The organism is Dysgonomonas sp. Marseille-P4361 (genome assembly GCF_900343125.1).
Lineage (GTDB): Bacteria > Bacteroidota > Bacteroidia > Bacteroidales > Dysgonomonadaceae > Dysgonomonas.
In genome coordinates this window covers 288,358-346,028 of the sequence record NZ_OPYL01000002.1, presented here as the reverse complement: position 1 = coordinate 346,028, position 57,671 = coordinate 288,358, and the positions used below count along the sequence as shown (strand labels likewise).

47 protein-coding genes and 1 riboswitch (2 of these 48 only partly in view) are annotated in these 57,671 nt (G+C 35.4%); of the genes, 24 read left to right on the top strand and 23 right to left on the bottom strand.

The window, feature by feature from the left end:
• On the bottom strand, positions 1–686 hold the 5' portion of the coding sequence (locus tag DHU68_RS05275; RefSeq protein ID WP_108821938.1) for a polyprenol monophosphomannose synthase. The gene continues 52 nt to the left of window position 1, outside the view; 686 of the gene's 738 nt are visible here — the first part of the coding sequence; it begins with the start codon at positions 684–686; its stop codon lies beyond the left edge, outside the window.
• A gap of 225 nt (positions 687–911) precedes the next feature.
• On the opposite strand from DHU68_RS05275, the gene DHU68_RS05270 reads away from it, so the two are divergent.
• Entirely contained in the window at positions 912–1,754 is an 843-nt protein-coding gene (locus DHU68_RS05270) for an energy transducer TonB (protein WP_108821937.1), read from the top strand.
• A gap of 46 nt (positions 1,755–1,800) precedes the next feature.
• Here DHU68_RS05270 and DHU68_RS05265 read toward each other — a convergent pair whose 3' ends face one another.
• From DHU68_RS05265 to DHU68_RS05245, 5 genes are all read right to left on the bottom strand, one after another.
• Entirely contained in the window at positions 1,801–3,924 is a 2,124-nt protein-coding gene (locus DHU68_RS05265; protein ID WP_108821936.1) for a Tex family protein, read from the bottom strand.
• Positions 3,925–3,964: 40 nt separating this feature from the next.
• Positions 3,965–4,639 carry an RluA family pseudouridine synthase gene (locus DHU68_RS05260; protein WP_108821935.1) on the bottom strand — a complete coding sequence of 225 codons (675 nt, stop codon included), beginning with the start codon at positions 4,637–4,639 and terminating at the stop codon, positions 3,965–3,967.
• A gap of 105 nt (positions 4,640–4,744) precedes the next feature.
• The gene (locus tag DHU68_RS05255) at positions 4,745–6,241 is read right to left on the bottom strand and encodes an acetyl-CoA hydrolase/transferase family protein (protein ID WP_108821934.1); all 1,497 of its coding nucleotides are present in this window, start codon (positions 6,239–6,241) and stop codon (positions 4,745–4,747) included.
• A 137-nt stretch (positions 6,242–6,378) separates the two neighbouring features.
• The gene (locus DHU68_RS05250; protein WP_108821933.1) at positions 6,379–6,960 is read right to left on the bottom strand and encodes a non-canonical purine NTP diphosphatase; all 582 of its coding nucleotides are present in this window, start codon (positions 6,958–6,960) and stop codon (positions 6,379–6,381) included.
• Between the two features lie 140 nt (positions 6,961–7,100).
• Positions 7,101–8,324: a pyridoxal phosphate-dependent aminotransferase gene (locus DHU68_RS05245; RefSeq protein ID WP_108821932.1), complete on the bottom strand. Its 1,224-nt coding sequence runs from the start codon at positions 8,322–8,324 to the stop codon at positions 7,101–7,103.
• Between the two features lie 165 nt (positions 8,325–8,489).
• Positions 8,490–8,688, top strand: a riboswitch (cobalamin riboswitch).
• Between the two features lie 107 nt (positions 8,689–8,795).
• On the opposite strand from DHU68_RS05245, the gene DHU68_RS05240 reads away from it, so the two are divergent.
• Genes DHU68_RS05240 through DHU68_RS05230 form a run of 3 tightly spaced genes read left to right on the top strand, consistent with a single transcriptional unit; the run spans position 8,796 to position 13,103 of the window.
• Complete coding sequence (locus DHU68_RS05240) at positions 8,796–10,826, top strand: TonB-dependent receptor (protein ID WP_108821931.1); 2,031 nt, start codon at positions 8,796–8,798, stop codon at positions 10,824–10,826.
• A 22-nt stretch (positions 10,827–10,848) separates the two neighbouring features.
• Positions 10,849–11,964, top strand: a complete 1,116-nt coding sequence (locus DHU68_RS05235; RefSeq protein ID WP_108821930.1) for a YncE family protein — start codon at positions 10,849–10,851, stop codon at positions 11,962–11,964.
• Positions 11,965–11,969: 5 nt separating this feature from the next.
• On the top strand, positions 11,970–13,103 hold the full coding sequence (locus tag DHU68_RS05230; RefSeq protein ID WP_108821929.1) for an ABC transporter substrate-binding protein: 1,134 nt from the start codon (positions 11,970–11,972) through the stop codon (positions 13,101–13,103).
• 83 nt (positions 13,104–13,186) lie between these two features.
• On the opposite strand, the gene DHU68_RS05225 is transcribed toward DHU68_RS05230, so the two are convergent.
• The 4 genes from DHU68_RS05225 to DHU68_RS05210 form a co-directional block, all read right to left on the bottom strand.
• On the bottom strand, positions 13,187–13,615 hold the full coding sequence (locus tag DHU68_RS05225; RefSeq protein WP_108821928.1) for a hypothetical protein: 429 nt from the start codon (positions 13,613–13,615) through the stop codon (positions 13,187–13,189).
• Positions 13,616–13,757: 142 nt separating this feature from the next.
• Complete coding sequence (locus DHU68_RS05220; RefSeq protein ID WP_108821927.1) at positions 13,758–14,393, bottom strand: YiiX/YebB-like N1pC/P60 family cysteine hydrolase; 636 nt, start codon at positions 14,391–14,393, stop codon at positions 13,758–13,760.
• A 9-nt stretch (positions 14,394–14,402) separates the two neighbouring features.
• On the bottom strand, positions 14,403–16,436 hold the full coding sequence (locus DHU68_RS05215) for a TonB-dependent siderophore receptor (RefSeq protein WP_108821926.1): 2,034 nt from the start codon (positions 16,434–16,436) through the stop codon (positions 14,403–14,405).
• Between the two features lie 122 nt (positions 16,437–16,558).
• Positions 16,559–17,155 carry a hypothetical protein gene (locus DHU68_RS05210; RefSeq protein WP_108821925.1) on the bottom strand — a complete coding sequence of 199 codons (597 nt, stop codon included), beginning with the start codon at positions 17,153–17,155 and terminating at the stop codon, positions 16,559–16,561.
• 249 nt (positions 17,156–17,404) lie between these two features.
• Between DHU68_RS05210 and DHU68_RS05205 the strand changes: the two genes are divergently transcribed.
• Positions 17,405–19,069 carry a glycosyltransferase family 39 protein gene (locus tag DHU68_RS05205; protein WP_108821924.1) on the top strand — a complete coding sequence of 555 codons (1,665 nt, stop codon included), beginning with the start codon at positions 17,405–17,407 and terminating at the stop codon, positions 19,067–19,069.
• Positions 19,070–19,411: 342 nt separating this feature from the next.
• On the opposite strand, the gene DHU68_RS05200 is transcribed toward DHU68_RS05205, so the two are convergent.
• Entirely contained in the window at positions 19,412–20,725 is a 1,314-nt protein-coding gene (locus tag DHU68_RS05200; RefSeq protein WP_108821923.1) for an MFS transporter, read from the bottom strand.
• Positions 20,726–21,313: 588 nt separating this feature from the next.
• Between DHU68_RS05200 and DHU68_RS05195 the strand changes: the two genes are divergently transcribed.
• The 4 genes from DHU68_RS05195 to DHU68_RS05180 all read left to right on the top strand — a co-directional run bounded on the left by DHU68_RS05195 (position 21,314) and on the right by DHU68_RS05180 (position 26,431).
• Positions 21,314–22,498 (top strand): L-serine ammonia-lyase, encoded by a 1,185-nt coding sequence (locus DHU68_RS05195; RefSeq protein ID WP_108821922.1) that lies wholly within the window; start codon positions 21,314–21,316, stop codon positions 22,496–22,498.
• 254 nt (positions 22,499–22,752) lie between these two features.
• Complete coding sequence (locus DHU68_RS05190; RefSeq protein WP_108821921.1) at positions 22,753–24,783, top strand: transketolase; 2,031 nt, start codon at positions 22,753–22,755, stop codon at positions 24,781–24,783.
• Positions 24,784–24,789: 6 nt separating this feature from the next.
• Positions 24,790–25,242, top strand: coding sequence for a ribose 5-phosphate isomerase B (gene rpiB, locus DHU68_RS05185; RefSeq protein WP_108821920.1), 453 nt, complete (start codon positions 24,790–24,792; stop codon positions 25,240–25,242).
• Positions 25,243–25,360: 118 nt separating this feature from the next.
• The gene (locus DHU68_RS05180) at positions 25,361–26,431 is read left to right on the top strand and encodes a glycosyltransferase family 4 protein (RefSeq protein ID WP_108821919.1); all 1,071 of its coding nucleotides are present in this window, start codon (positions 25,361–25,363) and stop codon (positions 26,429–26,431) included.
• 1 nt (position 26,432) lies between these two features.
• Here DHU68_RS05180 and dgt read toward each other — a convergent pair whose 3' ends face one another.
• Positions 26,433–27,761 (bottom strand): dGTP triphosphohydrolase, encoded by a 1,329-nt coding sequence (gene dgt / locus DHU68_RS05175; RefSeq protein ID WP_108821918.1) that lies wholly within the window; start codon positions 27,759–27,761, stop codon positions 26,433–26,435.
• A 187-nt stretch (positions 27,762–27,948) separates the two neighbouring features.
• On the opposite strand from dgt, the gene DHU68_RS05170 reads away from it, so the two are divergent.
• A complete protein-coding gene (locus DHU68_RS05170; RefSeq protein WP_108821917.1) occupies positions 27,949–29,352 on the top strand; it encodes a DHA2 family efflux MFS transporter permease subunit in 1,404 nt (467 codons plus the stop codon).
• 14 nt (positions 29,353–29,366) lie between these two features.
• Here DHU68_RS05170 and DHU68_RS05165 read toward each other — a convergent pair whose 3' ends face one another.
• Positions 29,367–30,527, bottom strand: coding sequence for a tetratricopeptide repeat protein (locus DHU68_RS05165; protein WP_108821916.1), 1,161 nt, complete (start codon positions 30,525–30,527; stop codon positions 29,367–29,369).
• A gap of 177 nt (positions 30,528–30,704) precedes the next feature.
• On the opposite strand from DHU68_RS05165, the gene DHU68_RS05160 reads away from it, so the two are divergent.
• Positions 30,705–32,342, top strand: coding sequence for a sulfatase-like hydrolase/transferase (locus DHU68_RS05160; protein ID WP_108821915.1), 1,638 nt, complete (start codon positions 30,705–30,707; stop codon positions 32,340–32,342).
• A gap of 60 nt (positions 32,343–32,402) precedes the next feature.
• Here the strand turns inward: DHU68_RS05160 and DHU68_RS05155 are convergent, their stop codons facing one another.
• Together DHU68_RS05155 and DHU68_RS05150 are read right to left on the bottom strand one after the other, a co-directional pair.
• Entirely contained in the window at positions 32,403–33,605 is a 1,203-nt protein-coding gene (locus DHU68_RS05155) for an FprA family A-type flavoprotein (protein WP_108821914.1), read from the bottom strand.
• 11 nt (positions 33,606–33,616) lie between these two features.
• A complete protein-coding gene (locus DHU68_RS05150) occupies positions 33,617–34,633 on the bottom strand; it encodes a prolipoprotein diacylglyceryl transferase (RefSeq protein ID WP_108821913.1) in 1,017 nt (338 codons plus the stop codon).
• 382 nt (positions 34,634–35,015) lie between these two features.
• Here DHU68_RS05150 and DHU68_RS05145 point away from each other — a divergent pair, with 382 nt between their 5' ends.
• The 3 genes from DHU68_RS05145 (at position 35,016) to DHU68_RS05135 (ending at position 39,726) form a co-directional block, all read left to right on the top strand.
• Positions 35,016–36,983 (top strand): glycogen debranching enzyme N-terminal domain-containing protein, encoded by a 1,968-nt coding sequence (locus tag DHU68_RS05145; RefSeq protein WP_108821912.1) that lies wholly within the window; start codon positions 35,016–35,018, stop codon positions 36,981–36,983.
• Positions 36,984–37,045: 62 nt separating this feature from the next.
• Complete coding sequence (locus DHU68_RS05140; protein ID WP_108821911.1) at positions 37,046–38,320, top strand: glycosyltransferase; 1,275 nt, start codon at positions 37,046–37,048, stop codon at positions 38,318–38,320.
• A 2-nt stretch (positions 38,321–38,322) separates the two neighbouring features.
• Positions 38,323–39,726, top strand: a complete 1,404-nt coding sequence (locus DHU68_RS05135; RefSeq protein WP_108821910.1) for a glycoside hydrolase family 57 protein — start codon at positions 38,323–38,325, stop codon at positions 39,724–39,726.
• Positions 39,727–39,803: 77 nt separating this feature from the next.
• On the opposite strand, the gene DHU68_RS05130 is transcribed toward DHU68_RS05135, so the two are convergent.
• Positions 39,804–40,556 (bottom strand): RDD family protein, encoded by a 753-nt coding sequence (locus DHU68_RS05130; RefSeq protein WP_108821909.1) that lies wholly within the window; start codon positions 40,554–40,556, stop codon positions 39,804–39,806.
• Between the two features lie 121 nt (positions 40,557–40,677).
• Here DHU68_RS05130 and DHU68_RS05125 point away from each other — a divergent pair, with 121 nt between their 5' ends.
• Genes DHU68_RS05125 through DHU68_RS05100 form a run of 6 tightly spaced genes read left to right on the top strand, consistent with a single transcriptional unit; the run spans position 40,678 to position 46,989 of the window.
• A complete protein-coding gene (locus DHU68_RS05125) occupies positions 40,678–41,649 on the top strand; it encodes a stage II sporulation protein M (protein ID WP_108821908.1) in 972 nt (323 codons plus the stop codon).
• Positions 41,627–42,487 carry a hypothetical protein gene (locus DHU68_RS05120; protein ID WP_108821907.1) on the top strand — a complete coding sequence of 287 codons (861 nt, stop codon included), beginning with the start codon at positions 41,627–41,629 and terminating at the stop codon, positions 42,485–42,487. Before DHU68_RS05125 ends, DHU68_RS05120 begins: the two co-directional genes overlap by 23 nt.
• 2 nt (positions 42,488–42,489) lie before the next feature.
• Positions 42,490–43,269, top strand: a complete 780-nt coding sequence (locus DHU68_RS05115) for a hypothetical protein (RefSeq protein ID WP_108821906.1) — start codon at positions 42,490–42,492, stop codon at positions 43,267–43,269.
• Positions 43,259–44,671 (top strand): DUF4350 domain-containing protein, encoded by a 1,413-nt coding sequence (locus tag DHU68_RS05110; protein ID WP_108821905.1) that lies wholly within the window; start codon positions 43,259–43,261, stop codon positions 44,669–44,671. The genes DHU68_RS05115 and DHU68_RS05110 overlap by 11 nt, the downstream gene beginning before the upstream one ends.
• A gap of 12 nt (positions 44,672–44,683) precedes the next feature.
• Positions 44,684–45,658: a MoxR family ATPase gene (locus DHU68_RS05105; protein WP_108821904.1), complete on the top strand. Its 975-nt coding sequence runs from the start codon at positions 44,684–44,686 to the stop codon at positions 45,656–45,658.
• The gene (locus DHU68_RS05100; protein ID WP_108821903.1) at positions 45,622–46,989 is read left to right on the top strand and encodes a DUF58 domain-containing protein; all 1,368 of its coding nucleotides are present in this window, start codon (positions 45,622–45,624) and stop codon (positions 46,987–46,989) included. Before DHU68_RS05105 ends, DHU68_RS05100 begins: the two co-directional genes overlap by 37 nt.
• Positions 46,990–47,061: 72 nt before the next feature.
• On the opposite strand, the gene DHU68_RS05095 is transcribed toward DHU68_RS05100, so the two are convergent.
• The 7 genes from DHU68_RS05095 to rfbA all read right to left on the bottom strand — a co-directional run bounded on the left by DHU68_RS05095 (position 47,062) and on the right by rfbA (position 54,051).
• A complete protein-coding gene (locus tag DHU68_RS05095; RefSeq protein WP_108821902.1) occupies positions 47,062–47,976 on the bottom strand; it encodes an FISUMP domain-containing protein in 915 nt (304 codons plus the stop codon).
• Positions 47,977–48,068: 92 nt separating this feature from the next.
• Positions 48,069–48,236 carry a hypothetical protein gene (locus DHU68_RS14155; RefSeq protein ID WP_160111077.1) on the bottom strand — a complete coding sequence of 56 codons (168 nt, stop codon included), beginning with the start codon at positions 48,234–48,236 and terminating at the stop codon, positions 48,069–48,071.
• 123 nt (positions 48,237–48,359) lie between these two features.
• A complete protein-coding gene (locus tag DHU68_RS05090; protein WP_108821901.1) occupies positions 48,360–50,642 on the bottom strand; it encodes an NADP-dependent malic enzyme in 2,283 nt (760 codons plus the stop codon).
• A gap of 160 nt (positions 50,643–50,802) precedes the next feature.
• Positions 50,803–51,804, bottom strand: coding sequence for a S41 family peptidase (locus DHU68_RS05085; protein WP_108821900.1), 1,002 nt, complete (start codon positions 51,802–51,804; stop codon positions 50,803–50,805).
• A 13-nt stretch (positions 51,805–51,817) separates the two neighbouring features.
• A complete protein-coding gene (locus tag DHU68_RS05080; RefSeq protein WP_108821899.1) occupies positions 51,818–52,618 on the bottom strand; it encodes a glycoside hydrolase family 25 protein in 801 nt (266 codons plus the stop codon).
• Positions 52,619–52,624: 6 nt separating this feature from the next.
• A complete protein-coding gene (gene rfbC, locus DHU68_RS05075; protein WP_108821898.1) occupies positions 52,625–53,173 on the bottom strand; it encodes a dTDP-4-dehydrorhamnose 3,5-epimerase in 549 nt (182 codons plus the stop codon).
• A 14-nt stretch (positions 53,174–53,187) separates the two neighbouring features.
• Entirely contained in the window at positions 53,188–54,051 is an 864-nt protein-coding gene (gene rfbA, locus DHU68_RS05070) for a glucose-1-phosphate thymidylyltransferase RfbA (protein ID WP_108821897.1), read from the bottom strand.
• A gap of 213 nt (positions 54,052–54,264) precedes the next feature.
• Here rfbA and DHU68_RS05065 point away from each other — a divergent pair, with 213 nt between their 5' ends.
• From DHU68_RS05065 to proB, 4 genes are all read left to right on the top strand, one after another.
• Positions 54,265–55,998, top strand: a complete 1,734-nt coding sequence (locus DHU68_RS05065; protein WP_108821896.1) for a S41 family peptidase — start codon at positions 54,265–54,267, stop codon at positions 55,996–55,998.
• 84 nt (positions 55,999–56,082) lie between these two features.
• Positions 56,083–56,679: a DUF4290 domain-containing protein gene (locus tag DHU68_RS05060; RefSeq protein ID WP_108821895.1), complete on the top strand. Its 597-nt coding sequence runs from the start codon at positions 56,083–56,085 to the stop codon at positions 56,677–56,679.
• A 42-nt stretch (positions 56,680–56,721) separates the two neighbouring features.
• Positions 56,722–57,240 carry a ribosome maturation factor RimM gene (gene rimM, locus DHU68_RS05055; protein WP_108821894.1) on the top strand — a complete coding sequence of 173 codons (519 nt, stop codon included), beginning with the start codon at positions 56,722–56,724 and terminating at the stop codon, positions 57,238–57,240.
• A gap of 104 nt (positions 57,241–57,344) precedes the next feature.
• On the top strand, positions 57,345–57,671 hold the beginning of the coding sequence (proB, locus tag DHU68_RS05050) for a glutamate 5-kinase (protein ID WP_108821893.1). Its footprint extends 765 nt past the window's final position; the window shows 327 of its 1,092 coding nt (coding positions 1–327); the start codon lies at positions 57,345–57,347; its stop codon lies beyond the right edge, outside the window.

Here is a 57,671-nt window from a genome sequence, read left to right as displayed (position 1 = left end):
ACTCCAAAAACTCCTTCGGCAAAGATACCCGAATTCATCTTAGAAGTACCCAACATACGATTTACAAAAACAATAGAAACTTCTTTAATCTGAAAGCCTAAGCAATAGGCTGTATATTTCATTTCCACCTGAAAAGCATAACCTTTGAAACGAATATCATCCAGATCGATTGTTTCTAAAACATTTCGCTTATAACAAACAAATCCTGCTGTAGCATCATGTACTTTCATTCCGGTAATAAAACGGACGTATTTAGAGGCAAAATAAGACATCAGTACACGTCCCATAGGCCAATTGACGACATTTACTCCGCTATAGTAACGAGAACCGACAGACATATCTGCTCCCTCTTCGGCACATGCGGAATACAAGCGCAATAAGTCATTCGGATTGTGAGAAAAATCTGCGTCCATCTCGAACACATATTCATAACTACGATCTAGCGCCCACTTGAATCCGGCGATATAAGCTGTCCCTAAGCCTTGCTTCCCTGCTCTTTCCAAAAGATGTAATGTTTCGGAATATGTCTCTTGCAAGCTTTTTACAATACCGGCTGTACCATCGGGCGAATTATCGTCCACAACGAGTATATGAAATGATTTAGGTAAGTCAAACACCGCTTTGATTATAGCTTCGATGTTTTCTTTCTCATTATAGGTGGGTATTATAACAATTGAATCTGACATTGGCTCTCTTTACTGCTTATTTGAATAACAAATGTAATACTTTACGAAGTTATACATAAATAATTGACTACAAAAAAAGTAAAAATAAGGTGTATCACAATGCACTACAATTACTTTTTAAAACTTAATTGAGATTTTTTAATCTTCATTTATGGAAATTAAAGCATTCAGATATCTATTAGATAAAAAGGGGAAAGATTAACTAACAATTTAAAACTTACAATTATGAAAAATTTAGCTAATTTAAACTCCACTGAATGGTGTGACATTGTTTTCGAAAATAAGAATAAAGAATATGGAGCATTTGCTCTTCGTCAAACATCGTGGAAAAGACATGTACTTGCATTTTTACTTATTCTGACAGCAACATTGTTAGTATCTTTTCTGCCTCTGATTATGGAATCTGTATCGGCTAAAACAGCTGAGATAAAAGTAACGATAGATGGTGAACGAAAGGTGACAGTTATGCAGAAACCGGAAGAGAACATTGCAGACCTTTTACCTCCTACGGCTCCGGAACCTCCTAAATTTGTGGAAATGAAAAAATTTGTACCTCCTACTATAGTAGATAACGATGAAGTTACGGATGAAGATGAAACCATGATGACTATGGAAGAATTGACAAAAGACAATACTACAATTGGAGCCTTTAATGTAGAAGATGGTTCTACCGACGAAAATGCAGTGAGAAAAACTATAGAAAATCTTATTTCGGGGGATGGTGATTCTGGAAAAGGGAAAGATGGTGGAACTACCCCTGTATCTATTGCCGAAATCATGCCTCAATTTCCAGGAGGAGAAGCCGAAATGTACAAATTCATCAAGGATAATCTTAAATATCCGGTTGTGGATCAAGAAACTGGAACTCAAGGTAGAGTAACCATACGATTCGTTGTAAGCAAAACAGGAGAGATATCCAACATTGAAGTTCTACGAGGAGTTAGCCCTAGTTGCGACAGAGAAGCCCTAAGAGTAGTAAAAAGCATGCCTAATTGGATACCCGGCAGACAAAATGGGAATACAGTACCGGTATATTTCACATTACCTATAGTATTCAAACTAAAATAAGCAAATAAACAGAAAACGAGCCGCTAAATAGTGGCTCGTTTTCTGTTTATTTCTTCATCGAGAGTTGAACTCTTTTTCTTCCTAAGTCAACAGACAACACCTTCACTTCCACATGCTGGTGCAATGAGACTACCTCTGTGGGATCTGAGACAAATTTATCAGCGAGTTCCGATATATGTACCAAGCCATTCTCTTTGATACCAACATCAACAAAGCAACCAAAGTTCGTAATGTTCGTTACTATTCCGGGAAGTACCATTCCCTCTCGCAAGTCTTCTATTGTCCTTATATTAGGATCAAACTCAAATACTTTTATACCTTTCCTAGGATCTCGTCCCGGCTTATCCAACTCTTCTATGATATCGTTGAGCGTTGGCAAACCTACTGAATCGGTTATGTATTTGTTTAGGTCAAGCGATTTTTTCAATTCTTTATTTTCGATAAGATCTTTGACTGTGGTCTTCAAATCTTTCGCCATCTTTTCTACGATATGATAACTTTCCGGATGCACAGCTGAATTATCCAGAGGGTTATCAGCACCTGCAATCCGCAAGAAACCCGCAGATTGTTCGTAGGCTTTCTCGCCCATGCGAGGGACTTTCTTCAACTCTTTTCGTGACTTAAAAGCTCCATGTTCGGCACGATAATCTACTATATTTTGAGCCAATACAGGACCTAATCCCGACACATACGTCAACAAGTGTTTACTAGCTGTATTCACATTTACACCCACTAGGTTTACACAGCTTTCGACAGTGAGGTCAAGAGACTTTTTCAATTTAGATTGATCTACATCGTGCTGATACTGCCCCACTCCTATCGATTTAGGGTCTATCTTTACCAATTCCGCTAAAGGATCCATCAGTCTCCGCCCGATAGAGACTGCACCGCGGACAGTTACGTCATAGTCAGGAAACTCGTCTCTGGCAATCTTAGATGCTGAATAGATAGAAGCTCCGTTTTCGCTGACGACAAAGACTTTTACTCCTTTCTCGTAACGCGTATTTGTAATAAATCTTTCTGTTTCGCGACTAGCTGTCCCATTACCTATAGCAATAGCATCTATATTATAGGTAGTTACCAGTTTAGACACTTTCGATGCAGCCTTATTGTACTCATTTTGAGGAGGATGCGGGTAGATTGTTTCATTATGCAGTAGATTACCTTCGGCATCAAGGCAAACTAACTTACAACCAGTACGATAGCCGGGATCTATACCTAATACTCTCTTTTGCCCCAATGGTGGAGCAAGCAACAATTGGCGCAGGTTCTCTATAAAAACTCTAATAGCCTCTTCGTCAGCTAGTTCTTTCGACAGAGCAGAGAACTCTGTTTCGATAGAGGGTTTCAACAGTCTCTTATAAGAATCTTCAATCGCATCCGCAACATAGTTAGTAGCCTGATTATCATTGTCTCCTTTCAGAAAACGTTTATCCAATCTCTCCAAGGCAGTATCTTCGTCAGGGGCTATATTGACCTGTAAAAAACCTTCAGCCTCACCTCTCCTAATTGCCAAAATACGGTGAGAACTAGCTTTACTCAACTTCTCCGAAAAATCAAAGTAGTCTCTATACTTATCTCCTTCCTCTTCCTTACCTTTCACCACCTTAGAGGTTATTACTGCCTCGCGTTGAAAAAGATTCCGAATTGTATTACGCGCATATTCGTCTTCATTTACCCATTCGGCAATAATATCCTGAGCTCCCGAAATGGCTTCTTTTGTATCTTTCACCTCACCCTTTACATATGTCTGGGCTTTAGCTTCCACATCGATTGGCTGTTGAGCCATAATGACTTTAGCCAATCCTTCCAGACCTTTCTTACGAGCCTTTTCTGCACGTGTCTGACGTTTTGGCTTATAAGGTAGATAGATATCTTCCAGCTCGGATGATACCCATGTATTCTCAATACGTGTTTTTAGCTCGGGAGTTAATTTTTCTTGCTCTTCTATCGACTTAAGAATAGTCTCTTTCCGCTTCACTAGCTCTTGCAACTTATCATGTTGCTCTTTGATTGATCCAATCTGAACTTCATCTAGTCCACCAGTTACTTCTTTGCGATAGCGACTAATAAATGGGATTGTCGCACCTGAGTCTAACAGTTCAACAGTCTTGCTAATTTGCGAAGCTTTAATATCTAAAGCTTTTGAAATAAGGTCTATTATAATCATGAATATTTTTTATAAACTTAAGTAAAGATACTATATTCTTTTATACGGTCTTTTCGAATGCCTTCCATAAGTTGTCTTCCGGCACCGGAGCCACAACCTCAATCTTCTCTTTAGATACGGGATGGATAAAGGATATTTTTCTTGCATGAAGATTTATACCTCCATCGGGATTGGAACGCTCTGCTCCATACTTTAAATCTCCTTTGATAGGACAACCTATTTTAGACAACTGGCAGCGAATCTGGTGATGGCGCCCTGTTTCCAAATCAACTTCCAACAAATTATACTTATCAGAATGAGCTATCAGCTTATAATGAAGGATAGCTAGTTTAGAGTTGGGCTTCTCTACATCGTAAGCATAAGATTTATTCTGTTTTTCGTTCCGAACCAAATAATGTTTCAATGCACCTTCATCTTGTTTTGGTCTGTTCTTTACCACCGCCCAATAAGTCTTGCTTACTTCTTTATTCTTAAACATCTCATTCAAGCGAGGCAAAGCTTTACTTGTTCTTGCAAAAACAACGATTCCACTTGTAGGACGATCTAGACGATGCGTCACCCCAAGAAAAACATTTCCAGGTTTATTATATTTTTCTTTAATATAGTCTTTCACTATCTCAGATAATGGTCTATCTCCGGTCTTGTCTCCCTGAACAATTTCTGACACCGACTTATTGACTATAATGATATGATTATCTTCGTAAAGAACAGTCATCTATAAAACTTTTAAAGTACCTAATAATTAAAGGATACAAAGAAAAGCCTTTCGACGGAAAATCGAAAGGCTTTTATAGTTATAATGTGTAATAAAGCTATGGAGTTAAGCTTTATTTGGTTTTCTCCATTTCACATTTTTCATATCGCCTGTTTCTGCCAATGCTTCGTGGAAAGCAAATGCATTGTACATATCGAAACGAGTGTTTCCTTGCGGAGCGTTCTTAATATACTCTTGTAGCAAAGGACGATAATCTGGGTGTGCACATTTGTTGATGATCTCTTGAGCACGCTCTTCAGGGCATTTACCACGAAGGTCAGCAACACCATATTCAGATACGATAATCTTCACAGAGTGTTCACTATGATCTTCATGTGATACTAATGGCACGATAGAACTAATTTTTCCTCCTTTAGCTACTGATGGAGTAACGAAGATTGAAATATAAGCACTACGAGTAAAATCACCAGAACCTCCGATTCCGTTCATCATCTTAGTTCCCGAAATGTGTGTTGAGTTGATATTACCATAAATATCAGCTTCGATCGCTGTATTGATAGCAATAACACCTAAACGACGTACAACCTCGGGATTGTTTGAATATTCTGAAGGGCGTAAAACAACTTTATCCTTGAAGAAATCTAGATTCTTGTATATATGCTCAATACAAGGGTTACTTACTGTAAGAGAACACCCACTTGCAAATTTAACACGTCCTGATTCCATCAGACCGATTACTGCGTCTTGAATAACTTCTGTGTATACTTCAAAATCCGGAATTTCTTTACTTTCACCCATTGCGGCTAATACTGCATTTGCAATATTACCTACACCTGACTGAACTGGCAAGAATGTTTTAGGCATACGACCTTCTTTCATTTCTTGGATAAAGAATTTCGCTACATTTTCTCCGATCTTAGAAGTAACTTCATCTACTGGAGCAAATCCGCTTCCTTCGTTCTCTTCGTTAGTTTTTACAACAACGATTTTTGAAGGATCTATTTTGATATGATCTTTTCCGGCTCTATCACGCACTCCGTAAATTGGAATATCTTTACGATAAGGAGGATCAAGAGGCTCCGGTATATCGTGCATTCCTCTCAATTCTTTTGGATTCCATTCGTTCAGTTCCACAATAACAGTCTTAGCCAAACGAGCTACTGTAGGTGAAATACCAACACCACATGTTGGAACGATTTCTCCATCTTCGGTAACGTCACAAGCTTCGATAATAGCAACATCAATATTTCCGTAATATCCGTAACGAATATCCTGAGCCATTGTAGAAAGATGCAAGTCACAATATTTCACTTGACCTTTATTGATGGCTTCGCGCATATCCTTATTGGTTTGATAAGGCGCACGGAAATTTATTGCATTTGCTCTGGTTAGCTCGCCATCTAGTTTATCACCTGTTGATGCACCAGTAAATACATTGATTTTGAACGGATTTCCTTTTGCGTGTTCTTCTTCTGCACGCTTAGCGATAAATCCTGGTACTACTTTGGGACATCCAGCATGAGTAAATCCGCTAAATCCCACGTTGTCATTGTTGTTGATAAGTGCGGCTGCCTCTTCAGCAGTCATAAATTTTAAAGCCATGTTTTTAAAATATATGATTTATATAAGTGTTAGTTCTTTTTTTAATCTATTTAAGCTTTAGCGACACAAAAATACAAAATAATTGCCTGATAAACTATTTTAAATAAGTTATTATTTTGAGTAAGTATTTCTCGAATTTACTCAATCTTTTCTAAAAATTCACATAATGCTTTCACAGCTAATGCTCGATGACTTACATTATTTTTCACCTCACTCCCCAATTCGGCAAACGTATGATTATATCCATCAGGCATAAATACAGGATCGTATCCAAAACCTGTTGCACCTCGTTGCTCTTCTATAATAGATCCGTTGATTTTTCCTTCGAATAGATGCTCTTCTCCATCCATTATTAGCGCGATAACTGTACGAAAATGAGCCTTTCGGTTAATCGCTCCATTCAGTTCTTTTAGGAGCTTTTGCATATTAGCAACAGAATCATGATCTCCACCTGCATAACGAGCAGAATAGACTCCTGGAGCCCCATCTAAAGCTTCCACCTCCAAACCTGTATCATCACCGAAACAGTCGTAGCCATATTTTTCTTTTACATAGCGTGCTTTTATCAAGGCATTCTCTTGCAGCGTTTCTCCAGGTTCATCAATGTCTTCGTGGCAGCCTATCTCTTTAAGGCTTAATATTTCAAATTTATTACCAACAACGGCTCTAACCTCTTCTAGCTTATGAGCATTATTTGTAGCAAATACTAGTTTTTTCATTTATGTCTATTAATTATTGATACATATTTATCTCACAAAAGTAAACTATTTGAACAGAACATTACATCCTTCTTATATCAAAATATAAAAGCATTGCCATCAGACAATGCTTTATCATATGAGATAAATAAGAAATGAATTTATTTCTTTTTTGCGTTCCCTTTATTATCTCTCAATGCATTATAGGCTTCCAATGCTTTTTCGAGAACAGTGAGAGCTTTGTCCAAATCATCTTTATTTAAAATATAAGCTATACGCACTTCATCCTTACCTAATTCAGGATCGGTATAGAACCCTGAAGCTGGAGCCATAAATATAGTTTGTCCTTCGTACTCGAAATCAGACAAACACCATGCACAAAACTTATCCGCATCATCTACCGGAAGGCGAGCCACAGTGTAGAATGCTCCCATAGGTATTGGAGAATAAACACCGGGAATTCTATTCAGACGATCGATCAAGAATTTTCGTCTTTCTACATACTCGTCATATGTACTTCTCAAATATTCTTCACTTGCATTAATAGAAGCTTCTGCTACAATTTGCCCCAACAAAGGCGGGCTCAAGCGAGCTTGACAAAACTTCATTAATGTTTTTCTCAATTCTTTATTTTTCGTAATCAATGCTCCGATACGAATACCACATTCACTGTAGCGTTTAGATACTGAGTCGATAAGAACTACATTATCTTCAATCCCTACCAAGTGGCAAGCTGAAATATAAGGAGAGTTAGTATAGATAAACTCGCGATATACCTCATCCGAAAATAAAAATAAATCATACTTCTGAACTAAATTCTTGATCTGATTCATTTCTGTACGCGAATAAAGGTATCCGGTTGGGTTGTTAGGGTTACATATCATAATCCCTTTTGTCTTCTCATTGATCAGCTCTTCAAATTTTTCTACTGAAGGAAGCGCAAACCCTTCTTCTATAGTCGAAACGACCGGACGAATAATTGCTCCTGCCGAAATTGCAAAAGCCATATAGTTGGCATATGCAGGCTCAGGGACAATAATCTCATCACCTGGGTTCAAACAAGCGAGAAATGCAAACAAAACAGCCTCCGACCCACCTGTTGTGATAATTATATCATCTGCCGAAACATTTATATTATACTTCGCATAATAGCCAACAAGTTTTTCTCTATATGATCTAAAACCATCGCTCGGACTATATTCTAATATTTTCCTATCTATATTTCGTAAGGCTTCCAATCCTTCTTCAGGTGTAGGAACATCTGGTTGTCCTATATTTAGATGATACACCTTTAAACCTCTAGCTTTTGCTGAATCTGATAAAGGAGCCAATTTTCGGATAGGCGAATTAGGCATTTCCACTCCTCGGTTTGATACTTGTGGCATATGTATTAAGAATTATATTTTACAATCAATCTATGACAAATATACAAATTATAATAATACTCAAACTCTTTTCCTTACCATGTTTTACAACTAACAATCAATCAACGTCCTATCACTTTATTTTAAATAATATGATCATTTTTTTGTTTTGCATTTATTTTTATTCATACCTTTGTAACGCTTTGTTCTGGTATTGAATTTTCTTCAATACAGATTAAAAGGGAATCAGGTGAAAATCCTGAACAGACCCGCTGCTGTAAGCTTCGCAAAGCTTGTGCAACCCACGCCACTGTTTCGGAACAAACGGGAAGGCCGCACAAGTAAGGAGTAAGTCAGAAGACCTGCAAGGCATATATTCGGAAAGCTTTCGAGGAATAGAGCTTAAGAAACATTTGTAAAGAATACAGCCTTTCTTTTATTTTGTTCTTATCGGAAGCATTTTAATTAATAATTAAAATTGCTAATGCAGTAATGAGAACTATCCTGATCTTAATCCTTTTTATAACAGTGTTTGTTTCTACTAATGCTCAGATAAACGACAGCATCAATGCCCGTAACTTATCGCCTGTAGAAATATCTGCATCTGCAACACCCTCTACTACTCGCTCTTCTACCCCATTACAAATAATGACAGCCCAGAATTTCGAAGAGCAAGGACTACAATCGGTTTCCGATGCCGTAAAAAGATTTAATGGTATAGTATTGAAAGATTATGGAGGTATAGGTGGTCTAAAAACTGTTTCTATCCGAGGGATGGGTGCTGAGCACACCGCCATCAGCTACGATGGTATAATAGTGAGTAATATGCAATCGGGACAAGTAGATATCAGTCGATTCTCACTGGACAACATTTCGGTTCTATCATTAAACATAGGTCAATCAGATAATATTTTTCAGACTGCAAAAGCATTTTCTTCAGCTGGAGTCTTGAATTTACAGACTATAACTCCTACTTTTTTTGATAAAAATTATAAAGGACACCTAAAAGTAACAGGAGGATCTTTTGGTTTATTCAATCCGTCGATAGACTATCAGCAAAAAATATCTAATCGGTTTATTGTTACAGCTAACATCAATTGGCAACGGGCAGATGGGAATTATCCTTTTACGGTCAAAGAAGATAAACTTCTTCCTAACAGAAAAAGGAAGAATAGTGATACAAGTATCTTACGCTCGGAGGTTAACTTGCATAATGACTTGGGGAATGCGGAAAGTCTAAAAACTAAACTATACTACTATGATTCGGAACGAGGACTACCAGGAAGTATTACCATAGCCAATGACTTTGCAAAAGAGCGACTAAAAAACAGGAGTTTCTTTATTCAATCTACTTATTCTAAAGATTTCAACAGCAACTTCAAATTTAAAAGTCAAGCTAAATACGATAACAATTACACCCGATATACTGATACAAATTCTCAGTATGAGGAAAAATATGGTTCTGATCAGATACATAATAAATATACCGAGCAAGAAGTATATTGGTCAAACGCATTATTATACACAGTAAATGACAAAATTCAACTTTCTATTGCAGAGGATCTGTCATTCAATCATTTGAAAAACAGATTGGCAAAACCATTGAATGATACTGAGAACTCAACAAACAACCAACCTTTTCCTAAAAGATATGGTTCATTAACTTCGCTTGCAGCCCAATATAAGACTCAACGGCTCACGGCTACTGCAAGCCTTCTCATGACCTACGTATCTGAAAAGAATCAAAACAATTATCCAAACCAAGAATTTAAAAAGTTATCTCCATCCGTAGGGGTTTCTTTTGCACCTTTCAACTCTGAGGCTATCCGCATCAGAGCATCTTATAAACATGGTTTTAGGATCCCAACATTTACAGAGCTTTATTATTCTACCGTAATAAAATCACTTAAACCTGAAACGGCAAATCAGTTCAATATAGGAACAACATGGTTAACTGAATTTACAGAAAGTCCTATAAGCTTCGTCAAATTATCTATAGATGGCTACTATAATAAGATACATGACAAGATCATCATCATACCTACAATGTTTATACCTCGCACGATGAATCTTGGTGAAGTAGAAATGAAAGGAACTGACATTAATGCTTTCACAGAAGTTATTCTAACTCCTAAATTTAAATTAAATATTGAGGGCGTATATAGCTATATGAAAGCTATAGATGTGACCTCTAGTTCTGACAAGAACTATAAAGATCAAATACCTTATACTCCTGAACATTCAGGATCTGCAACTGTAGGATTAAACACTCCTTGGCTAAACATCTCATATACCATACTGATGTCTGGTGATCGTTATATGAACCCTCAGAATATAGCAGACAACAAGGTAAAAGGATATACCGATCATAGTATCTCGCTTTATAAACAGTTTAAAGTATCCAAATCCGACTTGTATCTACAAGGAAATATTCAAAATATAGGCAACAAAAATTATGATATCATAAGATACTACCCCATGCCGGGTAGATCTTTCAAAATAACGGCCGGCTACAAATTTTAACTATAAAAAATCAGAAAAAGAAATGAAAAAATTTTTATTGTATGGGGTTCTCACCTCAATATTAGCTTTAGGATTTGCATCATGTAGCAATGACGATGATACCGATCCTAGATTTGAAGAAAAAACAGGTAGTGTATACATTTTAAACTCTGGAAAACATGGGGATAATAATTCTAACTTAGGAATATATAACCCTGAGACAAAAGAGTATTCAAAGAACATATTCAAAGGACAAAACAACATGTTATTAGGAGGTACAGCCAATGACATGGTTGTATATGGATCGAAAATGTATATAGCAGTTACCACTTCTAACAAAATATACATTACAGACTTAAAAGGAAAGCTTCAGACCTATAGTGATGGTTCTGATGTGATTCTAGATCCTAAGAATGATAAAGATGAGCCTGCCGAACCAAGGTTTGCAACAGCTTATGATGGTAAAGTGTATGTATCTACAAAGGCAGGATATGTGCTTCGAATAGATACGACATCGATGCAAATAGACGCAAAAGTAAAAGTAGGATCATATCCTGAGCAAATGACAGCAATCAATAATACGCTGTATGTTCCTAACTCCGGCTATGGAGATGGTAATACAGTTTCGATCGTTAACCTTTCGGGATTTACTGTATCATCTACACTTGATGTTACTCAAAATCCGAGTTATACAACAACAGACAACTCTGGAAATGTATATATACTATCGCTAGGTAAAACATGGGGAGGAAGTAACGTAAAATCTCAAATACAAGTATATAACCCAAGCAGTAAGAGTTTATCAGTGGTTGGTACCGATATTGCTTCTAAAATGGTAATGAGTAAGGATAAAAACAAACTTTTCTTACTAAAGGAAATATGGGGAGAAGAAGGTGCTGCTCACAAAATTGTATATTATGATATAAACAGCAAGATTCTTGTAGACAAAGAGTATTTCAAATTACCGGAATCGATGAAAGGCGGTTTAGATAAAGCCTTCTCAATGTCTGTTGATCCTATTAGCGGAGATGTTTATATCAGCACCAGCGACTACACAAACAATGGAGATATGTATATATTTAGTGCCGATGGTACATTTAAAGATAAATTTGACACAGCCGGCATTAACCCTGTAGGTGCATATTTTCCTATTAGATAAATAATATGAGAATAATTAGAACAATACTATTTTTTACAATTATACTTATTCTTACAGGTTGCAGCAACTCGCAGCCTGTAAGACAAAGTTCAGCACCCCTACATAGTGAATATACAATACATTATGCGAAAGGTTTCACTGTAGAAAAGTTTGATAGTTATACAAAAGTTTCTGTCCGAAACCCTTGGGACACAACCCGCATGTTGCAAACATATATATTAGTCGATAAACAAGCTGAACTACCAAAGGATCTACCCAAAGGAACAATTGTAAGGACTCCTCTCAAAAGTGTTGCAACTTACTCTACAATTCATTGCTCTACACTTAACGAATTGCACCAGATAAATATCATAAAAGGTGTTTGCGAGCCTCAATATATAAAAATAGACTTTATCCAGCAAGGTGTAAAAAATGGAAATATTGAAAACTTAGGTATGGCAAGCAAGCCTGATACCGAAAAAATTATCATGCTCAGCCCTGATGCTATAATGGCTACGCCAATACAAGGATGGACATATGGCTCGATAGAAAAAACAGGAATTCCGATTATTGAAACTATTGACTATACAGAACCTCATCCGCTTGGGCGAGCAGAATGGATACGTTTTTACTCCTTATTTACTGACACTGAGCAATTAGCCGACTCGCTATTCCAGATAACCGAGAAGAACTACAATACTATAAAAGAGATTGTTTCAAAAGCAAAAAATCGTCCTACTGTACTTCTAGATTTACGCTACCAAGGTAAATGGAATGCACCCGGAGGGCAAAGTTTTATGGCAAAAATGCTAGCTGATGCAGGTGCATCCTACCCTTGGGCAGATGACAGGTCGGCTATAAATATGCCTTTAAATTTTGAAACAGTTCTGGACAAAGCCGGAGATAGTGATATTTGGTTAGTTAAATACAACTGGCCTGTTGATATGACTTATACTACTCTCAAAAATGAATATACCCCCTACTCTAACTTCAAAGCTTTCAAGACTAAAAACGTATATGCTTGCAATACTGGTTATTCCAGCTATTACGAGGACTTACCCATACATCCTGACTATATCCTGAAAGATATAGCATATGTATTCCATCCGGAACTTTTCCAAGACTATACCCCGAAATACTATAAAAAGGTTAAGGATTAGTTTAATATATAGGTTAGAAAAGGCTTTAGAATTCGGTACTCTAAAGCCTTTTTGTTTTATAAATAAGTGAATGCATAAAAGACTTACTTAAGTCTCAGCCATTTTTCGGTAAAATCTAGTTCTTGCATAGATGATGGCAACACTGTACTTTGGAAGAGAGTATCATTATCAATCTTAATCTCTATTTGCGCTGTATTACCTTTAAAGTGGGCGCTACTAAGTGTAGTCATCTCTACAAACTCCAATAATTTATTTCCATCTATAGTATATTCCCCGGCTGCAGAAACCCTTATAATATTTGATTTATCCATCGTATGCCAAATAAAATTCTTTTCGGTATAATGCTTCAATTGCTTTCTATCTACAGGAATTCCATTTTCTTCTAATAATATCCAACTTCCTTTAATTAATGATTTATTGGAGTCAGTAAGAGATACAGACTTATTACTTGAACACGAAAGTATTCCAATAAGTAAGCATAAACACAATAAAGTACAAGTTAATTTTTTCATAATATAATATTTTAAGGTTTTTCAATTTATACTCTTATTCTCAAATATATAAAATCATTTTAACAAATGCTAAATTATTTATGCAATAGAGGATAAAAAAGTAATCTATTTTACAGTCCTTACCCTCTATTATTTTTCTCTGCTACTCAAAGCTATACACCATATCAATAATATCAGATCGAGACATCGCACCGGGGTTTATTCCTAGTTTTCCCTCCGGAATAGGTAATTTGTATTTTTCAAAATACTGAATCCACCCCTCCGTAAACTTTCCATCATCTTCGGACTTGAATGTCATTCTATTCAAAGGAAAAACATGATTATTGCTATTTGCCTTCATTAGTATATCATATACCAATTCTGAACAATAGTACTTATCATTACCAAGAATAAAACCATCATCGTATTCTTTCCCTATTAAGCCTAATCCTATTGTTAAAGCTTCGGGAATGAGATGAATATACCCTTGCTTTAATCGACCAACTACTGATTTTGGATAACATTCATATTGATTATCAGGATATAAAAACTCATCTATAGGAGTCAAAGTAACCGCTGGACGTGTTGCTTCCAACACATAAACAGAATCCTTATCGTCGATATAAACTATTCCAACATGTGTAAACTGATAGTTTCCAATACTAGTAGTTACAGCTTTTATCGTATTATCAGAATCACCACTACATGCTTCTTGAAATATCAAATCTCCATTTTGGAACTTAAATTCTTTTTCTGAAGGTATAAAAGAAGAGAGCAATACGTATAAAAAACAAATCATAGCTATTATTTATTTTATAGTATAACTAATACCTCCCATTAACCAAAAGCCAGATTGTGGAATATTTCCTCTATCGTAATAATATGTATCATATATGTTATTCAGGCTCAATTTGAATACGATATCTTTATATTCATAGTTCAGTTTCAGATCCAAGGTAGAAAATGCAGGATAATGCTCTATTGTTGGTTTTATATCTTTTCCATGATATTTTTCATATACTCCCATCCGTTTTTGAAGGCGGAAATACCATCCTGCAGACAAACCTTTATAGATTTTATGATTAAATTTTGTTGTAAATTTATCTCTCAAATAGTTTAGAGAATACATCGAGATCATGTCTCCGGTATTAGCATCTTGAAACATACGAGCATAGTCGAGAGATAATAAAGCCTCGTCTCCTAAAAAAGGTAATATTTCCCCTAACCTGAAAGTAGCTCCTGTCTCAATACCTTTTGTATCTATTTTACTCATATTCCATGCCGAATATGCAGTATCTTCTGGCTTTTGTTTTACCCAATCGATTATATCTTCTCCCCACATAAGGAAACCTGTCAGATAGGTCGAAACAAAAGACTTTTTATATTTTATACCTAATTCTAAAGATTCCGATTTCTCCGGTTTCAAGCCATTTTTTCCTACATGAGTTGGAGCCTGATAATATAAATCGGTAAATGTAGGCATACGTGTAGATTTACTCCAAGAACTGGAAAAACTTAATTCTGATGAAGGACGATAAGTTGCACTCACAGATGGATAAAACCCATACTCTCCTTTAAGCAAAGTATTATGATTCATCATCACCCCTGCGGAGACTACGAGTTTTTCTATATTAAGAGTATGTTCTAGAGATAAACTAGTGTTGAGGCGGTCATCATATTTTGTATATTTCCGATGCGGCTTAACCATCTGTTGCCCTAGATTTGAACTCATAATATCTTCTTTTCTCAATTCACCACTAAAATTAGTAGTTCCCAGTTTTGAACGATAGGATAAAATCAAATTTGCTCCATAAGTATCATTTCGGTGAAAATTTCGTCCAAAGTCTTCACCTTTTATCAAATCGAATTGATCATGATGCCTATTCCAATATAAGATGGGAATTACCTTAAATTTAGAACCGAACTCTCCTTTTACAGAACTTATATATGAACTGGTTTGTTCGTATTGATTAGGATAGGCTGCTGAGTAAAAAGTATTTGCTCCATACTTCTTATCATTATAACCCAATTGTAAACTTAATTTTGCTTCATGTTTCAACCTGAAATGGGTTTGCCATAGTAGATTATAGATATCATAATCACTATTAGCTACATAGCCCTCTGAAGAATTATGCCCGACTGACAAACTATGAGTTGAAATACCTGTATTGGCTGCCCCACGCACCTCAATACCTTTTAACTTATGCATCCCTGATTCAACATTAGCATAAGCCTTATAATCTGCTTCTTTTTTTGTGATGATATTAATTCCGCCAGTAAAGGCACTTGAACCGTAAATAAGACCGGATGGTCCATGAATAATTTCAATACGTTCAATATCGGAAAGATTGATTGGGATATCGAAACTGTAGTGACCTGTGTGTGGATTAGATAGGTTTACCCCATTGAGAAGTACTGCATTTTGATCGAAAGATCCTCCACGGATCGAAATATCGGCTTGTACACCATGTCCGCCTCTTTGAATCACATCTATGTTAGCGGCGTAAACTAACAAGTCTTGAATACTCTGGACAGGAGATTGCTGAATTTGCTGCTTAGTAATTACAGTTACTAATTTCGAGGTTTGATTAATTGGCATTTCGACTCTCGAAGCTGTAACCATCACCTCTTCCAACTCTTCTTCCATTACCTTCTGCTGCTCTTCTACATTAGCTGTCTTTTGCGCTGTAATGGTAGAACTCGGTAAGAATGCAATTGCACAGCCGGTGACGACTCCAATGTTTACTACTTTGTGCATACTATTAAATGCACTGTACGCTTTTCGGGCAAACCTCTTGAATCTAAAAGCTGTTTGCTGTTCTCTAAAATGTTTTTGTTTCATCTATTTATGATTAAAAAATTAGATAAAACAAAAGTAAATATTATTGAGTCGTATGACGAGTAAATAATAAAAAAAGCATACTAATAGGCTATTAGTATGCTGTAATATTTTCAATATGAATCTTATTTTGCTCTATTCTTGAGGACTGTACTTCTATAAAGATATCTCACAGGAAAGGTGATTGAGTCTTTATTGCCAGCAATATCCACACAAACAATCTTCGTATCATATTTCCCCTCTACCAATTTCAAAGGGATTAGTTCACCTTTATTATTACGAACTATAGAGTCTGTCATTTTAACTAGTCTATTTCCATAAATATTAGCTTCCTTTTCCCCATAAATATTATTCCCTCGTCTCATAATTTTCAGGATTGAATCTTTATATATTTCAGGATTCACTGAACTATCTCCAATATATTTATAAAGTAGTTCGACTTCCACTTTGAAAGATGATAATCCTCTCCCCTTATCCTGAAATTTGGCATCTATATACAACCATTTATCCATCACGACTGTATCTTCTTTATGATCAGGACTTATACTATCATTCAATATTATTTTTATCCCTTCATTCGTATATATTGTGTCATGCATATTCATTCTTGCATACTCAATAGAAGGGATATCTAAATCCTCTTCATCCTCTTTCAGACATGATGAGAAATAAATGCTTGGGATTAGGAATATAAATAATAGGAATAGATTAAATTTCTTCATCTTCTTTTATTTAATAGACAGACAAAAATAGCATAAAATTCACGAAGAATAAGATTCTTCCCCGTTTTAATATTTACCATAGATGGAGAAATCGATTTTGTTAGAAAAAAAGAACTACTTTTGTTGATTCAATTAACAGACTATAAACAATATAATATATACTTATTATTATTCTAGATTTATTAATATTACATAAGTATATCTATTTAATAGATTAGACCGAGATAAGTAGATTCTATTTTACAAAACATGATGACAATATTGATTTTTTTAGGATTATTAATTCTATTTTTTATTCTCAAAAAAACATATGATACAAAAACGTTTGATAATCATAACGACAAACTTTTATACAACTACTTACAGCCAATCCTAATTATAGGGATATTAGTTCGCACAGTTTATCTTATGTATCCCTATGGCGTTTTCTGGGATGAGGCAATAAATGCTTATGACGCTTGGTGTATTGACAATTATGGAGTTGATCAACATTTGGCTTCATATCCAGTATATCTTGAATCATGGGGAACCGGACAAAGTGCCTTATATGCCTACTTTGCTCTCCCTTTCATTAAACTCTTCGGAATGTCCACTGTTGCACATCGCATGGCAATGGCATTACTTAGTTGCAGTAGTCTTTTGTTCTTCTATTGGACTTTGACTAAAACACAGAGAAATACGTTATATACGTTTACACTTATCACCTTTTTTCTTATTAGCCCTTGGCATATAATGAAAAGCCGTTGGGGACTTGATTGTAATGTATGTCCAGACCTTGTTTTAATTGGACTTTGTTTCTTTATTCTAGCCTATTATTCACCAATAATAAAAAAGCAGACAATCTATTATATCCTAGGTTTTTCTTTTCTTGCCATAGCAGCCTATGGATATGGAGTAAGCTGGCTTATGCTACCCTTCATGGTTATTGCTCTAGTTGTATACCTAATAAGAAAAAAGAAAATAACAACCAAGCAAATATTATTAGGAGGCACAGTGATGCTACTACTAGCTATTCCTATAATACTTTTTGCTTTTAATCTTTTCTTCGATGGAGAAGAATTTAAACTAGGTCCTATTACTATTATCGGAATGGAAGCTAAAAGAGACTCTCAGACTATACTTATGAGTCAAGAACCTTTTTTACGAAAAATAGGTGTACATATACATGATTCAGCTAGGCTTTTAATTAAAGGTGCAGATACTCTTAATTGGAATAATATTGAACCTTGGGGGCAATTCTATAATATTATTGGAATACCATTTATTCTATATTATTTCTATGTAAAACTGAAGAATAAAAACCTCAGTGCTATAGATATGTTTTTCATCATCTGGGCCGTTTCTTGTTTACCTATCTTACTCTTTGTTTCTCCAAATGTAAACCACTGGAATCTTTTATGGTTTCCTTTACTTTATTTTTGCGGGTGCGGTATATACTTGGCTCTAAATAAATTCAAGAAATCTATATATATAATCGTTCCTCTATTTTCAATTTGCTTTTTTATATTCACCTATCAATATTTCAATTATTACTCTCCTAAAAATCAGGGAGTACTTTGGGAATATTCAGGATTCAATTACACAGTTCAAGAACCTGTTAAATTTGTACAACAAAGAGAGTTTGATGAAGTGTATTATTGTGGATCCAAATATTCATCCATGGATAATGGCGCATCTATGATTCTTTTCTATATGCCGCTAGACCCTCATTCAATAGTACATAAAAAATATGACGGTGGACTAAATTTGATTCATAGTTGCGGTAATAACTTCTTTTACTTACCTGACAGCATTATTCCTAAAGCTAATACAGCTTATGTTATTTCTGAAGATAGAATTGGCACTTTAGAAATCGATTTCACTCTATTTAACAGACAAGACTTTGATTCTTACGCTGTCCTATGGAATGATTAATTACATCTATTAATTCACATCATTAAACTTGTGGTGCATTTGTTTCAAAGACCTCTGAATGAATATTTAGTGTAAATTTGACTATAGTTGAGTACAAAATAGTTTAGAACAAGATAGACGATAGTGATATCTTATAAACATATCATTTATTCTTAACTGGAATCATATAAAAGAACTACTTGTTTTCTCTGAGAATGGTAATTAACAACAAGAAAGCACTTTACAAACCTCTGAATCTAAATACATCACGAGTTCATAAAACAACAACAATACATAACAATAAAGAAAGAGCTTCAAGTTATTTACTTGAAGCTCTTTCTTTATATTTTAATATTCAATAGATTATTCTACAGGAATATCTTTATTCACATTTTTAGATCCTACTAGAGCATAGAATAATAGATAAGCAAGACCTGCTACTACTAACCAGTAACTTGTCAAATAACCAACACCTCCAGTTAAATCAACTATTAGATTTTGGAAGAATGGAAGTATACCTCCACCACAAACTAATACCATGAAAATACCAGATGCTTTTTCTGTATACTTACCAAGACCTTCTACTGCCAGGTTAAATATACCACCCCACATTACAGAAGTACATAGTCCGACAAGAACTAAAAGAGCTGCATTCACTGGCACTTTTTCTAAGCCGAATAAGCCATCAGCACCATTTTTAAATACAGGTAGTTCAACTAATGTTGTTGTAGGAGCAAATATAGCAGCTAGAGTTAATACTAAGCCTATAATAGAAGCAACTCCTAACATTGATTTTGCAGAAACTTTACTTCCGATAGCTGCACCTACAAGTCTGCCGACTAACATTAATAACCAATATGTAGCTGCTACAGAGGCTGCAATAGCTTCTGCACTACCACTACCTCCTAGATTTAACACATCTAGATCTGGATTTTGTAGCCATTTGTTTAATACGTTAGGTACACCAACTTCAACTCCTACATAAACAAAAATACCTACAGCACCTAAAACAAAGTGACGGAAAGAAAGTGCACTATATTTAGATGAATCTTGTGTAACTGTTGATCTTTCTTGTCCTTTCTCTGGAATTGCTGTCATTCCGATTACGATAAATGCAAAAGCGAAGATAGCTAGTGCTGCATACATTAGAGGGAAAACATTGCTAATTTGAGCATTCTTGATACCTTCTGGAATAAGAATACCTGTTAAAATAATAACAGCAGTACCACAAAGAGAGTTAAATGAACCTCCTAATTGGATCAATTGGTTTCCTTTGTTACCACCGCCACCTAGCATATTCAACATTGGGTTCACTACTGTATTAAGTAAACACATAGAGAATCCGGCAACAAACGCACCTAGTAAATAAACACCAAAACTTTCAAATGTTCCTGATAATGTTTGAATTCCAACTCCGATAAAACCTATTGCAATAGCAATTAGAGCTGTTTTCTTATAACCCATCTTTTGAAGAAGGTTACCTGCAGGATATCCCATTACTGCATAAGCAATAAAATTGGCCAATACCCCTAGTGTTCCCATCCAGTTTGGCACATTGAACTGGAATTTAAGAATATCACCCATTGGCGAAGCTAAGTTCGTTACGAAGGAGATCATACCAAACAGGAAGATCATCACAATAATGGGTAACGTGTAATTTTTCTTTTCTGTACTCATATTAGTTTTATTATTTAGTTATTTAATATCTCTTAATTTAAAATCCATTAACCGTAACCCCGAAAAGGATCTCAAAGGGTAATTAAACTTAAAACTCAATTACCCCTTGATCTTCCTTTTATCTGATACATTTAAGGAATATGTATCTAAATTCATGGTTATATTAGGTTATATGAAGATTGTTTTCACAAAAACGATGTAAAAATAGTTATCTATTCCGAGCTTCTTTATTTAAAAAACATGTTATAAAACATAAATCATATAACATCCTTATTCTCTTTTTTTACTTGTTTTTATTCTATATTTTTGCCTATTGATAATAGCTAAAAGCAAATCAGATACCATATATATAAAATCATTACAGACAATCAACCATTTATAACAAAAGACTAAAAACGAAACAGCTCTTTTAATTAAAATAGTATTACAAATAAAAGCATAATCAATGATATTTATAAACTTTTGATACTATCTATTTCTTCTGTTTCATAAAAACAGAATTAACTATTATTAACTCAAAGTTACTATAAACAAATAAATAAACTCTAAATTTAGAGAGGTGTCATAACCCATAAAATCAAATAACAAATGGAATCAATTCGTAATCTATATAAAATAGGACATGGACCTTCCAGCAGTCATACAATGGCTCCTCAAAAAGCGGCCTTAATATTTAAAGAAGAAAATGAATATGCTGACGAGTTTCGCATCACATTATATGGAAGCCTCGCTGCTACAGGAAAAGGGCACTTAACAGATATTGCTATTATAGACACACTTCAACCTTATAAAGTAGAAATAATTTGGAGACCTGAAACAGTCCTCCCGTTCCATACAAACGGAATGACTTTTGAAGCTATCGTAAAAGGCGAATCCGTTAAAGAATGGACTGTCTACAGTATTGGTGGAGGCGATTTATCGGATGGAACCAGTAGAACAGCTAAAGAAGCCATCTATGATAAGACTACGATGAAAGACATACTAGAATGGTGTCATACGAAAGGTAAAACATTTTGGGAGTACGTAGAAGATAAAGAAGGAAAAGATATTTACGAATATTTAGGAACTGTATGGGATACGATGGAAGCTGCTATCCAAAGAGGTCTTGAGGGTGAAGGTCTTTTACCTGGAGGACTTGGTTTACAACGCAAATCATCTACATATTTCATCAAATCGAAAGGCTATCAAGGCTCCATGAAAAGTCGCGCCTTGATTTATTCATACGCTCTCGCTGTATCAGAAGAAAATGCAAGTGGAGGAATTATAGTCACAGCTCCAACATGTGGTTCTTGCGGCGTTTTACCTGCTGTATTATATCACTTAAAGAAAAATCACGAAGTCAGCGAAAAACGATTAATCAGAGCTTTGGCCACAGCTGCGCTAATTGGGAATATAGTGAAACACAATGCATCTGTTTCCGGTGCAGAGGTTGGTTGCCAAGGCGAAATTGGAGTTGCTTGTGCTATGGCTGCCGCTGCTGCTTGCCAGCTATTTGGAGGATCGCCTCAACAAATAGAATATGCCGCAGAAATGGGTCTCGAACATCATTTGGGCTTAACTTGCGACCCTATCTGTGGATTGGTACAAATCCCTTGTATAGAAAGAAATGCTTTCGCTGCGGCGCGAGCTTTAGATTCTTGCTCTTTTGCTATGCTTTCGGATGGTAAACACATCATCAACTTCGACAAGGTTGTTAAGACGATGAAACAAACAGGACATGATCTACCTAGTCTTTACAAAGAAACTTCGCTAGGAGGATTAGCCGTTGAATAATAATTTGGGGTAATTATAAAAGTAGGAGGCATGTCTGAGGACATGCCTTTCTATCTTTATAGCTACCTATTTAGATAAACCTCCTTCAAGCAAAATAGTACATAAGAACAGAATCTAACTAGAGAACAGCAATTATATAATATCTCTATTTCAAATAGAAAACATCATTCTTTTTTAGTTTCAATATCTCAGCTTATTTCTTACTTTTGTATAAAAGTAAATTTTAAGTAAAATTTTAAGCTCAAAATATAATTATGAACTCCATTGACTTATTAAATCGTTCAGCGGACAATATTCGTATTCTTTCGGCAGCTATGGTCGAGAAAGCGAAGTCTGGACACCCTGGTGGTGCTATGGGTGGTGCTGATTTTATCAACGTTTTATTCAGCGAATTTTTAGTATATGATCCGGAAAATCCGACATGGGAAGGTCGCGATCGTTTCTTCTTAGATCCCGGACATATGTCACCTATGCTCTATTCTACTCTTGCATTAACTGGTAAATTTTCGCTAGAAGATTTACAACAGTTTCGTCAATGGGGAAGTGTTACACCAGGACATCCTGAAAGAGACATCACTCGTGGAATTGAAAACACTTCTGGTCCACTAGGACAAGGACATACTTTTGCTGTTGGTGCTGCTATCGCTGCTAAATTCCTTCAACATCGTTTTGGAGACCAAATGAGTCAAACAATCTATGCCTTCATTTCTGATGGTGGTATACAAGAAGAAATCTCTCAAGGAGCCGGTCGTACAGCTGGACATTTAGGTCTGAATAACTTAATCATGTTCTACGATTCGAATGGCATACAATTGTCAACAGAAACGAAAGACGTTACAGAAGAAGATATTGCAGCCAAATACGAAGCTTGGGGATGGAGAGTAATTACTATTGATGGAAATAGTGCTACAGATATTCGTGCAGCTCTTACAGAGGCAAAACAAGAAAAAGAAAAACCTACTTTAATTATAGGAAAAACAATAATGGGTAAAGGAGTTATTAGAGAAGACGGTTCTAGTCTTGCTAATTGTCCAGACACTCATGGTCAGCCAATTAGTGCAGCAGGTGGTTCTTTTGACAAAACAATAGAAGGACTTGGTGGAGATCCTAAAAATCCATTCACTATTTTCCCTGAAGTGGCAGAACTTTATGCTAAACGTAAAGCTGAACTTAAAGAAATAGTTGCTAAAAAATATACAGCAAAAGAAGCTTGGGCAAAAGCAAACCCTGAACTAGCAGACAAAATGGACAAATGGTTCAGTGGCTATATCCCAGCTATCGACTGGGCTGCTATCGAACAAAAACGCAATCAGGCAACACGTAGCGCATCAGCTACAGTTCTTGGAGTATTAGCAGAGAAAGTTGAGAACATGATTGTATCTTCTGCTGACTTATCAAACTCTGATAAAACTGATGGTTTCTTAAAGAAAACACATAGCCTAAAAAGAAATGATTTTTCCGGAGCTTTCTTACAAGCCGGAGTATCTGAACTTACAATGGCTTGCCTTAGCATTGGTATGATGCTTCATGGCGGAGTAGTTGCAGCATGTGCTACATTCTTTGTTTTCTCCGATTATATGAAACCAGCTATACGTTTAGCTGCGTTGATGGAAATTCCGGTTAAATTCATCTGGACTCACGATGCATTCCGCGTAGGAGAAGACGGGCCTACTCACGAACCAGTAGAGCAAGAAGCTCAGATCCGTTTACTAGAGAAACTTCAAAACCACCATGGACACAACTCTATGCTAGTATTGCGTCCTGCCGATGTAGATGAAGCGACTGTTGCTTGGAAGATGGCAATGGAAAACCACTCTACGCCAACCGGTTTAATTTTTTCTCGTCAAAACATCAATGACCTTCCTTCAAAAGGAAACAAATTTGAGGAAGCTTTACAGGCTGAAAAAGGTGCATATATCGTACAAGAAGATGCAAACTATGATGTAATCTTAGTTGCTTCGGGATCTGAAGTCTCTACTCTTGTAGATGGAGCTAAACTATTAAAAGAAGATGGAATTAAGACTCGTATAGTTTCTGTTCCTTCCGAAGGTTTATTCCGCACACAGAGTAAAGAATACCAAGATTCAGTAATACCTAGAGGAAAGAAAATATTTGGTCTTACAGCCGGTCTCCCTGTTACTCTAGAAGGTCTTGTAGGTAGCGAAGGACGAGTTTGGGGTTTAAACTCATTCGGTTTTTCTGCTCCTTACAAAGTTTTGGATGAAAAATTAGGTTTTACTGCCGAAAATGTACAAAAACAAGTAAAAGATTATTTAAATAAATAATATCTGATGACTATACTTCAAGAAGGAGGAAAACCAATCGGACTAGCCAGCGATCACGCAGGCTTTCCTATCAAAGAATACATTATTAGCATCCTCAAAGAGGAAGGGATTAGCTATATTGATTTTGGAACATATTCTACAGAAAGTGTCGATTATCCAGATTTTGCACACAAGCTAGGTAGTGCCATAGATAATAACGAATGTGATTTTGGTATTGCTGTTTGTGGATCAGGAAATGGTATAAACATGACACTGAACAAACACAAATCTGTAAGAAGTGCTTTATGCTGGAATCCGGAAATAGCTAAGTTAGCTCGTTTGCACAACGATGCTAATATATTGACCTTACCAGGCCGAATGATTACTGAAAAAGAAGCTTTTGAGATGCTTCAAGTATTCTTTAATACTTCTTTCGAAGGTGGAAGACATCAGGCAAGAATAGATAAGATTCCTTGTTAAAAAGAATATTTACTCAAAAAAAGGTTATCTCATAGGGATAACCTTTTTTGTTTTCATGACATTGCTGTTAATCTAGCTTTTTATTTAATTTTGTCTTATACTATATTCTACTATAAAGATGACCCAACCAACAAGAATAAACTTCATTCTTCCTTTCAAACCTCGCCGACCTGCCGGTGGCTTTAGAATCATGTATGAATATGCAAATCGGCTAGCAAAAAAAGGGTACAAAGTTCACCTCACCTATCCTATCAGAACTCCATATATGAAATATCGTCTTCCTTATACTATACGATATATACTTTCTATAGTAGAGGGATTCCGAACAGATAAGTGGTTCGATTTTGATCCGTCTATTACAATGTCATATGTCCCTGAAATCAAGGAAAATTATATTGAGGATGCTGATATTGTCATAGCAACATGGTGGGCTACCGTCTCCGAAATGGGTAAGCTAAGTCCCCAAAAAGGGAAAAAGATTAATCTAATTCAAGGCTTTGAAAATTGGGAAGGGAATGAAGATTTACTCTTTCGCTCATACGACATTAAAGATGTAACAAATATAGTTGTTGCCTCATACCTAAAAAATATTGTTACTCAACATACCCAAAACAGAATAGAACTCATTGAAAATGGATTGGATAACACTCGCTATTTTGTAAAAAATAGTATTGAGGGCAGATGTCCATTTTCTGTAGCAATGAATTATTCGGAGCAAGAGATCAAAGGTTCAAAATATGGCATTGAAGCTTTGATTTTAGTGAAAAAAGAGGTTCCTGAATTACAAGTCGATATGTTTGGTATATCTCCTGCCCCTCACAATCTCCCCGAATGGATTAACTATTACAGGGATCCTGAAAATCTAAGTGATCTTTACAACGAAAATGCAATTTTTATATCTAATAGCTTTACAGAAGGCTTTGGTCTTGTTTCTGTCGAATCTATGTTTTGCGGTTGTGCCCTTATCTGTACAGATATAGAAGGACATCAGGAATATGCCTTCGATGAAAAGACTGCTTTACTAGTAGACACAGGTAATCCTGAACAAATGGCAGAAAAGATTATTTATCTGATTAAAAATAATTCTCGTAGAATAGAATTAGCTCAGAAAGGGAATGAATATGTGCAACGTTTCAGCTGGGGAAACGCTATTGACAAGATGGAAAATGTAATAAATATCCTGCTATAATCTACACTGTAGGTAAGCTCATTCCCGTTATCTTCCTATATAAATCTAAGGCATATACATCAGTCATTCCTGACACAAAATCCAATATTGCTAAAATTCGTTGGTACAAGGTCGGAGCATTTATTTCATATTGCTCCGGGATACGACTCAATATCAATTCAGAATATTTATTTGTCGGATTTTCTATTGCTGTAATAAATGTATCTAACAAGAAACCAATTATTCGATACCCAGCCAGTTCAATATCTACAACATCTTTTGTCTTATAGATTTTTTTATAACTAATTTCCGTCGCAATACGATAAGCCTCATTTGGAAGAGAAGATATATTTTTCACTAAAGATCCTGTAAACTTTCCCTCTAAGATCTCATCTTCATATTTAAGGAAGACTGCAGAGCATTCATCTACCAACAGACCAATAACGCTAGAGCGAAGATACGCAATCTGCTCATTTACATCTGTTACCACATCCATCACTCTACGCATCTTCTCTTGCCTTTCTTCTGAAAAGAAATTTAAGAAAAGTTCCATTGTATGTTCTGTTGTCAATATGCCGAGCTTATGAGCATCCTCTATATCCATTATTTTATAACAGATATCATCGGCAGCTTCTACCAAATACACGAGAGGGTATCGTTGATAATGCAAAGGTGATTTGGACAAGCAATTCATCCTCAGATCATCAGCTATTCTCTTAAAGTCGTCTTCTTCAGCCTGAAAGAAGCCAAACTTACCCTTCCCATTACCTATGATCGAAGAGTAAGGATATTTTGCAATAGAGGCTAAAGTAGAGTAAGTCATCACAAACCCACCCGGACGTCTTCCGTTAAATTGATGTATCAAAAGACGAATAGAATTTGCATTTCCTTCAAAATTGATAAAATCTTCCCATCGTCCGCCTTCTGCTTTTATTTTCTGTTCCAATCCTCTCCCCTTTCCCTCCGAAAAATAGGTCGATATTGCAGTCTCTCCCGAATGACCAAAGGGAGGGTTACCTAGATCATGAGCAAGACAAGCTGCTGCGACAATAGAATCAATTTCTTCGAAATGAGCTTCTGATTGAGGGTACTTCTTCCTCAACTCTCGTCCTACAATCACCCCAAGCGATCGCCCAACAGAAGAGACTTCTATACTATGTGTTAACCTATTATGAACAAAAACACTCCCAGGAAGAGGAAATACCTGCGTTTTATTTTGCAATCGCCTAAACGGAGAAGAAAATATTAATCGGTCATAATCTCGCTGAAACTCTGTTCTATCATGATGTTTGTTATCGTGATACTTTTCTAGTCCGAAACGTTTAGCCGAAAGAAGTTGTTCCCAGTTCATATTATAATTATTTTTCTACCATCAAAGATAGAGTTTTTCAATCAATTCACAGAGAAGATATTTCATCAATCTATAAACCTTTTTAGTTTCCAAATGTTTTCTTTCTGTCTAATCTGAGAAGATGTATTCACTGATTTGAAGTAAAACATGGACTTTATATTACTTTTGTAACTGAAAAGATTATTCAATGAAACTTGATCGCTCTACTACTGTATCTCTTATTGTTGCTATTGCTTTTTTTATGCAAGGACTGGATACAACTGCTGTCAACACTGCAATTCCGTCTATGGCTAAATCTTTTAACACAGACGTTATACATTTAAGTGCCGGCGTTACCTCCTATCTGATAGCCCTTGCTATATTTATACCGGTCAGTGGTTGGATAGCAGACCGTTTTGGTACACGAAGAATATTTTGCATTGCTATTATACTTTTCACGTTAACATCTGCTCTTTGTGGAACGTCACAAACTCTTAGCCAATTCGTTATATTCAGAATCATGCAAGGAATGTCAGGAGCCATGATGACTCCGGTAGGACGATTAGCCGTATTGAAAGTGACTCCAAAGGAAAATTTAGTGACAGCTATGGCCTATATCACCTGGCCTGCATTGGTTGCTCCTATTCTAGGACCTTTGGTCGGAGGATATTTAACAACCTATTGGTCTTGGCACTGGATATTCTACTTAAACGTTCCGATCAGTATCATATGTGTTATTCTGTCGTGGCGACATATCCCCGAAGATAGAGATGAAGAACAAACAAAGAAGCACTTCGATTTTGTGGGGTTTGTTCTTAGCGGATTAGCTCTCGCCGGTTTTATGTATGGTGTGGAATTATTAAGCAGAGAAGAAGTCCCTTATTATGTCTCAGTCATCATAGTTCTGATCAGTCTAGGACTTCTATTCTTTAATGTCAGATATTCAAGACATATTTCTAATCCTTTAATTGATTATTCTATTATTCGAATTCCGACTTATAAGGTAACAATCTTTGCCGGTTCTATCTCACGCATGGTAATTGGGGTGGCACCATACTTAGTTCCCTTAATGTTTCAGGAGGGATTTGGATTAAACCCATTTGAATCGGGAATGCTGTTCTTATCAACAATGGCGGGAAATCTGGCTATGAAGCCTGCCACGATATGGGTTATGCACCATTATAATTTTAAGACAGTACTCATTGCAAACGGTTTTCTAATAGCTCTATTTTCTCTATTTACAGCCTTCTTACTCCCTACTACTCCTGTATGGCTAATTGTATTAGTTATGTTTTTATCAGGGATGTTTCGCTCCATGCAATTTAGCGCTATTACAACTTTGGCTTTCGCTGACATTCCTCAAAAACAGATGACCACAGCCAACACCTTGTATAGTACAATACAACAAATGTCAACAGGAATGGGAATAGCTATGGGTGCCGTATTTCTCCGTTTTGCAAATATAATAAACGGAAGTACAGCAAACTATACAGTTCCTGACTTCCGCTTAGCATTTATATTTGTAGCAATTTTAGGATTATTTTCTCTTTATGGTTTCACTAAACTTTCTCCTGTTGCTGGAGATATAGTAAGAGTAAAGAAGAAAGCTTAATCCTTGAAGCTGATTTATTCGTTTACTGGGATAGCCTCTACCTTACCGGCTATAATATCTGATATATAAGGTTTTAAAGTGCTATATCTAACCCCACCTTCGAAAACTGTATTAAATCTATATTGATCTGATCCTTTTTCTAGAATTGCCTCAAAATGTCCCTTTGAACCATCACTTTCTGATGGTTCATATTTAAGTGTTATAATAGATTCTATATTACCACTGGTATCTGTTACATAGAATATATTCTTTACAAAAGATCTGCAATCTACTTCTTCAAAACGTTCATATACCAAGATTCCTTTATTTCCAACAGAGAACTGATCTAAACAAAACATATCAGACATGCTGGAAGAAGAAAGATCTCCTTTTTCATACGCTTCATATAATTTTGTTTTAGATACATCCGAAGCATCATAAAGCCCCAAGGCATTATAGCACTGCACTAGCTTCTCCAAAGAATAATAGTCGTCCGGAAAATACTCCATCAATTCTTTATAGGCATCGATAGCATTCTTGTAGTTTCTATTGTTATATTCTATATTTCCGATGTTATACAAAATTGTAACATATAACTCTTTATCTTTTTGCACTTTAGATTTTGCAATATAAAAAGCATCTAGTGCACTTTTCAGATTATCTTGCCCTGCATAAACAGCACCGATCATAAAATAGGCTCTCTCTGCCGGATTGGGTAAGCCAATTGCTTTTCTGTAATTATCCAGAGCTTCTTCATCATCATCCATCGAAAAATAAACATCACCAAGTTCTGCATAGTATTCTGAAGATTTTGGAGATAAGGTAATAGCTTTTTTAAGATTCTCGATAGCTAACTCAGGCTTGCCTTCCATATTATAGATTACACCTTTCACATATAGTGCCTTCGAACTCTTTTTATCTTTATTTATTGCCAGATCTATATATTTATGTGCATTGCCTAAATCGCTTATATAAGAATAAGATTGAGCAACATAAGTTAACTCTTCTGATGACAGATTTCTTGGAGTATTTGCATATGTATCTATTATGCGCTGATACTGCTCGTTTTGAAACATTACCTTAATATCATCGCTAGGTTTAACAACCTGTGCTATTTCTTTTGTTAAATTAACAGCTTGTAAGTTGCCATAGCTAACAATACATCCAAGAATTAAAATACATGCAATCTTTCTCATTTCATATAATGTTTTAAACTTTCTTACCCTGGCAAGTTATGAATAAGTATCTCTAACTATATACCAATCATTTATTGTCCTATAAAAGTAAGAATAAAATACTATATTTGCACATACCTAGTCTTCTATTTCATGATAGAATTCTAGCATTTAAACTATATGAAAAATCTCTTGTAGATGAATGAACTTCTTAAAACATTAAAACAGAAAAAGCTACAGTGTTTTTTCCTATTCTATATCCTTTTACTTCTTCCAATACTAAGTCCTATAGCTCAAAACTTAACCTTCTTGGATAAGGTCGGAATTTTTGTTGTCTGCGGACTACTATTCACTGCAATCTTATTATTATCCCTATTTATATCGTCCAGAGCTGAGAAAATCATCTATTCTGTTCTGTTAACAATATCCATTATACCGGGGGCTATATTTCTAGCCTATCTTTTGTTTGCACATGTACTTCTTGAACAAAATAGCGTAACAAGCTTGTTTGAAACAAACCCCGACGAAAGTAAAGAGTTTGTAGCATATTATTTAAGTATATGGGTCATTGTAGGCGTACTTATATATGCGGCAATACCTATAGTTATGATATCTACAATGAAATCGTTTAGACCCTTAGAGATAAAGAAATACAAAGCGATTTTCATCACCAATATAATAGTAATAATAGCTATAATCGGCTTTAACGAATTATCTAGATCCGTCTATTTTATCAACTTTTACAAGACATTCATTAATTACAAAATAAGAACTGCATACGAAATAAAAACCATAAACGAGCGACAAGAGAAAGAGTACAAAATAGAAACGATAAATCAAGATTCTATTCCTAAGACAATAGTTGTAGTTATCGGAGAATCGCTCAACAAGCATCATATGTCGCTGTATGGTTACCAACGAAAAACAAATCCTCTCCTATCTCAATTGGGAGATAGTATAATTGTTTACAATGATGTTGTTTCGCCTCATGTTCATACGATACCTGTTATGCGTTCAGTTCTTTCGATGAATGAATTGAATAATCCCGAATTCTTTGTTGAAAAACCTTCGTTATACGAACTATTCAATAGGGCTGGATATGAAACCTTCCTTATATCCAATCAGGCATTCAGTGAAGAGTATAACTCAAGTTATGATATTCTATTGACACTGGCTAAGAAAAAATACAACTTATCTGTATTCAAGCAAAATGATGACATATGTATTCCAGTGTTGGAGAAAGTCTTAAAAGAAAGCCAAAACAAAAATCGCCTTATCATTATACATCTCATAGGCAATCATATGGCTTATGAATTCAGATATCCAAAAGAGTATATTTCCTTTAATCATAAAAAAGATAATCTCGTAGATTCTTTACCTTTTAGAAACGAAAAGGCAAAACGAACTATAGACAAATATGATAATTCTGTACTATTCAATGATTTTGTAATCAAGAGTTTTATACAAGAATTAAAGAAATTAGAAGACGAGCATACCGCAATGATCTATTTTTCTGATCATGGAGAGGAAATGTATGATTACAGAGAATTTGCCGGACATGCCTATGAAAAAGTATCACCGACCATGTGTGAAGTTCCTTTTATCTTATGGATGTCTCCATCATACAAGAGCAGCAGACAAGACTTAATTTTTGACACAGGTCGCCCCTATTCTACTTCAGACCTAGTATATTCTATATCTGATCTGGCTGGCTTATACTATAACGATTATGATGACTCCAAAAGTTTATTCTCCCCAAAATTCACTGTAAAAGATAGATATGTTGGTGAAAAGGACTACAATAAAATAAAAGAAGAATTCAGTACAAAAGAATAAAACAAAAGCGAGTTCCCTATACTGTGAACTCGCTTTTTATATTTTATAGCACAAGAGAGCTTATCTATCTTGTTTCAATCGTTCAGCCATTGCTTTTCCTAGTGCAACACAAGCTTCATAGGTTTCGTTAAACATTGCTTGCTTCATTTCAACAGGAGCTCCTATAACTTCAAATTTAGTATCTTCTGCAAATTGAGCTAAACGCTTAACTGCTGCACCAGCCCAAGTGAAAGAGCCAAAATATCCAAAGTAACGATTCTTCATTTCTCGTCCTTCTACTTTAGACAATAAGTATTCAACTTCTGGATACAGTTTATTATTATATGTAGGAGAACCAACTATCAAACCTTTATATTTAAATATATCACGGATAATATATGAATGAGAACGCTTAGATACATTATGAAGTATAATTTCTTTAATTCCTTGTTCTGCTAACTCATAAGCTATAGCCTCTGCCATTTGTTCTGTATTTCCATACATACTTCCATAAGCAATTACTACACCTTCGTCTCCTTCATATCTACTAAGCTTGTTGTAAATAGACACAACCTTTTTTATTTGGTCTTCCTGAGTCCATACCGGACCATGAGTTGAACAGATTGTTGCTATTTCTAAAGTGCTTAATTTCTCTAACGCTTTCTGAACAGGAGAACCAAATTTTCCTACAATATTTGAGTAGTAACGAATCATTTCATCGTAATATCGCTCCGGATGCAGTTGTGTATCTGTAATACCGCCATCCAATGTACCAAATGTACCAAAAGCATCACCTGAAAAGATCGTCTTATCAGTAACATCGTATGTCATCATTGTTTCAGGCCAATGCACCATAGGCGTCAGATAGAAAACTAATTTATGCTTTCCTAAAGTTAACTCTTCACCATCTTCAATGATTCGTACTCCTTCTGTTATATTAAAATATCCCTTTACCATATCAGCTGTACGCTTATTACCTACAATCTGAACATTAGGGTATTTACTTCTCAATAGACCAAGTGAACCTGAATGATCTGGTTCCATATGATTAATCACCAAGTAATCGAGTGATCTTCCATCAAGGGCTATTTCTAATTTTTGAAAATAAATGTCAGAATAGCATATATCAACAGTATCGAATAAAACTGTTTTTTCATCTACCAGAAGATAAGAATTGTACGACACCCCTTTTGGCAAAGGCCATAAATTTTCGAAAAGATGTCTCGTACGATCGTTTACACCAATATAGTATAAATCTTCTTTTATTTTAATCGGCTTTAACATGTTACCTTAAATTATTTTGTTTTGTTTGTTATTTCCTCTTTATTATTGTTTTTCAAAGCGCTCCAAACTAAATAAAATCCCCATATTACAAAAGGAAGACTCAACAATTGTCCCATATTCAGAATCATTTCCGATTCATAATCTACCTGAACATTCTTGATAAATTCGACAAGAAAACGAGACAAGAAAATACCTATCAATGATATCCCCAATATAAGACCGGTTTTAAATCTGGCATTTGTTTTGTAATATAAAAACATACCGATCAAGAATATACAGAAATAAGTCAATGCTTCATATATTTGAGTCGGGTGGCTAGGAAGCGAATAAATAGGTTCCCCTCCTTGCTTCCATTCTTCTATATTTAGAATAAATCTGAAAGCCCATGGTTTATCCAAAGGCCCTCCATATATTTCATGATTCATCAGATTCCCCAAACGAATAGAAGTAGCTCCAAGGGCAACTCCTACCACAAGACGATCTAATGTCTGAATAGCTGTTGGATAGATAGAAAGCAACATTGCAATAGCTACTCCAACAAATAGGCCTAAAAATGCGATACCTAATGTGGCATCAAGCGTATCCGGCGAAATGATATACTTAACGCCTCCGGCTAATATAAAACCAGACAAAGCCCCAATAAGAATATTTCTCCAGTTCAATTTTGTCTTTGTTATTTTCAGAGAATAGAGGCATACTCCTATCACCATACCAATTGCTCCTCCATGGCTTGCTAATCCTCCTTTCCATACTTGGATAAGACTTACAGGGTCTGCCAAATATTCCATCGGCTCATAAAACAAACAATGCCCTAATCTCGCCCCTATTAGCAAACAAACCAGGACATTCATAAACAATGAGTCGAACCACTCTTCAGGTAACTTCTCAAACTTATACATCCTTTGAACAACAAAAGCTGTTCCTAAGACGCCTAAAGCCCATAAAATACCATACCATCGAATTTCACGACCTAGCAAATAAAAAGCCTGAGGATCAACATCCCATGTAATATATAAAAGCGTTTCCATTCTTATTTGTTTTATATTTTAGCCTTAAAGAAATAAATTTTCAAGCATTTACTTTTTTGGGCATACAAATATATAAAAATACTAGCCAATAAAAAGACTTAATTAAGAATAGTTAGGAGACTATAACCAAGATAAAAATTCTTTAAAACAATTCTAAATAACTTCCAAATAGCAAAAGTAAATACAAATATTATCTAAAACAATTCTAAATAACAAACTATAGATAAAATTAATAATCCATTACCCTGCTTTATGTTTCATAACATTATAAATTTTCACTTGTATTATTTAACATTTTTACTATCTTTAGAAACGAGAACACTGCCTAAACACAGCTTTTGTTCTATACACCTTTGAACTAACAGTATAAGTATGATCAGCTATGGATTATAATAAAACAAACACATACCTTAAGTTTGACAAAAGCCGTATGGTTAACCTCGAATATTCTCTAAACAGGGAAATATTGAGAACCAATCGTCGTGGAGCTTATCACTGCACCACTATTGTTGAATGTAACACAAGGAAGCAGCATGGACTATTAGTCATGCCTGTCCCTAAGCTTGATAATTCGAATCATGTTCTTCTATCTTCCCTGGATGAAACAGTCATACAACATGGAGCCGAATTTAACTTAGGAATTCACAAGTATGACGAGAATAACTTCAGTCCGATGGGACATAAATATATCCGAGAATTTAGTTGTGACTCGCTACCCAAAACAATATACAGAGTTGGAGGAGTTGTCCTCTCTAAAGAAAAACTTTTCTCCTTGAAAGATAATACAATCTATATACGATACACCCTTCTTGATGCTCATTCTCCAACGACAATGCGCTTTAAACCATATTTAGCTTTTCGAGAAATCAACCAACTAACCAACGAAAATTCGGTAGCCGATCATGGTTATAAGGAAGTAGAAAATGGCATCAGTATGTGTATGTACAGTGGATATCCTGAACTATTCATGCAGTTCAACAAACATGCAGATTTCATATTCACCCCTAATTGGTACAAGGGCATTGAATACTTAAGGGACAAAGAAGAAGGACTGCCATACAAGGAAGACTTATATGTTCCTGGATATTTTGAATTACCTATAAAAAAGGGAGAATCAATTGTATTCACTGCAAGCGATGTTCCTACTCCTACAAGTGAACTATTGACTCTATTTGAAGAAAAAATAAAAGAGAGAACTCCTCGGTCTTCTTTCTATAATTGCTTAAAAAACTCAGCTCATCAATTCTATTTCCGTCCATCCAAAGACGAATTATACCTATTAAATGGATACCCTTGGGGTAGAGTGACAGCCAGAGAGCAATTCAGATCACTTCCCGGACTTACTCTAGGAATTGACAAACGTGAAGCTTTTGAACAAGTTGTCGATACAGCTGTTCCTACTATAGAAGCCTTCTTGAGAGGAGAAGAACTTTCTGGTTTCTTAAAAGATATAGATAATGCTGATGTTCTTCTATGGCTCCTCAGAGCTTTAAAGAAGTTTGCAGATGTAGAGCATGAAAAATTCTATATTAAATATGCAGATCTAGTCAGCCGGATAGTAACATTTATCCATGAAGGCAAACACCCGAACTTAACTCCACTAGCCAATGGACTGTTAAGTGTAGATAGTAAAACGGGGTTTCCTAGTTGGATGCATTATGATAATATGCCAGAATCGGTAAAACCTCCACGGACCGGATGTCTTGTTGAAATCAATGCTTTTTGGTACAACTGTTTAATGTTCAATCAAGAGGTTGCAAAAAACACTGGAAATGAAAAGCTAGAAAAGGAAATGGCCTCTTTAGCAGAAATAACCAAAGCGAATTTCCTTGAAACATTCCTTAACGATGGCGGCTATTTGTACGACTATGTAGAAGGAAACTATGTAGACTGGAATGTGAGACCTAATATGCTATTAGCTATATCTTTAGACTACCCTATTTTGGATAAACGAAAAAGTAAGTCTATCATAGATATGGTAACGAAGGAGCTATTAACGCCCAAAGGTATACGCACCCTTAGTCCTAAAAGCATCGGTTTCAGACCTAGACATGAAGGATCGGCGACAGACAAACTTTACAGTGTTTATAATGGTGCTGCTTGCCCATGGTTGCTCAGTCATTACTTTGAGGCTTATCTCAAAATCTTCCAAAGAAGTGGATATTCCTTCTTAGATCATCTACTGATAGGAGTTGAAGAAGAAATGTCTAACGACTGCATAGGATCATTGTCTGCTACTTACGATGGTAATATGCCTTATACTGGACATGGACCTATATCTTATGCACCAAATGTAGCCGGAGTTATTATGGCTTACAATATGCAGCAAAGTATATCAGATGATTATTAAAGAGAAAAAACTTACAACATGAGTACAACTATATATTTATTAATGCTCAAAAACAATAGCTTATGAAGGCATTAATGTTTGGATGGGAATTTCCTCCTCATATACTAGGAGGGCTAGGTACTGCTAGTTATGGCCTTACAAAAGGAATGGCTATGCAACCCGATATGGATATCACATTTGTCATTCCCAAACCTTGGGGTGACGAAGATCAAAGCTTTGCTAGAATAATTGGCGCATGCAATACTCCTGTAGTATGGAAAGATCACAACTGGGATTATGTAAGTCAACGCTTATCGATGTACATGGATCCTCAAGAGTATTACAACATGAGAGATCATATCTATGCTGATTTCAATTATTTATATACAAATGATTTAGGCTGTATCGAATTTTCAGGACGTTACCCTGACAATCTGCTCGAAGAAATAAATAATTACTCGATTGTTGCCGGAGTGATTGCCAGAACGCACAACTATGATGTAATACACTCTCATGACTGGCTGACATACCCTGCAGGTATACATGCTAAAAATATACTAAACAAACCTTTGGTCATACATGTACATGCTACTGACTTTGACAGAAGCCGGGGCAATGTAAACCCTCAAGTTTATCAGATAGAGAAAAATGGGATGGATCTGGCCGATCACATCATTTGTGTAAGTGATTTAACTAGAAAAACAGTCATCGAAAAATACCATCAGAATCCGTCTAAAGTATCAACTGTACATAACGCCGTAGAGCCTTTGAGCCCGGAGATACTTGCTATTAATCCTGAGAGAGGCACTAAGGATAAAATTGTTACATTCCTCGGACGTATTACAATGCAAAAAGGACCTGAATATTTTGTCGAGGCTGCGGCTAAAGTTTTGGAAAAAACTAAAAACGTAAGATTCGTTATGGCTGGTAGTGGAGATATGATGGAAAAAATGATTTACATGGCATCTGAAAAAGGAATATCAGATCGTTTCCATTTTACAGGATTCTTAAAAGGGAAACAAGTATACGAGATGTTCAAAAGGAGTGATGTATATGTTATGCCATCTGTCTCCGAACCTTTTGGCATATCCCCTCTCGAAGCTATGCAATGCTCTATTCCTACAATAATTTCAAAACAATCAGGCTGTGCCGAGATTCTAAATAAAGCAGTAAAAATAGATTATTGGGATGTAGAAGGCATGGCCGATGCCATTTATTCAATATGTAGCTACGATGCGATGGCAGAGTTTTTGAGCCGAGAAGGGAAAGAAGAAGTAGATAATATCAAATGGGAATATGCCGGCCAAAAAGTAAGAAATATATACGACGAATTACTAAAACAATACAACCTATTATAGTTATGAAAAATATTTGTTTCTATTTCCAAATACATCAACCCAATCGTTTAAAAAGATACAGATTTTTCAACATTGGTAGTGATCATTACTATTATGACGACTTTGCAAATGAGGATTTCATTCAGCAAGTTGCAGAAGTGTCTTTTATCCCGGCTAATAGGCTTTTACTGGATATGATAAAAGAATCCAATGGTAAATTTAAAGCAGCTTTCTCTATATCAGGTATTGCCTTAGACCAAATGGAAATCTATGCTCCTGAAGTAATTGATGGCTTTAAAGAGTTGGCAGACACCGGATGCGTAGAATTCTTGTCTGAGACACAAGGCCATTCATTAGCATCTTTGATAGATCCAGAAGAGTTCAAACAACAAGTAACTCATCACAGCAACAAAATAGAAAGCCTGTTCGGCTTAAAACCCAAAGTATTCAGAAATACTGAATTAATATTTTCAGACGATATTGCACAGCTTGTTTACGAGATGGGATTTAAAGGCATGTTAGCTCCCGGAGCAAAACGTACATTGGGTTGGAAGAGTCCTAACTATGTATATCAAGCCGCTGCCGAACCAAGACTAAAACTCCTTATGCGTAATCCGAAGTTCAGCAATGACATTTCGTCTCAATTCTCAAACTACGACTGGAGTGAATATCCTCTTACAGCTGAGAAATTCATAAACTGGATAGCCTCAACGCCTAAAGAAGAGCAAGTAATAAATTTATTCATGAACTATGAAACTTTGGGTAATTTTCAAAAGAAAAGTTCGGGTATCTTCGATTTCATGAAGGCTTTACCTCGATTTGCTTTTGAGAAAAACATCAGTTTTGCAACACCATCTGAAATTTTAGATAAACTTAAACCTGTAGATACTATTTCTTCAATGCATCCTATCTCTTGGATAGGTGAAGAAAGAGACTTGTCTCCTTGGTTGGGCAATACATTGCAGCAAGAAGCCTTCAATAAACTATATGAGATATCAGAAAGAGTACGTTTAAGCCAGGCAAGACGACTTCTGCAAGACTGGGTCTATCTGCAAGCCAGTGACCATTTCTATTATATGGGGACTAAGAATGCACTACCTTTCAGTCCATTCCCTTCTCCATACGAGGCCTTTAATACATATATGAATGTCCTTAGCGATTTCAAAGAAAGGGTTTACTCCGAATTTCCTAGCTCTATTGAAACAGAAGAACTTAATTCTCTTCTTACTACTATACACAATCAGGCTGATGAAATTGACCGCCTGACAGATAAAATAGAAGAATTGGAGGCTGTTCCTAAAACTGTACCAGAAACAAAGGCTGCCCCTAAAACAAAAGCTAAACCAGCTTCGACAAATACAAAGACGAAAGAGAAGCCATCAGCTACAGCCACAAAGAAATCGGCAAAAACTAAACCTAAAGCGTAAGGAACAATACATTATTTATCAATAAAAAGAGGTAATCATTCAGATTACCTCTTTTACTTTATTGTTAAATGCTATAATTACTTCAATTCTTGTACCGACAGATAATTATAATCATGTACTATTTTTCTTAAGAATAAAATATCTGAACCGTCGTAGGAATAGCCTGTAATCGATTTTATCCGATCTGCCAAACGCTCATTAAAGTAATTCCCACTTTCCACATTATTATCATCTATTATGGTAAGAATTGTCTGAATATCCTTATCAGACAAACGATCAAGAACATCTGTATAAACGACTTTATAATCGTCTCTGAAATCAAGTTCTGTAATAGACAGTCTTTTATCTCTTGCATTAAGGTTTAAATCTATAACTGTAGTGCCTGCAAGCAAGTCTCCTAGACGTTGCGACTTCTTCGTTACTGCTACCATGATGACTCCAAGAAAATGACTCGTCAACGTAAAATCAACTAAACGAAAGAGCCATCTGATCAAATATGATCCTACAGAGGGAGTCGTTCCATCTATATTTATTACCCTTATTTTCATTATCATTTTGCCGGGGCTTTGTCCATTATTGAATAGCTCAAACAAAAAGTCGTAGAAAAGGAAAGGAAAAAAGAAAATGACAAAGATTAATATTGTAGTTAGTTCTCCATCAAGAAATGTATCAAAAGTAAAATATCCTATAATAGAAAATATCCATATCCACCCGATAAACCATAAAATCATGAAGATTAGATCCAGAATATGGGCTAATATACGCTTACCTAATCCGGCCGTATCATAATCTATTGTTACATTTTGTGTCGTTTGTACTTCAATTATCATATCTCAACTAATATAGAATAGACAAATTTAATTTTTTTCAACGATTATTAGCATTTATTTTTCTTCTTTTTAACCAAAGGGTTATATTTGTACGAATCATTTTTATACAAACTACTACAGAATGCGAGAAGCTGCTTTCGTTAAACAGAACAGAGATAAATGGCAACAAATTGACAGCCAAACACAAGGCAACAATATCCCTGCTGAAACTTTAGCGGACAACTTCATTGAGCTTACCGATGACTTGTCATATGCTCGCACTTTCTATCCTCGTTCTCAGACAGTAAGATACCTCAATCAACTTACTGGGCGATATTTTATAAATATTTACAAATACCGAAAAAGAGACAAAGGGCGATTCTGGCGCTTTTGGAAAGAAGAACTCCCCGGCATCATGTATGAGTATAGAAGAGATATGCTATGTGCACTCCTATTCTTTCTCGCAAGCATTTTACTCGGTATATTTTCGTTACAACAGGAATCTGATTTTGCAAATTTGGTTTTAGACCCTTATTACGTGAATATGACTTTGGAGAATATAGAGAGTGGAGATCCTATGGCCGTTTACAAAGATCCCCATAAAGAGTTCATGTTTTTCGGTATTGCTACCAACAATATAAAAGTCGCTTTTTTTGCTTTTATCGCAGGCATTTTCTTCTCTGTAGGAACAGTCTATATCCTTTTTGCCAATGGAGTAATGCTTGGGGTTTTCCAGTATTTCTTTTACACAAAAGGGCTATTGGCAACATCTGCTGTCACTATATGGATGCATGGCACATTAGAGATTTCTGCAATTGTAATAGCCGGAGGTGCCGGGCTCATATTAGGCAACAGCCTCTTATTTCCGGGTAGTTATAAACGGTCTACAGCTTTACTGAAAGCTACAAAAGCTGCGTTAAAAGTCATTGTAGGTCTAGTTCCCGTATTTATTGTTGCAGCTTTTATCGAAAGCTACCTAACCAGACTGACAGAGTCTCCTTTATATTTTAAATTAATAATAATCGGATTATCCGCATTATTCATTATATGGTATTTTATATATTATCCTTATTTAGTAAACAAAAGAAAAAATGGAACCATCGCAAAAAATTAAATTATTTGGGAATCGTGATTTCAGCGAAAATTTCGATATGACCCTAAACTTCATCAAACTAAACTATACTAAGCTCTTAAAAGGCATAGCAATATTAATTCCGGCATTGCTTATATTAGCTTTCTTTACGCCCACTACAAGTAGCTTAACTGCTGGCATGGATACATCTGATGTGATGGGATTCTATTCTTCAATATTTTCTATAGGTTTCGTGTTAGTGTACATACTATCAACGCTTATCACTTATATCATATTCTTATATACTATTGCATATATGTCTTTATATGCAAAATCTACTGATGGAACTGTAAAAAATGCAGAGGTATGGTCTAAAGTAGCAAATGCATTTTTGCCTATGATTGGAGGTGCTATCATATTCGGATTTCTATCTACTATTGGGATTCTTCTATGTATCATTCCGGGAATCATCGTTTATGTTTATTTAGGTTTTTATGCATATGTTTATATCAACGAGGATAGAGGTGTTATTGACAGTTTTTATAGGAGTTACGAACTTGTTTCTAATAATTGGTGGATCACTTTTGTATATGGACTTGTATTCGTTATATTAATAGGTATCGGGAGTATAGTATTTACCATTCCTACGTATCTTATTACATTAGGCTATGCGCTTCAGATAGATTTCCTTTCTAGTGACATATTTGCATATATAGCTACATTTATAAGTTCTGTTGGTGGTTTATTACTTTCTCCTATCTTATATATGGCATTAGGTGTGATGTATTACAGTCATAGAAACAAACTGGAAAGAATAGATATGATAACTGAGATAGAGAGTATTGGTGTTGATACAGATGAAACAAATAATCAATTCTAAGATTGTTGCTAATAACTAAAATAAAAAGCTATTGTAGGGTTAGAAGTGTTATTTTAATACTTCTAACCTTTTTATGCATATCTTCTTATGCTCAACAAGCTGTTGCCGTAGATTCAACAGCAGCAGTTATTAGCAGCAATACTCTTCAAAAAGACAAACAATCTTCGGTAGATTTTAGAGTACCTGAGAAAAATAAAATACGAGAATACAAGAACGATAGCCGCTTCAGATATAATGAACCTGAAAGAGGTCTTTCGTTATGGGATAAAATTAAGTTCTGGTTCTTCAACTTTCTGAGTGAATTACTCGGATCAGTTTCTCAAACGGGAATTCCTGGTGTTATTGTTATCATAGTGATTGTGCTTCTAATTTGTCTTATTATTCTTCGAATTGCAGGTGTAGATTACAGAAAAATCTTAGGTAAAAAAGAAATTGATACTCCGGAGATAGATATCTACACAGAGAACGTTCATCAGATGAACTTTGAATCCCTTATCGCTAATGCACTAAAGAATAAAGATTACCGTCTCGCAGTACGTTTTCTTTACCTAAAAAACTTAAAACAATTATCAGATAAAGAGATAATAGACTGGAAGGCTAATAAAACAAACTATAGTTACCAATATGAAATATCTAATAGTTCTCTACGGTCTAAATTTTTGGAAACAACTTTAATTTTCGACTATATATGGTATGGTGAATTTCCTGTAAGCGAGAATAGTTTTGAGGAAATACAAATACACATGAATGATCTTAGCAAAATGCTAAACAATGAAAGATAGAAAAATGACAATATTGGTCACGGTGATTATCCTTCTACTGATTGGATTATCATTTGCAAAGTCGAAAGGTCCTCAGCCTGTCGACTGGACTCCTTCATTCATGAATACCAAAACCGCACCATATGGAACTTATATAGCTTATGATCTTCTTACTGATATCTTTGAAAAGAAGAATATACAAACTACACGTGTCCCAATTTATAATAATCTGAAAAAGATTAATGGAAAGTATATCTATTATGATGAAGAGAATAATCCTTCTTACTATAGCAATGTATATGACGCAGCAGATGATGAATACCTCTATACAGAAGAGATTTTAATATCCGATAGTCTTACCCTAACAAATACTGCAACTGCTATTGAAATAGATTCTTTAGATATAGCAGAAAATGAAGAAGACTCTATCGAAAGCGAGACGAATCCGACTAGCTGGTATTTTGATTTAGACAGCATCACTGATACAACATCTTATTTGTTTGTAAATATGCGATTTGATATCGACGATCTGGATTTGGAATACCTTCTCGACTTTGTTGGATTAGGAAACAATGCTTTTATTTCCGCTGAAATTTTCAATAATAAACTGCTGGATACATTAGGAATACACAGATCTTATGATTACTACAGGTCAGATACTGTATTCAGTCTTCCTGACTATCCATCCAGAGAATACCGTATCGGAACCTTAAGCAATACCTTGGCTCTTAATACAGATAGTTGCCCATACCCTGTGCGAACATTAGGTGTAAATAATCACAATGATACTGTATTTATTGATATCCAGTATGGTAGAGGACACATATATTTACATACAGTCCCTACTGCTTTTACAAATATAAATATGCTGAAAACAACAGAGTATGATTTCGCCTTCAGATGTCTATCATATCTCCCTGAGAATAGTAAAATTATCTGGGATGAATTTCAGAAGCAGGGTATGCAAGGAAGAAATTCTTACTTCAGAGTATTGTTTGCTAATCCTCCTCTGCGGACAGCTTTGTACATTGTTTTAGCCGGATTGCTTCTTTTTATGATCTTCAGAGCGAAGCGTACCCAACGAATAATTCCGGTTATTACACCTCCAGTAAACTCCTCTTTAGAATTTCTTGGTACAATCAGCAATCTATACTATCGCAAAAAAGACTTTACAACCATTGCTCAGAAAAGACATGCTTACTTCCTCGATTTCATAAGAAAGAATTATTATATGTCTACCGAAAATACCGATTCTGACTTCATATCCAGATTAAGTGCAAAATCGGGCATGGACAAAGAAGAGCTAAGTGAGCTATTCAGTCTGCATAAAGACATTACTATATTACCCTATGTATCAAACGAACTCTTCCTTAAATACAACAGCCTGTTGGAAGACTTCTACAAGAAAGCTAAAAACAAATAAAAGATTTAAAATATGTCAGAATTAGAATTCCAATCGAGAATAGATTTCTCTGAATTGAGCCAAAGTGTTCAAGATATAAAAAATGAAATCGGTAAGGTTGTAGTTGGACAGCATCAACTCATAGAGCAAATGATTGTCGCTATATTAGCGAATGGACATGTTTTAGTAGAAGGTGTACCCGGTGTTGCAAAAACATTATCGGCGAAGTTGCTGGCAAAGACTATCGATGTAGGCTTTAGTCGTATACAGTTTACCCCCGACCTTATGCCTTCGGACGTGCTGGGTACAAGTATATTTCTTCCCGGATCAAGTAAATTTGAATTTAAGAAAGGACCTATATTTTCCAATATTGTACTCATTGACGAGATTAATCGTTCTCCAGCAAAAACACAAGCTGCCTTATTTGAAGTTATGGAAGAACGTCAGGTAACAAACGATGGAACAACCTACAAGATGGACTACCCATTCTTAGTTATGGCAACACAAAACCCTATCGAACAAGAGGGAACATACAGATTGCCAGAAGCTCAGTTAGACCGTTTCTTATTTAAGATTACTGTTGACTATCCCAATATAGTAGAAGAAATAACAATTCTTGAGAAACAAAACAAAGGCGAATTATCTATAGATGTTGGAATTAATCCTGTACTAACAGCGGCTAAATTGAAAGAACTTCGTTCGGCTGTAGAGAAAGTTCTTGTTGAAAGACAACTACTCGAATATATAGCTCAGATAGTATCTGCGACTCGCCAAAGTCCTTGGATCACATTAGGAGCCTCACCTCGTGCTTCACTGGCTATATTAAATGCTTCAAAAGCTTTGGCTGCAATCAGAGGAAGAGATTTCATTACTCCTGACGACATAAAAGAAATGGCAGTACCGGTATTGCGACACAGAGTATTATTAACACCAGAAAAAGAAATGGATGGAACATCCACTGATACAATTATATGCCAACTAATAGACAAAGCGGAGGTTCCCCGATAATCGGTTTTTTCAAAAGTTTATATTTGACTAACCGTTTCTTCATCACACTAGCCATATGTGTGTTGGGACTCTTTATTTGCTTCATTTTCGACGAATATTATTACTTGATGCAAATAATGTTAGGGGTTCTTCTTGTCTTTCTTATACTTGATATCATATCTGTTTATAGACAACGAAAAGGGATAGTAGCTCATAGAAACACACCCGATAGATTGTCCAATGGTGATTTAAATACTATTTCTATCACTGTCACAAACAGATATCCTTTTCCTATAAGAATAAAGATCGTAGAAGAAGTTCCTTTTCAATTTCAAAAAAGAGATTTATACTTTACAACGACATTAGGAATTGACCTTTCGGAAGTCTTTTATTACGACTTGCGCCCTACTCAACGAGGAGTCTATCAATTTGGAGCTGTCAACATATATGCTTCGGGCATATTCAGTTTTATAAGCAGACGTTATATATTCGACAATCATAAAAATGTAGCAGTGTATCCTTCCTTTATAGAGATGCACAAGTACGAACTTCTAGCTGCTTCACACCGATTGACAGATTATGGAATAAAACGTATTAGACGGATTGGACATGCTACAGAGTTTGATCATATCAAACATTACACTATAGGCGATGATCCTCGCACGATCAACTATAAAGCAACTTCTCGTATGAATCAATTGATGGTTAATTCATACCAGGAAGAAAAGTCACAACCAGTATATTGCTTAATTGACAAAGGACGTACTATGAAAATGCCGTTTAATGGCATGACACTGCTCGACTATGCTATTAATTCAACCTTGATGGTTAGCTCTACAGCTTTGAATAAGGGAGATAAAGCCGGGCTTATCACTTTCTCTAAAAATATAGATGAGTTATTACCCGCTGACAGACAGCGCCGCCAACGTAACAAGATATTAGAAACTCTTTATGCTCAAAAGACAGACTTTAAGGAATCTGATTACGAAAGATTATATGCTACTGTTCGTCGAAAATTGACACAAAGAAGTTTGATTATTCTCTACACAAACTTCGAAACAGTGAATGGGATGCGCAGGCAACTCAAATACCTGAGTCATATGGCAAAAGACCATCTTGTACTTGTTGCATTCTTTTTGAATTCAGAATTTAATGACGTTTTAGAAAGTACTCCAACGAATATAGAAGAGACATTTAGAAAGGGAATGGCAGAAAAGCTATCCAATGATAAATATCTTATAGTAAAAGAATTGAATAGATACGGAATTCATACTATATTATCTAAACCTGAAAGCCTTACAATTGACTCTATCAACAAATACCTAGAATTCAAGTCCAGAGGTCTAATCTAATAGAACAATTTTTTTCATATATAAAATAAGCCACAATTAAATTATGGCTTATTTTATCAATATATTAATCTATTAATTTTGTTTACAACGAACTGAATACAAAAAGGTCCTCATTGCTGATCCTATTACCATATCTGTTGTATTTGCTGGTCTAAAAGTAGTTGCATAGGCTGCTTTATTGGTTAAAGTTCCCACTCCAAGAGAAGCACTTGCTGTCCAAAAACTAGCTTCATTGCCATATATCATAGAGTTCCCAGTTTTAGCACCTGTCATCAACACATCAAATCCTCCTTCTTTAGCTGAATTACTTGCACCATTTGGAATTTGAGCTGCCCTTAAAGGTATATTAGATTTTGCGGTGGTAGCTCCCCCACGGGCTCCCACGGTATAAGGACGTGACGAATAATTAGCAAAATTGTCTGAATTACTTTCGGCATCTTCTTTAAGAACAGCGAATAGTTCTTGCCATTCTGCTAAGCTTGGTAAATGCCAGCCATCAGGACATATTCCTTGACGTTGGATTTTTTGTTCATAGTATTCGTCCACATTAACACCATCTCCCTCGATATTATCAACATTACCTTGCCCATCACTTCCTCCTTTTCCATTAGTAGCTAATGCCCAGCTGTATAACAGACCTTGCTCTTCCGCCCATGTTGTAGGCTGAACAGCTGCTACATTTGTTATGGAACCATTAGGATAATGAGCTACCCTAATATCCATTCTATTAGAAAAATCATCAGATGTTAATTCTCCTGGATAATAAATATTCTCACATGATCCTGGAGATGTTTTTGTTCGTAAATTAACAGTCATCCATCTGCCTGCTCTTCCAAATACTGCTGTAGAATATGAATTGCCCTCATGATCTGTCAGAATCCCTGTTAATGGATCATAATGACTCAAGTTCTTTCGCTGCGGTATAGACTCCCATCTAACCCCATTCCAAACATTTACTCCTTTACAAATATCTTTTACCCCTTTCATATTCCAGACAGTAACCCTACATACATATCCGAAGTATCATCGGAATTTATCGATATTGTATCTAGATTATGATCTGTCAACTGTAAACGAGGCTACATTAAACCTCTAGTAGAATTTACTCCTTTATTTCCATCTTCTTTTAGTTGTAACAAGGCTCCTTCTACAGGAGGCTCTCCTGAACCAATTGTAACCTGCGCATTGGTAAAATTTGATAATAAGAAAAATAAGGATATTAATTGTAATAACCTGTAACTATTCATTGTCTCCCCTTGTTTGTCTAATAATTTAGAATACTTTTATATTTTTTGCAAATATATATTTTTTTTCAAAAAAACTATCCAATCGAGCGTAAAAGAAACACAATAGAGAGAGCTACTTATATATCAATCTTGTCTGTTTGCAATTGCATCTACAACAGCAACTGTGGTCAAATTAACAATATCTCTGACTGAGCTTTCTATATCTGTAAAATGAACAGGCTTACGCAATCCCATCTGTATAGGGCCAATACTCTCCCCTACCATACCTAACTCCATCAATAACTTACTAGAGATATTAGCAGAACTCAGATTGGGGAAAATAAGCGTATTTACATCTCGTCCTTTTAGCGAGTTGAAAGGAAAAGTTCTATCTCGTAAATCTTTATTCATCGCAAAGTTAAGCTGGATCTCACCATCAATTATAAATTCCGGATAATTCTCATGAAAGTATTTTACAGTATCAGCCACATATTTTGGACCTCCATTATCATCCGCTCCATAATTTGAAAATGAAAGCATAGCCATAACCGGTTCTGTAGCAAAATACGTTACTGCATCATGAGTCAATTTAACTACTTCAATCAGAACTTCTTCATTAGGCCAACGATTAATGAGTGTATCTGCCAAGAAGAAAGGTCCTTTTTTAGTCTGAATAATATGCATTGCTGCAAAGTGTTTATATGCAGGTCGAAGACCTATCACTTCTAAAGCTATGCGCGCAAAATCGCGGTAGTGGCTATAAATCCCCGTTATTACAGCATCAGCATCTCCAGTTTCAACCATCATCATTCCATAATAGTTACGATCGCTCATTTTTTCAAATGCCTCCTGATAGCAAATTCCCTCTCTGGACTTTTTCTCGCTCAAAATCTTCGCATACTTAATACGACGCTCGTCTTCAGATATATTCCTATAATCTATAATTTCTACACCATTAAGATCTATACCATTGTCTTTAGCTATATTTTTTATTCTTTCCTTACTTCCCAACAAAATTGGATGACAGATTCCTTCTTTGTGTGAAATAATTGCAGCCTTGATCATATTTACGTGATTGCCCTCACAATAAACAACCCTCTTGAGCTTCTTTTCGTTTTTAATGACATTGTTCAGACGATAAATCAGTTTATTGCTATACCCCATCATTTCATCCAAACTATTTGCATAAAGCTCCCAATCGGAAATTATTTTACGGGCAACACCTGTTTCGATCGCAGCCTTTGCCACTGCTAACGACACTGTAGTAAGCAATCTTGGGTCTAAAGGTTTAGGAATTATGTATTCTGGACCATAAGTCATTTTATTAATATCGTAGGCTGTATTAATGACATCCGGTACTATTTCTCTTGCTAATCCGGCAATAGCTTTTGTTGCAGCTAATTTCATCTCCTCATTAATAACTGTAGCCTGAACGTCTAATGCCCCCCTGAATATATAAGGGAAACCAAGTACATTATTTACCTGATTAGGATAATCGGAACGCCCCGTAGCAAAAATTATGTCACCTCTGGATACTTTTGCATCTTCGTACGAAATCTCTGGATTAGGGTTTGCCAAAGCAAAGACAATTGGGTTAACATTCATTTTACGAACCATCTCTTTGGTCAAAACATCTGCTTTAGAAAGACCTAAGAAGACATCTGCTCCTTCAATTACCTGATCCAATGTAGTAAGGTCTGTATTGATAGCAAATTCTTTTTTAGCCTCGTTCAAATCGGTTCGCTTAGTAGTCAGAACCCCTTTGCTATCACACATCACAATATTTTCCTTACTAACACCTAGTTTTATATACAATTTTGTACATGCTATTGCCGAAGCTCCAGCTCCATTGACAACTAATTTAATATCTTTAATATCTTTATTAGCTATATCCAAAGCATTAATTAAGGCTGCTCCTGAAATGATAGCTGTTCCATGCTGATCGTCATGCATAACAGGAATATCCAATTCCTCTTTAAGCCTTCGCTCTATCTCAAAACACTCAGGAGCTTTTATATCTTCCAAATTTATCCCTCCAAATGTTGGAGAAATAGCTTTTACAATCTGAATAAATTTTTCAGGGTCTTGTTCATTTATCTCTATATCAAAAACATCTATTCCGCTAAATATTTTGAAAAGAAGTCCTTTACCTTCCATTACCGGCTTGCCTGCTAATGCACCTATATCTCCAAGACCTAAAACTGCTGTCCCATTCGAAATCACAGCAACAAGGTTTCCCTTTACTGTATATTCATAGGCTGTTTGTGGGTTTTTCTCGATTTCCAGACAAGGTTCTGCTACTCCTGGAGAATAAGCTAAAGATAAGTCTGTTTGAGTACTATGAGGCTTTGTAGGTACTACCTCAATCTTTCCGGGTTTTCCAGATGCATGGTATTTCAATGCAGCTGCTTTCGTCACTTTTGGCATAGCGTTACTTTTAAGTATAGATAGAATTTTGCTATACCAAATTTACGAAAAACGAAGCTGATTAAATAAGATTATTCCTTTTTGTAAACCATAAGTGATATGTTTAATAACACATCATTCGAAGAATAAATCAAGAAAGAACATATTTTGAACAATTGGACTATCGATTAGCCTTAATTACCTCAATAGCTTTCTCAATTATACTATCAACCCCCTTTTCCATATCATCGCCTGACATGTCTATTTTAATATCGGGATCAATACCAAATTCTATTTGTTGTTTCTCAGCATTCAACATTGGCGAAGCTGAAAATCTGATAGACCATCCATTTGGCAATTCTGAAGAGAAAGGCATCCCTCCACCTCCTCCGGTTTTATCTCCTATGACAATAGTATTGTCTCTATAGCGCATTGCATTCACAAAATCATTGGTGGCACTATAGCTACTTCTATTGGTCAGTATAATAACCTTCTTATGATACTTTATACCTTCGGAAGGTTCAATATATTTAGCATACGGCTCTGAAAAATCATTATGCCCCTTGCCTGTCTTATGCATTATATACCCTACCAGGGTCTTTTGGTCAAAGAAATGGGATGCAAGCTTTTCACTATTACTCAACAAACCACCACCATTATCTCTTACATCAATTATAATCCCATCACAAATACCCATCTTATACAGGACTTCGCTTATATTTCCCTCTCCTATTCCACTCGAAAAACTTCCATAATAAATGTATCCGATATTATCCTCTAGTATTTTATATTTCAATCCTGAGGCAATGCCATAATCTGTTCCAATATAATTTCGTTGGATTTTTTCATCAAAATTGTCAGGATAATCTTCAAACCAATTCCAATAACGGGCAACATCATGAGAAGCTGTCATATTAACATGCCCATCTTTAAGTTCTGCAAGCATCTCTCCCAACACCGAGAACAATGCTTTATTATCCATGTCTTCATGAATACGAACACTATATCGATCATATACATCATCCCAATCGATACCTTTATATCCGAAGAAACAATAATGCTCATCTATTATTTTCCATAGAGCTTCAAAATTTCCCTTCTTAGAATTTTCGAAATTATCTTCCTCAAAACAAGAAGAAAAGGCGAACAGAATGACGAATATGAATAAAATCTTATTTTTCATTTTCAACAGTTAGTTAAGGGAGTTGCAGTTCTTTAAATTCGTTGAAAGAATAGCGATAATAGTTCAGATCAATATGCCCATCAACTCCGGGTAACTCTCCTTTATGCGAAAACTGCCATATGCGCCAATTAGCTATTTCATCCGAAGGCTCATTATGCAGGTCACACATCCAAATTATATTTTCAGGGAAATTGCCCTTTATATAGAGTTTGTAACAATCTTTATTAGTATAAATAACTGGATGTATTCCTAAATACTCATATAATTCGTTTTCTAGAATCTTTAATTCATCAACAACCGTTTTCATATAATCTTTGTCTTTATTGTATACATTCAACGCTGAATGCTCCACATCTATGGCTGGGATTAAATCACCTGATTCTAATTTCGTATTTTTCAAAAAATGGTTAGCTTGCTCCTTTCCAGACATGGCAAATCGATAGAAATGGTATGCTCCAACTTTTATATTAGTCTCTTTTGCCAATGAATAATTGTAGATATAATTCCTATCTATATGTGAGGTATCCTCTGTTGATTTTATGTATGCAAAAGTTATATCTGTATCCAATAAGCTTTGCCAATTCAGTATGGGATTGTGATGAGAAACGTCTATCCCCTTTACAAAGTATTTGTTTGACTCGAAGCTTTCTGCTTCATGAAAATAATCCTTTATCAGAAAAAAGGCTAAAATTGAAAAACATAAAGCCAAAGAAAGAACAAGTAAATATATCTTCTTATTTTTCGCTCTAGAAGCTTTTTTCCCAACGGGTTTTCGCTTTGGCAACTGTTTTCTTTTAACCGTTTTCTTAGCCATTAGACATTATTCAAAGAGAATTGCTTCTGAGAACAATTGTCCAACTTTATCTTTTGCAGACAAGATCAATTCATTTTCATCTATTTGCCAATCTATATTAAGAGCGGGATCGTTCCACAACAAGGTTGCTTCATTAGCTGGCGAATAAATATTATCCACTTTATAAGAGAATATAGCTTCTGCACTTAACACAAGAAAACCATGAGCAAATCCTCTAGGTACAAATAGCTGCTTTTTATTATCTTCGCTAAGTTCTATTGTCAAATGTTTTCCAAATGTAGGGGATGATTTTCTCAAATCAACTATAACATCCAAAACACATCCTTTCAATGCACGTACTAATTTAGCTTGAGAAAATTCACCAGACTGATAGTGTAATCCTCTCAATACACCTCGAACAGATTTAGATTCATTATCTTGTATAAACTCTATATTTCCTATATGTTCTTCAAAAGCATTTTTCTTAAAAGATTCCATAAAATAGCCTCTTTCATCTTCAAATACTTTTGGCTCAATAACCCAAACGTCTTTTAGCTCTTGTTCTATAAAATTCATAATGCCCTAAACAATCAATCTAATAAACTCAAAATATACTGTCCGTAGGCCGTTTTATCAAATTTCTGACCTAAGTTCCTTAATGCATCATTATCAATCCATTTATTACGCCAAGCAATTTCCTCGATACATGAAATATAGAATCCCTGACGATTTTGGATAGTTTCTACATAATTACTCGCCTCAAGCAGGCTGTCACAATTTCCTGTATCCAACCAAGCAAACCCTCGTCCAAAAAGCTGAACTTTCAAAGAGCCTTCTTCCAGATACATCTTATTCAGATCTGTTATTTCATACTCTCCTCTTGCCGAAGGCTGGAGGTCTTTCGCTTTTTTAGTTACTGTATTATCATAGAAATAAAGACCAGGAACGGCATAGTTCGATTTTGGTTTTTGCGGCTTCTCTTCTAACGATATAACTTTGCCTTCCTCATCGAATTCCACCACACCATATGCACGAGGGTCTTTTACATAATAGCCAAAAATAGATGCTCCCGAAGTAATAGTAGCAGCTTCTTTCAACATTCGTGAAAAGCTTTGCCCGTAAAACATATTATCTCCAAGAATAAGACATGCTGAGTCTCCATCCAAGAATTTTTCTCCAAGGACAAAAGCCTGAGCCAAACCATTAGGTTTTTCTTGAATAATGTAATCGAACTTCATACCTATTTCTTCACCAGTACCCAATAGTTCTTTAAACATTGGTAAATCTCTCGGCGTTGAAATAACTAGTACTTCTCTAATTCCAGCTAGCATCAGTGTTGATAGCGGATAATAAATCATTGGTTTATCATAAACCGGCATTATCTGTTTAGATATTGCTTTTGATAAAGGGTAAAGTCGTGTTGCACTTCCACCAGCAAGGATAATTCCTTTCATAAATCAGCCTAATTATTTAGTAAAACACAAATATATAAATAAAACATCAGCGACGAGTCTAATCTATAATTTGTATTTTTCGTTATAAAAGGATTTTCCACTTATTTTCACTTTTTTTGTTAAATATAAGGCTTATATATAAGATACAAATTTCGCTATTTATAAAAAAAAGTATTCCTTTGTGTTGTCTTAAAACATAATATATTATTACAAATGAGAAATAAACGAATCGTTTTTTTTATTTTACTTATTGTTTCTTCTTTTAGCATCTCAAATGCTCAAAATGTTACAGATAAAGACAAACTTCAAGAACGATATTTTGATATAAATAAAAACATAGAAATATTCAATTCTGTATTGAAAGAGATGGATATGTTTTATGTGGATACTATAGACATAAATAAAACAGTAAGAGGAGGCATTGACAATATGTTGGGCACATTAGACCCTTACACAACCTACCTCAACCAAGAGGATATGAAAGAGTTTAGCACCCAGATTACAGGAGAATATGCCGGTATAGGTGCAGCAATAGCTCATAAAGACGGAAAAATTGTTATTTCTGATCCTTTTGAAGGTAAACCGGCCGATAAAGCTGGTCTAAAAACGGGAGACTATATTCTCGAAATTGATGGAAGAGACATGACTAGTTGCCCAAAGGTAGGAGGAGAAGTATATGCTCGTACATTAAGTAATTTTGTTAGCAACAACCTGAAAGGACAACCTGAGACTAAAATACGAATCAAAGTAGAACGCCCAGGAACAAAAAAGCCTATTACGGTAGATGTAATCAGGGAAAAGATCACGCTTGACATTATTCCTTATTACGGAATGCTCGATTCTACTACTGGCTATATTAGTCTTACCAGCTTTACAGATAAGTGTGCAAATGATGTAAAAAAAGCTTTTCTAGAATTAAAAGAGAAAGGTGCTACTTCTTTGGTTTTCGACTTAAGACAAAATGGAGGAGGTATATTGGAAGAAGCCGTTCAGATAGTAAATATGTTTGTACCTAAGGGTAAAACTGTTTTGTCAACGAAAGGGAAATTAAAACAACTTGATAGAACCTATAAAACGACTTTAGAACCTATTGATACGGAAGTGCCAATCGTTGTCCTCATTGACAGAGGCTCTGCTTCTGCTTCGGAAATTGTTGCCGGAGCACTGCAAGACATGGATAGAGCTATTTTGTTAGGAGAACGTACTTTTGGGAAGGGATTGGTACAGTCTACCCGCGAAATACCTTATGGCGGAGCGTTAAAAGTAACTACTGCAAAATATTATATTCCTAGTGGAAGATGCATTCAGGCTATCGACTACTCGCATCGCAATGCAGATGGTAGTGTCGGACGCATTCCCGATAGTCTTACAACTGTCTTCTATACCGAAAAAGGAAGAATGGTTAGAGACGGAGGAGGCGTTTCTCCAGATATAAAGTTTGAAGAGGAGAAAGTGCCTTCTATGACATATTACTTATCGAACCAATACATTGTTTTCGATTGGGTAACTAATTGGGTTCTGAAACACAAAAAAATTGATTCTCCTGAAACTTTTTCTATAACAGACGAGGATTACGAAGACTTCAAAGCATTCGTTAAAACAAAAGATTTTCAATATGACCGTATGAGCGAAAAATCAATGACTGCACTTAAAGAGGTTATGGAGTTTGAAGGACATATGAAATATGCTGAAGAAGAATTTAAAGCCCTTGAAGCTATGCTTGTTCCAAACCTAGACAGAGATTTGGAAACATTCAAAGAACATATTGTAAAATTGATCAATACAGAAATAATAAAAAGATATTATTATCAAAAAGGTGAAGCTATCTATACTTTAAAAAACGATAAGGAAATAGCTAAAGCAATAGAGATTCTAAAAGACAAAGAACTTTTCGTAAAAACATTGTCTACTCCTGAGAAAGAGGAAGACTCTGAAGCATCGAACTAGATCATTATCCTGAATTTAATAAATGATCGATTATTATTATTATTTTTGTAAACAAATTCACTTTCTACTTATTAGTATATACTGATGGAATATAATACCCAATTAAAAAAATTAGCTCTTCCTGAATATGGAAGAAATATTCAAAATATGGTAGACTATTGTCTAACAATACCTGATCGTCAAGAGAGAAAACGTTGTGCGAATACCATTATCAATATAATGGGAAACCTATTTCCTCACTTGCGTGATGTCAACGACTTCAAACATATCCTATGGGATCATTTAGCAATTATGTCTGATTTTAAATTAGATATAGACTACCCATACGAAGTTATTAAGAAAGAAGATCTAGGCACTAAACCAGGCAAGATAGAATACAGTCGCCCAGATATGACATACCGCCATTACGGTAAAACCCTTGAAAAAATGGCACATCTTGCTACTACAATTGAAGATCCGAAAGAAAAGGAACAATTTGTTTTATTGGTAGCAACTCATATGAAGAAGTCTTATATTCAATGGAACAAGGAAGTAGAAGATAGAAAAATTTTTGCGGACCTTTACGAATTAACAAATCAAAAAATAGATCTGCGAGATTCTGACATTAAACTACCTGAGATGAAAGATCTTACTCAGCGTAATAACAATAGTGGTAAAAACACAGGTAAAAAGAAAAAATAAGCCTTAAACAAAGATTTCTTCTACTTATTCATTATTCATTACATGATCAGAGAAAATGAAGTTTTCAAAATAGGAAAATTAACGAAGCCTCATGGAATCAAAGGAGAGGTAAGCCTCTCTTTCGACAATGATGTATTCGACAGAGTAGATTGCCCTTACTTGATATGCTCGATAAATGGAATATTTGTTCCTTTCTTTATCGAAGAATACCGTTTCAAAGGTAAGGATACAGCTTTAATTACTTTTGAAGGAATTGACTCTGAGGAAAAAGCCGCAAGATTTTCAGGAATTGAAGTTTATTTCCCTCGTAAATATTATGAAGAAGACACACAAGAAGATATAGAATATTCATGGAGTTTCTTTATTGGTTTTAAGGCAATAGATAAAAATGCAGGAGAATTGGGAATGATAGAAGAAGTAGATGAGAAAACTTTAAACACTCTTTTTCTTATCAAAAACAGCGAGGATGAAATTATTATTCCAGCTACAGAAAGCTTTATAGAGAAGATAGACCCGAAAAAGAAAATAATCTATCTACAATTACCTGAAGGTTTAATTTAACACAAACAAATAAGAATAGCACGACATATTTCTTTTGTTTTCAGAAAAGGAATATCTTTTTACTAAATAAAATAATAACTTTGTTCTTTTAGCATTATATTTCGATGAAAGAACGTATTGTTGTTAAAATAGGGAGTCAGATTCTAACCCGTATTGATGGCACACTGGATGTTACTCAAATGTCTGCTTTAGTAGACCAGATAGCTGAATTACATAAAAACAATATAGAAGTTATTCTCGTATCATCCGGAGCTGTAGCTGCAGGAAAATCGATAGTAAAAACAAAGTCGAAACTAGATACCATCTCTTCTCGCCAGTTGTATTCTTCCATAGGACAAGTAAAGCTTATCAATCGTTATGCAGACCTCTTTGGTCATCATAATATTGTTTGTGGACAAATATTAGCAACGAAAGAAGATTTCGCTACTCGC

What these genes read in the sequence shown, in the direction of transcription:
- DHU68_RS14155 (WP_160111077.1), bottom strand. Translation starts at nt 48,236, where the DNA reads ATGAATAGTTACAGGTTATTACAATTAATATCCTTATTTTTCTTATTA.
- DHU68_RS05190 (WP_108821921.1), top strand. Translation starts at nt 22,753, where the DNA reads ATGAACTCCATTGACTTATTAAATCGTTCAGCGGACAATATTCGTATT.
- DHU68_RS05210 (WP_108821925.1), bottom strand. Translation starts at nt 17,155, where the DNA reads ATGAAGAAATTTAATCTATTCCTATTATTTATATTCCTAATCCCAAGC.
- rfbA (WP_108821897.1), bottom strand. Translation starts at nt 54,051, where the DNA reads ATGAAAGGAATTATCCTTGCTGGTGGAAGTGCAACACGACTTTACCCT.
- DHU68_RS05130 (WP_108821909.1), bottom strand. Translation starts at nt 40,556, where the DNA reads ATGATAATTGAAGTACAAACGACACAAAATGTAACAATAGATTATGAT.
- rimM (WP_108821894.1), top strand. Translation starts at nt 56,722, where the DNA reads ATGATCAGAGAAAATGAAGTTTTCAAAATAGGAAAATTAACGAAGCCT.
- DHU68_RS05140 (WP_108821911.1), top strand. Translation starts at nt 37,046, where the DNA reads ATGAAGGCATTAATGTTTGGATGGGAATTTCCTCCTCATATACTAGGA.
- DHU68_RS05110 (WP_108821905.1), top strand. Translation starts at nt 43,259, where the DNA reads ATGAAAGATAGAAAAATGACAATATTGGTCACGGTGATTATCCTTCTA.
- DHU68_RS05100 (WP_108821903.1), top strand. Translation starts at nt 45,622, where the DNA reads ATGCCAACTAATAGACAAAGCGGAGGTTCCCCGATAATCGGTTTTTTC.
- DHU68_RS05250 (WP_108821933.1), bottom strand. Translation starts at nt 6,960, where the DNA reads ATGAAAAAACTAGTATTTGCTACAAATAATGCTCATAAGCTAGAAGAG.
- DHU68_RS05060 (WP_108821895.1), top strand. Translation starts at nt 56,083, where the DNA reads ATGGAATATAATACCCAATTAAAAAAATTAGCTCTTCCTGAATATGGA.
- DHU68_RS05235 (WP_108821930.1), top strand. Translation starts at nt 10,849, where the DNA reads ATGAAAAAATTTTTATTGTATGGGGTTCTCACCTCAATATTAGCTTTA.
- DHU68_RS05205 (WP_108821924.1), top strand. Translation starts at nt 17,405, where the DNA reads ATGATGACAATATTGATTTTTTTAGGATTATTAATTCTATTTTTTATT.
- DHU68_RS05105 (WP_108821904.1), top strand. Translation starts at nt 44,684, where the DNA reads ATGTCAGAATTAGAATTCCAATCGAGAATAGATTTCTCTGAATTGAGC.
- DHU68_RS05240 (WP_108821931.1), top strand. Translation starts at nt 8,796, where the DNA reads ATGAGAACTATCCTGATCTTAATCCTTTTTATAACAGTGTTTGTTTCT.
- DHU68_RS05200 (WP_108821923.1), bottom strand. Translation starts at nt 20,725, where the DNA reads ATGAGTACAGAAAAGAAAAATTACACGTTACCCATTATTGTGATGATC.
- DHU68_RS05270 (WP_108821937.1), top strand. Translation starts at nt 912, where the DNA reads ATGAAAAATTTAGCTAATTTAAACTCCACTGAATGGTGTGACATTGTT.
- rpiB (WP_108821920.1), top strand. Translation starts at nt 24,790, where the DNA reads ATGACTATACTTCAAGAAGGAGGAAAACCAATCGGACTAGCCAGCGAT.
- DHU68_RS05145 (WP_108821912.1), top strand. Translation starts at nt 35,016, where the DNA reads ATGGATTATAATAAAACAAACACATACCTTAAGTTTGACAAAAGCCGT.
- DHU68_RS05265 (WP_108821936.1), bottom strand. Translation starts at nt 3,924, where the DNA reads ATGATTATAATAGACCTTATTTCAAAAGCTTTAGATATTAAAGCTTCG.
- DHU68_RS05135 (WP_108821910.1), top strand. Translation starts at nt 38,323, where the DNA reads ATGAAAAATATTTGTTTCTATTTCCAAATACATCAACCCAATCGTTTA.
- DHU68_RS05150 (WP_108821913.1), bottom strand. Translation starts at nt 34,633, where the DNA reads ATGGAAACGCTTTTATATATTACATGGGATGTTGATCCTCAGGCTTTT.
- DHU68_RS05225 (WP_108821928.1), bottom strand. Translation starts at nt 13,615, where the DNA reads ATGAAAAAATTAACTTGTACTTTATTGTGTTTATGCTTACTTATTGGA.
- DHU68_RS05195 (WP_108821922.1), top strand. Translation starts at nt 21,314, where the DNA reads ATGGAATCAATTCGTAATCTATATAAAATAGGACATGGACCTTCCAGC.
- DHU68_RS05180 (WP_108821919.1), top strand. Translation starts at nt 25,361, where the DNA reads ATGACCCAACCAACAAGAATAAACTTCATTCTTCCTTTCAAACCTCGC.
- DHU68_RS05215 (WP_108821926.1), bottom strand. Translation starts at nt 16,436, where the DNA reads ATGAAACAAAAACATTTTAGAGAACAGCAAACAGCTTTTAGATTCAAG.
- DHU68_RS05170 (WP_108821917.1), top strand. Translation starts at nt 27,949, where the DNA reads ATGAAACTTGATCGCTCTACTACTGTATCTCTTATTGTTGCTATTGCT.
- DHU68_RS05155 (WP_108821914.1), bottom strand. Translation starts at nt 33,605, where the DNA reads ATGTTAAAGCCGATTAAAATAAAAGAAGATTTATACTATATTGGTGTA.
- DHU68_RS05255 (WP_108821934.1), bottom strand. Translation starts at nt 6,241, where the DNA reads ATGGCTTTAAAATTTATGACTGCTGAAGAGGCAGCCGCACTTATCAAC.
- DHU68_RS05065 (WP_108821896.1), top strand. Translation starts at nt 54,265, where the DNA reads ATGAGAAATAAACGAATCGTTTTTTTTATTTTACTTATTGTTTCTTCT.
- rfbC (WP_108821898.1), bottom strand. Translation starts at nt 53,173, where the DNA reads ATGAATTTTATAGAACAAGAGCTAAAAGACGTTTGGGTTATTGAGCCA.
- DHU68_RS05260 (WP_108821935.1), bottom strand. Translation starts at nt 4,639, where the DNA reads ATGACTGTTCTTTACGAAGATAATCATATCATTATAGTCAATAAGTCG.
- DHU68_RS05120 (WP_108821907.1), top strand. Translation starts at nt 41,627, where the DNA reads ATGGAACCATCGCAAAAAATTAAATTATTTGGGAATCGTGATTTCAGC.
- DHU68_RS05220 (WP_108821927.1), bottom strand. Translation starts at nt 14,393, where the DNA reads ATGATTTGTTTTTTATACGTATTGCTCTCTTCTTTTATACCTTCAGAA.
- DHU68_RS05245 (WP_108821932.1), bottom strand. Translation starts at nt 8,324, where the DNA reads ATGCCACAAGTATCAAACCGAGGAGTGGAAATGCCTAATTCGCCTATC.
- DHU68_RS05090 (WP_108821901.1), bottom strand. Translation starts at nt 50,642, where the DNA reads ATGCCAAAAGTGACGAAAGCAGCTGCATTGAAATACCATGCATCTGGA.
- DHU68_RS05165 (WP_108821916.1), bottom strand. Translation starts at nt 30,527, where the DNA reads ATGAGAAAGATTGCATGTATTTTAATTCTTGGATGTATTGTTAGCTAT.
- DHU68_RS05085 (WP_108821900.1), bottom strand. Translation starts at nt 51,804, where the DNA reads ATGAAAAATAAGATTTTATTCATATTCGTCATTCTGTTCGCCTTTTCT.
- DHU68_RS05160 (WP_108821915.1), top strand. Translation starts at nt 30,705, where the DNA reads ATGAATGAACTTCTTAAAACATTAAAACAGAAAAAGCTACAGTGTTTT.
- DHU68_RS05080 (WP_108821899.1), bottom strand. Translation starts at nt 52,618, where the DNA reads ATGGCTAAGAAAACGGTTAAAAGAAAACAGTTGCCAAAGCGAAAACCC.
- DHU68_RS05095 (WP_108821902.1), bottom strand. Translation starts at nt 47,976, where the DNA reads ATGAAAGGGGTAAAAGATATTTGTAAAGGAGTAAATGTTTGGAATGGG.
- DHU68_RS05230 (WP_108821929.1), top strand. Translation starts at nt 11,970, where the DNA reads ATGAGAATAATTAGAACAATACTATTTTTTACAATTATACTTATTCTT.
- DHU68_RS05125 (WP_108821908.1), top strand. Translation starts at nt 40,678, where the DNA reads ATGCGAGAAGCTGCTTTCGTTAAACAGAACAGAGATAAATGGCAACAA.
- dgt (WP_108821918.1), bottom strand. Translation starts at nt 27,761, where the DNA reads ATGAACTGGGAACAACTTCTTTCGGCTAAACGTTTCGGACTAGAAAAG.